Below are 57,671 nucleotides of genomic sequence, written 5' to 3'. Positions count from 1 at the left end.
ACTGATCAGAATCTTTATAATCCTAAAGAAAGAAATTTCGAATCTGCTATTTATACTTTGGATGATTCTCTGAATTCTGTTGCTCTTTTCTCGCACAACAATGGAATTTCCAATTTTGCCAATTCTATTTCCGAAGATATTTATCACTTCCCGACCTGTGGTGTTGCCGGATTTCAGATTGAATGTGATTCGTGGTCGCAGTTTGAGGGAGCTAGGAAAAAATTATTGTTTTTTTATGAACCTGGGAAAATTAAAATATGAACCGTTACCGAATAATGTGAATAGAACTCATTTCTGTAAATCTACTTATTGCTTATCATCGAATAATTCGTAAATATCACAATTTTCTACTGTGGATTTAATGATCACTTGGTTGTTTTGTACTGCAATATTCATAGTTTGAGTTCCATTTCCAAAATCCATTCCTAAGATTGAATGATAAACCTGAATTCTTTGAATTTTATTCACATTATTTCTTTGAAATAAGACAGCATTAAAATCTTTTTCAGGTTTCTTAACATAGTTTTCATAACCCTTGAAAATAGTTTTCCCAAAGAAAAGCACTTTTCCATCTTTGTAGATAAACATAAAGTCTTGATATTTACCATCTGCCGTAGATTCCATTCTGCCTGAGATGATTTTAAAGTCTTTTGCGCATTTGTAAGTCCCCAAATGCTTGTAAATCTCATCGTATTTGACATCTAAATTTGAGGAGTCAAATTTTAACAGTTTTTTCAACATTCTATTCTCTGCTGGGTTTTGAGCGGAGAACGCCGGTGAATTGATAATTAAAAACAGAATGATACAGATTACATAATTTTTCATCTTCCTGGGAGTATAAGTCAAATTTATTGTAAAAAAAATCAAAAAAACTTACAAATCGTTAATTTAACACTACTCTTTTGATGAATAGATTTGTAGTTCTGAAGATTTTCATAAATATTTTTGTTGTCTTATTTGTTTCAGATTGTCCAGTTTTTTTGCAAAGAAAAAGACGAGCCAAAGCCCGTCCCTATTGCTGATATTTCATTCTTAAGTATCGAAATTGACTATTTTCTCTTCAAATCCAGATCATCAAAATCAAAACTGAAATCTGTAATATCTGAAATCGCTTTCATTTTTGCTGACTCTGCTTTTCCGTTTTCATCATAACTGAATATGATATAAGCATCCGCATCATAGCTTCTGTCATCCCATTTTACAATAAAAGTATTATTGGAATACGGAAGCAGCTCTCCTTTCAGTCTTGGGGAATTTTTGCAGTTCAGTCTGAAAGTATTTCCTTCTTTTGTAATCGTTACATCACCAAACCAAACATCATTGTAAGTTCCGGTGAACTGTTCCGCTTTTGGCTGGAGGTTTTTGTCTTTTTTAAAGGCTTCAGATTTTGCGAAAGCTTCTTTCTTCTGCTTGTCATAGCCTTCCTCTACTTTTTTCATTCTGTCACCGTAGGTTTTCAGCCAGTTTCTGTCGGCCACGCCAAGGTAAGAATCTTTCACGGTGTTGGTAATTGTGTTGAAAGCTGCTCCGGACTGTTGATTTGTTAAAACCACAATTCCTAATTTCATATCCGGAATCAACGTAAACTGAGTCACCGTTCCGATTAATCCACCCGTATGCTGAACCTGTTTATGACCTTTCACATCACTTAAAAACCATCCCAGTCCATAGCCGTAGAAACTTGTGTCGTAAGGATTTTTCAAGGCTGCACCGCTGGAGATCTGAAGATTCCAGAGCTGCATGATATTTTTATCGGAAACCAGTTTTTTCCCGTCTTTGGTGGTGAAATTATTCATCAGACATTCTGCCCACGTTGTCATATCTTTGATGTTGCTCATAATTCCGCCTGCTGCGTTGGCAGTTTCATTCCAGTCGTGAGGAACTGCGATGGCTTTACCGTCAACCGGAGCGTGGGCATCGATTTTGTTGGCAACTGCTTTGGCTCTGTTGTAACTTCCGAAACTTGAAGTCATGCCGACCGGTTTCAGGATTCTCTGTTCGATAAACTCTGCCCAGCTTAGCCCTGAAATTCTTGTAATTACTTCTCCGGCAACAATAAACATCACATTATTGTAATCCAAAGTTGTTCTGAAAGGATTTTCAGGCTTCAAATATCTTACGTTGTGTACAATATCTTTTACGCTTAAATTTCCACCTTCGGGAAAGAACATCAAATCTCCCTGCCCGAGACCCAAACCGGCTCTGTGCGTTACCAAATCTTTGATCGTAACATTCTGAGAAACGTAAGGATCGTACATTTGAAATTCAGGAATATATTTTGAAACTTTATCGTCCCAGTCGAGTTTTCCCTCATCTGCTAAAATTGCCAGGGCGGTACAGGTAAACCCTTTTGAGTTGGAAGCAATTCCTACTAAAGTATTGTCATCCATCGGCTGTTTTGAGGTCAGCGAACGGACGCCAAAGCCTTTGGAATAAATCATTTTTCCGTCTTTGATCACTCCGACAGACATTCCCGGAACGTCGAATGTTTTTAATGTATTTTGAATGAGCTCATCGAGTTTTTTTTCTTCAACCTGTGCGAAGGTGATGAAAGAGATGACGATAAACATTAGAGATAGCTTCTGCTTCATTATTTTAATTTTTCCAAAGTTAATCAATTCGGGATTATTGAGTAAATTTGTCGCTGATTTAAAAAACCGCACAAGAAACAAAGGTTTTTAATTTTGTTTCAGAAATCAAAAAAATTCAACCACAAAAGGCACAAAAGTAATTGAAATTCAAAGACGAAATTGGTAGGCGGTAAAGTTCAAATAAGACTTGATGAAATATTTATCCGAACTTTTTTGAGTAGAATAGTAAATCTTTCAAAATTGTGCTTTTGTTACTTTTGTGGTTAAAAAAAATATTCAATGACTAAAATCCTACTACTTTCAGATTCTCATTCATACATTGATGACAGAATTTTAGAATATGCTTCTCAGGCTGATGAGATCTGGCACTGTGGTGATTTTGGGAGTTTTGAAATCATTGAAAAGCTTGAGAAAATAAAACCGCTGAAAGGTGTCTGGGGAAATATCGACGGCGCAAAAATCCGTTCAGAATTTCCTGAAGTAAACCGTTTTTTCTGTGAAGATGTAGAGGTTTTAATGATTCACATCGGTGGTTATCCCGGAAAATATACGCCTTTGGCAAATAAGGAAATTAAAGAAAAAGCTCCGAAACTGTTTATTTCAGGGCATTCTCACATTCTGAAAGCGATGTTTGATCAGAAAAATAATCTGTTGCATTTAAATCCTGGAGCTTGTGGTAAGCAGGGCTGGCATAAAATGAGAACGATGATGCGGTTTATAATCGACGGAGAAGAAATAAAGGATCTGGAAGTAATAGAATTGGGAGCGAAGGATTTGAAATTTGAAATTTGAGATTTGAGATTCAGTAAGTAACCACTTTTGATTGAATAACAGTTTGATCTTAGTAACAAATTGTAACTAGCCCTGATTGCAGCGGTTACCCCGCAACTGGCGATGGCCAATGCGGTGGCGTGAGGAGTATGAGCGGAAAGCAGGTTCACGGCTCCTGAAAAAAATTAAAAATAAAGAAACGGATTGATTTGTTTCACCCACAAAGACATGAAAATAGGAGAAAAAGTTTCGGCACTGGATGAAGTTTTGAACGGAGTAGTCACTTCGGTTAATGGAAATACTGTGGTTTTTAAAGACGAATATGGATTTACCTATCAATATCCGAAGGAAAAACTGGTTCCGAAAAATGCTGAGATTTATGAAAATATCAAAATTGTAAAAAAGGCTGAACCGAAAAAAACAGTTTCCAAAAAACACGATAAAAATCCGATGATTCTGGATCTTCATTTTGAAAATTTAGTTAAAAATCCTAATGATTATGATAGCTTTGAGCGGCTTTTTCTGCAAAAAGAAAAGTTGGTTCAGACAATCAATTTCTGCAGGAAAAATCATTTGAAAAGACTTGAAATAGTACACGGAATCGGCGACGGTACCTTGCAGCGAATGGTTTTGGATGTACTTGAAAGCCTAACCAATCTTGATTTTTATAACAAAGAAATACTTCACCATCAATCGGGTGCGGTAATGGTAGATTTTCACTAAATTTGCAGGAATTGACTTATGAACGTACTACATTTACTTTTCACAAAAGACGGATTAATCTACCAGATCGCTAAAAACAAAAGCGTCGTGGAGGAAAAATCTTATTTTTCTGACGAAGAATCGCCGGAAAATTTTATTCTTGACACCCTAGATGAAGTTTTGATCAAACAGCGGTTTGACGAAATTCACGTTGTTTCTGCATTAAATAATTTTACTCTGATGCCCGAAGGTTTCGAAAACCATGACCTCGGATATGATCTGATTGCATTCAACACGCCTGTGGATAAGGAAAAAGAAGAACTGATGCTGTCTGTCAACAAAAAGTTTAAAGTTCAGTTTTACTATACTTTCCCAAAAGAATATTATCAGAAAATCAAAGCGCTGTCGCTGCCGGTTTTCTTTAATTTTTCGGGTGAGAAGTTTTTAAATTCTATCAGTTTTAAAAATAATAAAGAAATTCATATCAATCTGTATCATAATCAGTGCGAGTTTTTTGCGATTGATGATAAAAAAGTGATCCTTTATAACAATCTGGATGTGAATTCCGAAGTTGATTTCCTTTATTTCGTGATGTTCACTTTAAGCAAAATAGGTTTTGGAATCAATGAAACCAAGTTTTTCGCTTATGGAGAAACCACCGAAAACGAGACTTTTATCTCTGAGCTTCAGAAATTTGTGAAGAACCTGAAGATTGTTTACGATAATCTTCCGGGTAAAAATTTCATTCTTAATTAGGTTGAAGCTAAACCCTCATCACCCACACCTAACACCCAACAAACATGTACAGAATAATTTCCGGTAAATGGAAAGCCAAAAAAATAGCCGCTCCCAAACATTTTGATGTAAGACCTACAACAGATTTTGCCAAGGAGGCACTTTTCAGTATTTTGGAAAATACTTACGACATGCAGTCGGTTTCGGTTCTTGATCTTTTTGCAGGAATCGGTTCGATCAGTCTTGAATTTGCTTCGAGAGGCTGTCAGGATGTGACTTCTGTGGAAATGAATCCAAAGCATACGTCGTTTATCAACTCTACTGCCGCTGAACTTGATATGAGTCTGCAAATCAGCACACAGCGGGGAGATGTTTATGACTGGCTGAAGAAATTCAGAAATAATAAGTCTTACGAGATTGTTTTTGCCGATGCACCTTTTGAAACCGAAGAAAAAAAGTATCATGAACTGCTTTCTTTAGTTTTAAAAAATAAGTATTTGAAACCTAACGGCGTTCTGATTGTAGAACATCAAAGCAGATTAAAACTTGATCATCCGAATTTTAAGTTTACAAGAAAATATGGAAATGTAAGCTTCAGTTTTTATGAACCTACTCCAGAAGCTGAAGAAGAAATAAGCAATCAGGAAGATTAATTCCTGATTTTTTTTGTGCTGAATTTTTTAAAATCAGACTTATGACGTAAATTTATATTGACTTAAATTTTTAAACCAATCAAAAATGAGTTTTCTGCAAAAAATGAAAAACCGGTATACGGTAAAAAAATACAATGCTGAAGGAGAAATTGACGCTGAACAGATTGAGGAATTAAAAGAAATTCTGAAACTCAGTCCGTCCTCCATCAACAGCCAGCCATGGAATTTTGTTTTTGTAACCAGCAAAGAAATTAAAGAACAGCTGTCGGAAGTTTCTTTCCACAATACTGCAAAAGTTATTGAGAGCAAGCTGGTCATTGTTTTTCAGGTACTGAAGTCAGTGGAAGATTTTGAAACTCAAATCGAAGAAAATCTTCCGGAAATGGCTGTTAATTATTACAAAAGCATGGTTCAGCCGCACGGTGAGGAGTACATCAAAAACTGGATGGCGAAACAGGTCTATATTTCTCTGGGAGTTCTTTTGTCCGCGTGTGCAGAAATGGGCATCGACTGTACACCGATGGAAGGCATTAAATCTGCGGAGTACGATGAAATTTTGCAAAACAGGAAGTATGAAAGCCTTTTCGCTGTCGCCATCGGACAAAAATCTGAAGCAGATAAAAATCAACCAATCTACACACCGAAACGCAGGCTAGAGACAAATAAAGTTGTTTTAGAAAGATAAAAAGAAAGCTGTTTCATAATTTGAAACAGCTTTCTTATTTATAATACTTTCAATTCCAGATCGATGGTTTTGCCAAAGAATTTTTTAGATATTTTTTCAAAGTTTTTGGTAAGATCCGAGAGGTAGAAATGATAACTTGGCTTGGGATTACTGTCATTCAGCAAATGATATTTATCTAAAATAATTTTCAGATGACTCGCTACAATATTCGGTGAATCGATCACCCGCACGCGGTTTCCGTAATACTGCTTGATCTCGTCGATCAGAAGCGGATAATGCGTACAGCCAAGGATTAAAGTTTCAATATTCTTCAGTTTTGCATTGCTCAGATAATTATAAATGATGGAGTGCGTGATCGGATGATTCTTAAAACCCTCTTCGATTGCCGGAACCAAAAGTGGTGTTGCCAGCTCATCAACCTTGATCCATTTGTTATGTTTACGGATGCTTTTTCTGTATAAACCAGAGTTTACAGTTGCTTTCGTAGCAATTACTCCAACGTTGTTGTGAATTTCATAAGAAACTTTTTCGGCGACAGGATTGATGACGTCAATTACGGGAACACGCTCTGCAACCATCTCCACAACTTCTTTTAAAGCATTTGCCGTTGCAGAATTGCAGGCAATAACGATGGCTTTGCAGTTTTTTTCGAGCAGAAATTTGGTGATCTTTTCGCAGTATCCTACAATCGCCTCTTTTGATTTTTCACCGTATGGAAGATGCTTTGTGTCGCCGTAATAGATCAGATCTTCGTGTGGAAGAAGCCTTTTTATTTCTTTGGCAACCGTGAGACCGCCAACGCCGCTGTCAAAAATACCGATGGGCTGCTTTGCGGAAAGGTGAGAATAATCCTGTTTTTTTGTTTTCAAAACTGATTGAAATTTAGTGCAAAAATAAGGAAATTGTTGGATGATGGAAGCGGGATGTGGGAAGTTTTTTACAAACACGATCTTCCATCGTCAGACTTCGGATATCAGACCTAAACTATAAACAAATCTGACGCAATTCCATCAGCCATAAACCAATGTTTATCAGGAATTTTGAGATGATTATCTTCCATGATTAAAATTCTCTCTTCTAATTTTAATCTAGATTCATTTTGAAAATGTTCAAGGATTTCATCGTTGAATTTTTCTTTTAAAGCAGACAAATCTACACCCCACCTTGTCCTTAAACCAATCATAATCATTTCATTAAACTGATCTTTTTGGGAAAGAATTTCAGTTTCTTTAGGTAAAGTATTGAAGCTTAGTTTTTTAATATATTGTTGATTATTGGCTACATTCCAGCTTCTTATTTCATTTCCATTATAAGAATGCGCTGAAGGTCCGATGCCAAGATATTTACAGGATTTCCAGTAGGCGGAATTGTGTTTTGAATGAAAGTTGGGTTTCCCGAAATTTGATATTTCATAATGATCAAAACCATGATCTTTCAGAAAGTCTTTCATGTAAAAAAATTCCCGGTTCTGTTCGGCTTCTTTTGGGGAATTTACTTTTCCGTTTTCAATCCATTTCTCCAGTGCAGTTTTGGGCTCAACTGTGAGAGCGTACGATGAAATATGAGGAACTTCGAGTGCGATGGTTTTATTTAAATTTTCCTTCCATATTTCCATACTGGAAGTTGGTGAACCGTAAATTAAATCAATACTGATATTTTCCAGACCAAAATCCTGAGCTCTTTTGATCGAACTTTCAGCTTCTGAAGCGGAATGTGCGCGGTTCATTAATATTAAATCTTCCTCAAAAAAACTCTGAGTTCCGATTGACAATCTGTTAATGGGAGAATCCGAAATACCTTTCAGAAAGTTTTTATCTAAATCATCCGGATTGGCTTCAAGGGTAATTTCAATATCAGAATCAAATGTGAAATACTTTAAAACCTCATCAATTAAAGACTTGATTTCATCTGAAGAAAGTATTGAGGGCGTGCCGCCACCAAAATAAAGTGAATTTAAATTCTTATTCTGAAGCTCATCCTTTCGTAGAAAAATTTCCTTTTTCATTGCAGAAAGCATTTCATCTTTAAAATTAAGAGAAGTTGAAAAATGAAAATTACAGTAGCTGCATTTCTGTTTGCAAAAGGGAATGTGAATGTAGATCATAAAAAAAGCTCTGAAAAATTTCAGAGCTCAAATTTATTTAAATTAAATCATATTAGTATCTAAATCCTCTATGATTAATAAAGTTGTCGAAGTTATAACCAAGACCGATCATGAAACTGTTTCCACCGTACTCCTGAATATCAGAAAGTCCAAGGTTGTAAGTTGCTCCAATCATAAGTTTGTTTAATCTTACTTTTACTACCGGTGCAACCTGAAGCGTTTGGTTATCAAATCTGTTCTGTACAGTTCTGTAACTTGCTCCTACTGAGAATGCATTCGTTTCATTTGAGAATGTTGCCATTAAATTCACATCCATCATTCTTGTAGAGTTGGTGTTCAAATTTACCAAAACTGATGGCGTCAAAGCGATGTTATCTGCAAGATTCCAGTCGTATCCTAAGTTTAAGAAGAATTTAATTGGAGAAGGCTCGTAGTTGTTTACGATAGATTCATCATTACTCAAAGCGATATCATTTACCGAAATACCACCGAACAAACCTCTATAGGTCGCAGCCATACCGAAGTTGGCATACACCATAAAAATATTACTTTCGTTACCCTGTAACAAAGGATCGTAACCGTCTTCGGTATTAATTTTGGTATAATCAAAATTCATGTTATAGAAATTAACACTGGTACCGAATGAAAACTGGTCTTTTCTCTCTCCTTCACTGCTTAGAGGGATAAAATAAGATGCACCAGCTGTAATACCACCTGCGGAGATGGGTCCGTTACTGTCTCTGAATACAGAAATACCGGCTCCCACTCTATCAAAGATATTCGCGTTGATCCCTACTGACTGTACATTTGGGGATTCGCTGAACTTTGAAAATTGTTGCTGATAGTTAAGGTTAAGCTGTACATAGTCTGTTTTACCGTATTGAGCAGGGTTGAACAGGAACTCACCATCCAAAAGATATTGTTGATAGTATGGTAGTGATTCTTGTGCTTTGTATGCATTCGACAAAAGAGCTAAACATACGATAGCATATAGTTTTCTCATAACAAATCTTGATTTCAATTCAACAAATATAAAAAAATTCTCAATATATTTTTAGTTTTCTGAATAATTTCTCCATTTTTTTACAGCATCCGTCATATCCTGAGGCATTGGACTCTCAAAATACAATTCCTTTTTGGTGGTGGGATGTATAAACCCTAGGGTGTGGGCGTGAAGAGCATGTCTTGGCAAAACTTCGAATACATTTTTTATAAACTGCTTATACTTAGGTAGATTCACTCCACGGAGAGGTGTATGACCTTCATATCTTTCGTCATTAAACAAGGTATGACCTATATGTTTAAAGTGTGCTCTGATTTGATGCGTTCTTCCGGTTTCCAGTTTGCATTCTACCCAGGTCATATATTTAAATCTTTCTAAAACTTTATAATGGGTAACCGCATGCTTACCCTGGCTTCCGTCTACATAAGTGTGCATCTGCATCCGATTCTTCGGATGCCTGCCTATGTGGCCGTTAATGGTGCCTTCATTATCCTTTACATTTCCCCAAACAAAAGCCCAATACAATCTTTTTGTTTTCCGTTCAAAAAACTGTTTTGCAAGAAAACTCAGGGCATACTCATTTTTAGCAATGACCAAAAGTCCTGAAGTATCTTTATCAATACGGTGAACTAGCCCTACTCTGTCAAGATCAGATTTGGCTCCGTTTTTTTCAAAATGAAATGCGAGGGCGTTGATTAAAGTTTTATCCCAGTTTCCGTGACCCGGATGCACCACCATTCCCGGATCTTTATCTACAACGATTACATCTGCATCTTCATAAACGATGTTAATTGGAATATCCTGCGGAATAATAACATTCTGTCTTGGCGGATGGGCAAGAAGCACTGAAATCTGATCACCCGGTTTCACGCGGTAGTTCTGTTTTACGGGAACACCGTTTACCACAACATTTCCGGCGCGGCATGTTTGTGATATTTTGTTTCTTGAAGAATTCTGACGATAGTTTAATAGAAATTTATCAATCCTTAAAGGTTCCTGTTTGGGATCAGCGGTGATGTTTACGTGCTCGTAAAGTCCTTTGTTTTCGTCGTCAAGTTCAAGATTCTGCTCATCGGAACTTTCCAGTTCGTCATCTAAAAAATCTTCGTTGTCTTCTGTCATTTCTTAAATATATAAAAGGCTCCAACGCAAAAATACCGTTGAAGCCTGACTATTTGTATAATTTTAATTTAATTGATAACCTGTTTTGCTTTTGGCTTATCTGCAGGCTTGGTCGTCGTGGTTGCTTTAGGCTTATCTGTTGAAGATTTAGCTGGCGCAGAATTCTGTTTCGGAGGATCATTTTTCGGAACATCCCTTTTTGGCGGAGTGACCGGAACAGGATCAACCGGCACAGGATCCGGGAAGTTAGGAACTTCTTCATATCTTACCGGAGGCAGCGTGGTATCAATCTTCATTCTGTACATCGAATTCAGCTCATTGATTTTGTTCATCAGCTCAGCAGGCGTTTTTTTACTGGCCCAAAGGTCAATCTGCATTCCCTGATCACGGACATCACCTGAGGCAGGATCCTGATAATACACAATATCATTTTCATTACTTCCACCATCTTCATAATCTACAATTCCCACTTCAAAAAGGTTTCTTGCGATGAGTGCCTTCGCCTCTTTTACGGTAAGTCCTACCACATTCGGAATACCGATATTTCTCATCGGGCCACTGCCGATTACCACATCAATAATTGAGAATCTCGGAATTTTAGTTCCCGGTTTAATGCTGTTTCCTTTAAATAAAATTCTTAAAATAGCATCTTTCTGAATGCTAGGTTCGTAAATGGTATCACCCACCTTCAGACCTACCTGATCCAGACGCTGGAAACCTAATCCTGAATATTTATTGATAACATCAGGAACGGAAACAGGAGCCCAGTTTCTTGGGTTTACCTTAAGTGTTACAGATCTTCCATTTTTCACACGGGATCCCGGTGCAGGATAAATCTGCAATACCTGAAAAGGTCTGTATTTAGGATCATATTTAAAGCTGTCTACTTCATATTCCAATCCGGAATCATCCAGAATTTTTACGGCATCGTGTACAGATCTGTTGACCACATTCGGAACCTGTATTTCATCGCCGTGATGGGTATGAATCTCCAGCCAGCGGAATGTGAGGTAAATTAAACCTACAAAAACTCCGGCTGCAAGAATTAAATTCAGGAGAACTCTCCAGTTGAATAGCGATTTGAGCATATTGATAAACTCTTTATTTGTAACGGCAAATATAATTAATAATTTTAGAATAGAATTTATTTAAGAATTTTTGGCTGTCGTTTAAATTTTACAAAAATCAGCTCCGGCAATATCTAAAATCATTAAATTTGCCTTACTTGAAAGATACATTTAGCTATGAACAAAACAAATGTAGCCGTAGTAATGGGCGGCTATTCCGATGAGTATAAGGTTTCTCTGAAAAGCGGACAACTGATTTTCGATTCTTTAGACAGAGATATTTACGACGTATATAAAATCGTAATTCTGAAAGACGAATGGTATTTTTTGGATGAAAACGAAAATAAATACGAAATCAACAAAGGAGATTTTTCAGTAAAATTATCTGATGAAAGAACGTTGAAATTTGATGTTTGCTTCAATATTATTCACGGAACGCCTGGTGAAAATGGTATTCTGCAGGCTTACTGGGATGCGATCGGACAAAAATATACAGGTTGTGATTTTTATCAAAGTGCTTTAACTTTTAACAAAAAAGACACCTTAGCAGTACTTTCAAAATATGGAATCCCATCTGCGAAAAGCGTTTATTTAAGAAAAGGAGAAGAGATTAATGTTGATGAAATAGTTGAAAATTTAAAACTTCCGGTATTTGTAAAACCCAACCAATCCGGATCTTCTCTTGGAATTTCTAAGGTGAAAGAAAAATCTGAACTGATTGCTGCCACCGAAATTGCATTTAAAGAAGACGATGAAATTTTAATTGAAAGCTTCCTTGATGGAATGGAAGTTTCTGTTGGAGTAATTGATTATAAAGGCGAAACCATCGTCTTGGGAATTACAGAAATTGTTCCTCAGAATGAATTTTTCGATTATGAAGCCAAATATGAAGGTGCTTCTGAAGAAATTACACCTGCAAGAATTGACGACGAAACAAGAATTAGAGTCGAAGAAATAGCCAAAAGAGCCTACAATTCTCTTGGAATGAGTGGTTTTTCAAGAAGTGAATTTATTCTGATGAACGGCACACCGTACATGCTTGAAATGAATACCAACCCAGGTTTTTCTCCGGCAAGTATTCTTCCGCAACAGGCAAAAATTTATGGAATTTCCATTAAAGATCTTTGTGGAAATGAAGTGGAAAAAGCTTTGAAAAAGTAGGAAGATGAATGTTGGAAGGCGGAAGTTTGCACTTGGCTTTTAACATTCATCTTTAATTTAAATAAAATATAGTTCAGTGGGGAGAGTTTAACATATTAAAACTTTAAACTCAAAACCTAAAACCCAAAACTTTTCACGCATGAAAATTGCCGTTTTTCCGGGATCTTTTGACCCGATTACTTTAGGACATTATGATATTATTGAAAGAGCAGCGGCACTTTTCGACAAGGTGATTATTGCGATCGGACAGAATTCTTCAAAAAAATACATGTTTCCGCTTGAGAGACGAATGGAATTCATTCAAAACTCTGTTGCTGAATTTCCGAATGTGGAAGTCGATCATTTTGAAGGACTGACCGTCGATTACTGCTTCGAAAAAAATGCCCAGTTCATCCTCAGAGGCCTCAGAAATCCTGCTGATTTTGAATTTGAAAAAGCCATTGCTCACACAAACCGAACTTTAGCCCACAAAAAACTGGAAACTGTTTTTCTTTTAACCTCATCCGGAAAGTCTTTCATTAGCAGCAGCATCGTGAGAGAAATCATCAACCACGGCGGAGAATATGAACTTTTGGTTCCGGAAGCGGTGAGAGTTGAAAAATAAGTAATGAGTAATGGGTAATAAGTAATATAATAACACAAATGGATTTTAATCAAATTTTCAGAGACCGGACTAAGAAATTTTCTTTAGAAATCATCAAAAGTCTATCTCCACTGCCCTATTCTGATGCGGTTTCAATTATCAGAAAACAAATCATTAGATCTTCAACTTCTGTCGCATCCAATTATCGTGCGGTTTGCAGAGCAAGATCGGAGAAAGAAAAATTTGCAAAAATCTGTATTGTTGTTGAAGAAATTGATGAAACCCAATTCTGGTTAGAAATCATCGAAGATTTAGAGTATCTTGAAGATAAAAAATTACTATTATTAAAATCAGAATGTGAAGAACTGGTAAAAGTAATGACCACATATAAACATAAATTATCTCAAAATTTATAACGTTCGTAATTACTCATTACCCATCACTTATTACCTATAGACATGCACGAGCAGCTCAACTTCATCATAGAAATTCTCGGGACGATCTCTTTTTCGATGTCGGGAAGTTTTGCTGCGATGCAGAAAAGGCTGGATCCGTTTGGGGTTTTGATTATTGCATTCGTAACGTCGGTTGGTGGTGGAACCGTAAGAGATTTATTACTGGACACTCCCGTTTTCTGGATGCACGACCTTCTGATGTGCGGACTGATTCTGGCAACCAGCATTTTCTCCATGATCTTTAAGTCGATTGAGAAAAATTTTAAAGTCACCCTTTTTATATTCGACAGTTTTGGGTTGGGATTATTTACGATCATTGGCGTTCAGAAAGGTTTAAATTTAGACATTCATCCTTTAATCTGTATCGGATTGGGAACGATCACCGGATGTTTTGGTGGAATCATACGCGATATTTTACTGAACAGAATTCCACTGATTTTCAGGAAAGAAATTTATGCGAGTGCCTGTATTATTGGAGGTTCTACCTTTTTACTGCTGACGCATTTTACCACACTTTCGTATACTTTCATTCAGATTTTTACGATTTTAATGATTGTAAGTGTAAGAACTTTAGCTGTAAAATACCATTGGCAAATCCCGAAATTTTATGGGTATGAAAGTAATTCTGAAATGTAAAAAAACAAAAAATGCACCTGATTTCTCAGGTGCATTTTTTATTTAAAATTTGTTTCTTAAAACTTCCCTCTCTGTCTCATGTGAGGATTGTGAACGTGTTTTTGCATCGTTGGCATTTTCAGCTGAGCCTTCATTGTTTTAATGTGCTCGGTCATCATTCCTGCAGTATCCAGTCTTTTAGCTTCTTCCAAAAGTTTCTGCCCTTCCTGTTTTCTTCCTTTAGAAAGTGCTGCTGCAGCCAGATTTAAAGTAGCCATTGCACGGTCATGCTTCATATTCAAACCATAATCCAGCGCTTTTTTCATATAAGGTTCTATTTTCGCCGGGTTATCCTGAGCTAACGTTAAACCTTGCAGATAATGGAAATAACCGTATTGGTTTTTATCAAGCTGAGAAGTATAATTGGTGATTTTTGTAAGCCAAACTCCTGCTTTCTCCATATTTTGTTTTCTCAGTTGCCAGAAAGCCAAAAGAATATACTCGTTTTTAAAATAAAGGAAAACCGGAACAGCCGCAAGAATCACCAAAACGATTCCCCAACCGATGTTTCTGTTCATCATCAGATAAACTGCTGCTGCAATAATCAGGGCAGCGATAACAAATTTTATGTATTTGTTCATGTTTAAATTTTAGAATGGCAAAGATAATGAATTCAATATTCAATATTCAATATTTAAGGTTGATTAAATTCAGTATTGTCTGGATTTGATTCATCTATTTCAAATCTCAAACGTCAAATCTCAAATCTTCTCATAAGTTTGAAAGCTGAAATCATATTCATTCTTCTCATCTTTTTCATGATGAAATTCTTCTTTCAGTTTCCAGATTTTAGGATCAATTTTCGGGAAAAACGTATCTGCTTTAAGTTGAGCTTTTACTAAGGTTACTTCAAGTTTATCAGCAATATCCATTGTTTGTTCATAAATATTTCCACCACCGATGATGAATACATTTTCATCGATTTTTTTTGCAAATTTTAAGGCTTCTTTTATGCTTCCAACAATTAAAATCCCTTCCTGAAACCAGTTTTTCTTTCTTGAAACAACAATATTGGTGCGGTTTGGAAGTGGCTTACCAATACTTTCGTAAGTTTTTCTGCCCATAATAATCGGATGTCCGGAAGTAAGATCTTTAAAGTGTTTCAAATCTTTCGGAAGATGCCACAGGAGTTTGTTATCTGCTCCTATTTCGTTCTTCTCGCCCATCGCCACCACAATTGTTGTCATTCTTAATATTTTTTACAAAAATAGCACATAATTTGTATATTTGGAAAACGCAAAAATTAAAAAAAACATACAGACTATGAAAAACAAAGGCTGCCTTAGCGCAGGAACTATCGGAATTGCACTTCTTGTAATTGTTGCAATTGCTTTCTTCTGGGGGAAAAACGGTTACAATAACTTCGTTGCTAAAGAAGCGATTGTAGACAACAAATGGTCTAACGTAGAAACGGTATATCAAAAAAGAGCCAACCTGATCCCAAATCTTGAAAGAACAGTGAAAGCTTACTCTAAATTTGAGCAGGAAACTTTAACCAAAGTAATCGAAGCAAGATCTAAAGCAACTTCAATAAACATTGATCCTACAAATATGACCGAAGCTGATTTGGCAAAATTCCAGGCTGCACAGGGAGAATTATCAGGAGCATTGAGCAGATTGATGGCGGTTGTAGAATCTTATCCAAACTTGAAGGCAGATCAACAGTACATTAATTTCCAGAGCGAATATATTGCGATTGAAAACAGCATCAGATCAGAAACTGTTTATTACAACGAAGCTGTGAGAGATTACAATACCTCAATCAAGCAATTCCCTTCTAACATCATAGCGAATTTCACCAACTTTAAAGAAAAACCATCTTTCAAAGCAGCTGCAGGAGCAGAAAAAGCACCGGATGTGTTTTCAGAATAATTAAAACAAACGTGAGCAATTTCCTTACAGATCAGCAGATCGCATTGCTTGTAGATGCGATACAGTCGGCGGAAGATCATTCTACCGGCGAGATCAGGGTGCACATCGACTCCAATACTGAAAACAAAAATGCTGACAGAGCTTACGATGTTTTCAAAGAACTTTGCATGAATAAGACCGCAGAACTCAATGCGGTTCTTTTTCATGTTAATTTTGAACAGAAATATCTCACGATTATCGGCGACAGAGGAATTCACGAGAGAGTACATCAGTCTTACTGGGATGCTCTGCATGATGAAATTACCGCTGGCTTTGCTCAGAAGAAATTTTTCGAACCGCTGCGGGATGCCATTTTAAAAACAGGTTTCGAACTCAAAAAATATTTTCCGGTGACGGGAGAAAACACCAACGAACTTTCCAATGAAATTACATTTTCATAAATCCGTATTTTCATTTATTCTACTCTGCTTTTACGCTTTCGTATCAGCACAATATAGCATTCCCGAAAAACCCAAATTGCTTTATCCTGTCTATGATGAAGCCAAACTTTTATCGAAACAGGAAACTGATGAGTTAAACAAAAAACTCATCGCTTTTTCAGATTCCACTTCTACCGAAATTGAAGTAATCATTATTCCTTCCACTAAAGGTGAGGACATTAATTTTGTTGCCACGATGATCGGCGAAAAATGGGGAATCGGGCAAAAAGGAATAGACAACGGAGTCGTTTTTCTGATTGCCACTGAAGACAGAAAGCTCGCAATTCAGCAGGGACGGGCCGTTGAGCAATATTTAACAGCATCTACTTCGAAACAGATTATCGATTACATCGTGACTCCACATTTCCGTGAAGGAAACTGGTACGAAGGCATCAACCGCGGGACTTCTGCGATTATGGAAGCCGTTCAGGGTAAATTCAAACCTATTGAACGGAAGAAAGAAAACGATTTTGATCTGGGCCAACTTCTTTTAGTTGCCTTTGTAATCATCATTATTCTCATCATTATTTTTAAAAACCGCGGCGGCGGGAACGACGATGACGACGATGTAATCATCACGCGACGTGGCAGAAGAAATTATCCAGGCGGATTTTTCCCATTCCCTTTCCCAGGCAGTTTTGGCGGAGGTAGCTTTGGTGGTGGAAGTTCCGGCGGTGGCGGCGGAGGTTTTGGCGGCTTCGGCGGTGGCGGAAGTTTTGGTGGCGGTGGTGCTTCGGGTGGATGGTAAAACATTGATTACAAATATTCTGTATTCAGTAATTTTTACTATTTTTACAAAAAATAAGATGATGTCAGCAAGAAAATCTTTTTTCCGAAACTTGAAGAGCATTCCCCTTACTCCAGAAACAGAAAGTGCTTTTGTACGTGTTGCCCATAAAATCAGTTCCAGCAATTCTAAATCTCAGGTCGTTAAAATTGGAAATAAATTTTTCAGAGTAAAAGAGCTCGGATAGAAATGAACATTGCATTTACAACAATAATTGTTTTTATCATTTTAGCCCCCGGTTTTTTAGCTCGTATAGCATATCACTCATCGAAATTAAGCGTAAGTAATCCCAACAAAAATATTGTCAACGAATTGACATTATCAATTATTCCAGCATTGATAATACAGATTGCCGGTATTTTTCTGGTCAATACATTTTCGGATTTTCTGATTGATTTTCAGACTCTCGGTCATCTTATTTTAGGAGCTACAAATAATAATGCTATTGGTAATAATTTTAAAAAGATTGATGAATTCAAATATCAGATATTTTTTTATAATCTTTTTGTATTTTCATTTGCTTTTTTCAGTGGATACATCATTAGAAGATTGGTTCGCATTACTAAAGCTGATCGTAAAATAAGGTATTTTCGTTTTTCAAACAAATGGCATTATATATTCTCTGGAGAATGTCTGGATTTTCCCGATGTTCCTGATAATTATGAAAATATAACAGAAAAAATTGTAAATGTTTTATGTAAAGTAAATGGTAAAAACGTGCTTTATACAGGTACATTGTTCAATTACTTTATTGATGCAAATGGAAATCTTGAAGCTGTACATTTGAAATTTCCAATACGAAGATTGTTGGAAGATGATGATGAAGAAGATTATCATAAAAAATATTATGAGATTGAGAGTAGATATTTGGTCATTCCCAATAATGATATTATAAATATAAACTTTCGATACTTCAATTTGGTAGAAGTTAATGAGCAAGATTTGACACCGGAAGAATTAAATAATATCATTTCGTTAAACGAAAATAACTAATCTTCATATTTTAACAACCTTTCATCATACAGATAGAAAAATTACAACTGTCATTCACACACAAAGATTGGATAGGTAATTTTGTTGTGCTTACCAGTAAGACATTATTTAAACGACACTCTATCATTAAAATTTCATTAAAAACCGTCAACAGCCACAAATTTCTAAGCAAATTTTCATTATATTTACTGAAAACGGGTTTATGAAGAAAACACTGGTGGTTTTTGCCCATCCTTATCTTGAACACTCTACTTCAAACGTTGAACTCATCAATTTCTACGTTCGTCATCAGCATTATACACTTCGTGATCTGTACGAAGAATATCCTGATTTTCACATTGCCGCTTTCAGAGAAAGAAAAAGACTGCAGCAGTACGACCGTTTTATATTTCAGTTTCCGATTATCTGGTTCGGGATTCCACCTCTGCTGAAGCTGTGGATTGACGAAGTTTTCGACCGGAACTGGGTGAAAGAAGGCGAAAACAATCCCTTGAAAGACAAAGAAGTTTACATCGTTGTAACAACAGGTGGCAAAGAAAGATCTTTCACAAAAGAAGGCACTTACAAATACACCATCGATGAGATCATCAGCACGCTCATTGTTTCTTTAAATGTTTTCGGTGCCAATATTAAAGACATTACCATTGTTTACGAAGCCAATAAACTGTCAAAAAAAGAAATTATCCTTCACAAAAAAAAATTTGTAGAAATCCTAAATCAATAATATGGAATCCAGCATCGCGATGAACACCCTGATTTTTTTAGGCGTTGCCATTATTATGGTTCCGCTGGCCAGAAAATTGGGCTTAAGTTCGGTGATAGGCTATATTTTAGGTGGAATTATCATCGGACCTTATCTTCTGAGACTTACCGGAAATGACGTCAACGATATTATGCACGCCAGCGAATTTGGCGTGATCATGTTGCTTTTTCTGGTCGGATTAGAACTGGAACCGAGAAAATTCTGGGAGATGCGGAAGAAAATTGTCGGACTTGGGCTTACACAGATGGTTCTCACCATTTTTATTTTATTCATCATCTTCATCACAGCAGGTTGGAATATGAACAAAGCCATCGCCGTCGCCATGTGTTTTGCATTATCTTCTACCGCAATTGTTTTACAGACTTTACAGGAAAAAAACAATCTGAAAACTCTGGCCGGCGAAGCTTCCTTTTCCACACTGTTATTTCAGGATATTGCCGTAATTCCAATTCTTGCGATTCTGCCGGTTTTGGCTCATACCAAAGCAAAGCATAATGACAATGAAGTTCAGATTTTAATTCAGAAACTTCCGGACTGGCTTCAGGCAGGAACCGTAATTTTCGGTGTTGTAGCCTTGATTTTATTGGGAAGATATGTTTTTGTACCGTTTTTAAGGTATGTTTCGAAAGCGGGAATGACAGAATTACTTACAGCCACTTCCCTTTTTCTCGTGATTGGAGTTTCAGAACTGATGGTTGCCATAGGTTTATCACCTGCATTAGGAGCATTCTTGGCTGGCGTAATGTTAGCAAATAGTGAATTCCGTCATGAACTGGAAGCGCATATTGATCCGTTCAAAGGTCTTCTGCTCGCTGTGTTTTTTGTCAGTGTCGGTTCCACGATGAATTTTAATGTGATTGCTGCTGATCCAACATTTATCTTCAGTACCGTATTTGTGGTTTTGACAGTAAAATTCGTTGTTCTTTTTGCGATCGGGAAATTCTTTAAAATCGACAGTCCTCAGAGTTTATTTTATGCTTTTGCCCTTTCTCAGGTGGGTGAATTTGCTTTTGTTTTGATTAATTACGCATCAGATTTATCACTTTTCAGCGCAGAAATGAATGCCCAAATGATGGCCGTGACAGCAATTACGATGTGCATTACTCCGATTCTTCTGATTATTAATGATAAAATAATTACTCCAAGATTTCTCAGGGAAGTTCCGGAGACTCAATCCGATTTCAATATTTTAGACAGCGATATTTCTCAGAAAAAAATCATCATTGTAGGTTTCGGGCATTTCGGAAGTACCGTGGGAAGACTACTGAAAGCAAATAAAATCACCGCAACAGTTCTCGACAGAGATTCTGACCGTGTGAAACTGTTGAGAAGTTATGGTTTTAAAGTCTATTATGGTGATGCGACCAGAATTCCAGTTCTGAGAGCTGCAGGAATTGAAGATGCCGAAATTTTGGTTCTCTGTTTGGATGATCCCGATGACAACAGATTTGTTGCTGATCTGGTGCGTGAACAATATCCTGACGTGAAAATATTTGTCCGTGCAAAAAACAGAATTGATGCTTACGCCTATCTCGACAACGGAATTGACAATATTTACAGAGAAACGTTAGGAACTGCAGTCGATATGGCTGTTGATGTTCTGCAGGAAACCGGAATGCGGAAATATGCAGCAAGACGTTTAGGGCAAAGGTTTATGGCGATCGACAAAGCCTCCATCCGTAAACTGGCGAAATCAAATGACGATGAAGACATCCGGCTTTTTACTACAAGAGAAATCCTCCAAAGAGAGGAGGATTTGTTGGCTTATGATAATTTAAATCTTGAGAATAAAGACTGGGAAACCTCATCAGCCGAAGGTGAAGAGGAAGGCGACAAATAGTTTACTGTAAACTTACACTTCCCCCACTGCTTTCTTCTTTCGAAACGGTGGTCACATTTCCTTTTTTAATTCCTTTGATTGAACCTCCTGAAGAAGCATGAGCTTCAAATTTAGAAGAAACACCAATTTCAACATTTGAACCGCTTGAAGATTCTGCTTTTACGTTTTCTGCAACTACCTCTTTTGCCGAAATTGTACTTCCTGATGATGCATTTAAAACGGCACCTTTAGTTTTTCCTGAAATATTCACTTCTCCAGCTGAAGAGGCTTCTACATTAAGATTTACAGCCCAGATTTGTCCTTTAAAAGTGCCGCTGCTTCCGGCGTCAATATCCATTTCATTGGCCTCGAGTTTGCCCGAAATATGACCTGAACTTGAAACTTCCACATCGGTTTTATCCTGTGTAAACTGATCTCTTACCACGATAATTCCTGCAGAATTAGCTTCCAGTTTTTTGAAATCTTTCGCATAAATTTTAGCTTTCACATTATTTGTATTCATCACGCGGAAACCGTTTTTGTAATGAATATGCAATTCTCCGCCACTGTTATCCACCAGAACTTCATCGATAATATTGGCAGGGGCAGAAATAACGACCCTTTCCACATCAGATTTTATCACCTCAGCTTCGATTGCCTGCGAAACTTCAATTTCGTCAAAATCTCCTTTAAATTCTTTCTGTTTTAAAGGTCCGTGATCCTTATTGGTAACGTCCGGAAGCCATGTTGACTTTCCGTTTTTGCTTTCGTTTTCTTTGCACGATGACAAAGTAATGATTCCTGATAAAAGTAAAATAGAAGTGTATTTCATATTTAAATTATTTGATTGGTTTCTGATTTTACATGCTACCGCTTTAATTTCATCAGTTTTAAGATGGAAAATTGTGGCGGTTTGATGTTTTGATGTTTTAAAGTTTAGTTTTTAATATCTTTATACTTTAATAACAACTAAATTATGAAATCTCTTACAACTGACAAGAAAAACAGTTTTAAAATCAGATAAGAGTTTGATAATTATATTTAAATAATAAATTCTGCACATGAAAAACATTTCATCAGTATTATTAATTTCTGCTTTGGCATTCAATTATTCCTGCACTACCACAATGAAAACAACCGACGTAAAACAGGAAATTCCTGTTACTGACGCTTCACTTTCTACGAATCCGTTCATGAAGAAAAGCAAACTTCAATATGAAGCTCCCGAATTTGATAAAATTAAAAACGAACATTTCAAACCTGCTTTTGAATTTGGTTTAAAACAGCACGATGCTGAAATCCTTACAATTGCCAACAATTCTGAAGCGGCAACTTTTGAAAATACGCTTGTAGCCTTGGAAAAAAGTGGTGAAGTTTTGAAAAGAGCAATGATTACATTTTCAAATCTAACGAGTGCCAATACCAACCCTACGCTTCAGGCTTTAGACGAAGAATTCGCTCCTATTTTCGCAGCACATTCTGATAAAATGTATCTGAATGAAAATCTGTACAAAAGAATTAAATCTATTTCAGACAATGGTTTAGATTCTGAAAGCAAAAGACTTCTTCAATTTTACAAACAAAATTTTGAAATCGCAGGAGCCAATCTTTCCGCTGCTGATAAAGAAAAATTAAAGCAGGTCAATCAGGAGATGGCTTCACTTTCTACTCAGTATTCAAATAAATTACTGGAAGCAAGAAAAGAAGGTGGAATCGTTATCGATAACGTAAAAGAATTAGACGGACTTTCAGCTGATGAAATTGCAGCTGCTGCAGCGGACGCAAAAACTGCAGGAAAAGAAGGAAAATATCTTTTAGCGCTTCAAAATACAACACAGCAACCTGTTTTACAAAACCTGACCAACCGGGCCACCCGTGAAAAAGCTTTCAAAGCTTCATGGATGAGAGCTGAAAAAGGTGGAAACAGCGACACGAGAGCAACCATTGAAAAACTGGCACAATTAAGACTGAAAAAAGCGCAGATTTTAGGCAAAAAAAGCTTCGCAGAATGGAAACTGCAGGATCAGATGGCGAAAAATCCTGACGCTGCCGTAAAATTAATGAACCAATTGGCAACTCCTGCTGTGGAAACCGCAAAACGTGAAGCAAAAGATATTCAGGATCTGATTGACCAGCAGAAAGGAGGTTTCAAATTAGAGCCTTGGGACTGGAATTTTTATGCTGAACAGGTGAGAAAAGCAAAATTTGATTTAGATGAAAACCAAATCAAGCCGTACTTTGAAATCACAACTGTTCTGGAAAAAGGAGTTTTCTTCGCCGCCGAAAAATTCTATGGCCTTACATTTAAAAAGAGAACCGACCTTCCGGTGTATCATCCTGATGTGGTAACTTATGAAGTTTTCGATCATGACGGAAAATCCCTGGCCATTTATTATTTAGATTTCTACACAAGAGATTCTAAAAATGGTGGTGCGTGGATGAGTAATTTTGTTGAGCAATCATATCTCCTCGGAACAAAACCAGTGATTGTCAACTGCTATAATTATCAGAAACCTGCCGCCGGAAAACCTTCATTAATCAGTTATGATGATGTAACAACCATTTTCCACGAATTTGGTCATTCCATCCACGGAATGTTTGCGAGTCAGAAATATCCTTCACTTTCAGGAACCAATGTACCGAGAGATTTTGTGGAATTCCCTTCTCAGATTAATGAACACTGGGCATTAGATCATGTAGTTTTAAAAAATTACGCACTTCATTATGAAACAAAACAGCCGATTCCACAGGCTTTGGTTGATAAAATTAAAAAAGCGGCAACTTTCAACCAAGGTTATATGACGACTGAACTGGTTTCTGCAGCAGCTCTGGATATGGATTGGCATTCTGTAACCAATGAAAATCAATTGCTTCCGGTTTTAGACTTCGAAAAGCAATCATTAAATAACCACGGATTTAATTTATCAACCGTGCCGCCAAGATACCACACACCTTACTTTGCACACATTTGGGGTGGCGGTTATTCGGCAGGTTATTACGCATATTTATGGTCTGAAACTTTAGACAGTGATGCATGGGAATGGATTGAAAAAAATGGCGGACTGACGAGAGAAAACGGTGACCGTTTCAGAAAATACATTCTGTCTGTCGGAAATTCTGTTGATTTGAATCAGGCGTTCAGAGATTTCACAGGACATGATCCGGATATTAAGCCGTTGTTGAGAAACAGAGGTTTTATTAAATAAACTATAGGGAAGCATTCATTTATTTGGATGCTTTTTTTAGTTATACGAATGGCTCGAATTTAATGCGAATTATCCCGAATTTAGGCTCTCGCTGATTTTGCTGATTAAGCTAATTTTTTTCAAACATAAAAAATCTGTGGAAATCTGTGCAATCTGTGCGCTATTTAATTTCTCACAGATTTCACGGATTTACACAGATATGAGTGTAATATTCTTCGAGTAAATTTGTAACAGGAGATAAGTTTTGGCTAAAGCCAATCGGATCAATTTAAATTACAGACGGGCTAAAGCCCATCCCTATTGAACCACGCTTTGTGTAATTCGTGAAAAAATATTCGTGTACATTTGTGTTTTAAAATTAAAATCAAAAAAAATGAACTGTCCATGCTGCTCCGGAAAAACGTATGAAGAATGCTGTAAACCTTTTCATACAGGAGAAAAATTTGCTCCGACCGCTGAAGCTTTGATGCGTTCACGATTTTCGGCATTTGCTATTCCAAACGGGAAATATTTAATGGAAACCACCTCACCCAGCAAAAGACAATTTCACAATACCAAAGATTTACAGGAATGGGGAGAAATCAACCAATGGACGAAACTGGAAATCGTCAGTAAACCATCGATGAATAAAGTAGAATTCAAAGCATATTATACGGATGAAGACGGAGAAAAAAATATTCATCACGAATTATCGACATTCAAAATGATCCAAAACCGTTGGTATTATGTTTCTGGAGAATTTTTGGACTGATAATTTAACCACAAAAACTTTTAACACATAAGTCACAGAGATTTTTCTTGGTTTGAAAACATTTTTATAACACTATAAATAAAAAATCAAAGATTTTTAAAGTGAATGTTTGCACTATCCTACATTCTAATAATAAGCATACAATGAAAATCTTTGATTTTCAACTCTTATGTGTTCTAAAATATTTTCAAAGTTTTCAAACTAAAACTAATATGACTGATGTGTCAAAATTTCCCGCATATTAAACTTTTTGAACTTTTATTTTCAAAATAATGAAACTTCAATAATTAAAATTTCTATTGTGACTTTTGTGGTTCAGGTACGCATAAAAAAATGTCCAGCATTTCTGCCGGACATTTTAATTTTATGTAGAAAACTCTTAGTGAGCCTCGTTTCCGTCGATACCGTGAGCATGACCGTGAGACAATTCCTCTTCCGTTGCAGGACGGGTATTTAAAATCTCAACCTGGAAATCCAAAACTTTCCCAGCCATTGGGTGGTTAAGGTCAGCAATTACAGCTTCTGGCGTAACGTCTACTACAAAAGCCTGGAAATTATTTCCTTCGTTATCTGTTAGAGGTAAAATAGCTCCCACTGGTGGAAGTCCACCATCACCGAACATCTCAATTGGCAATTGAGCAATCGCATCTTCCTGTTTTTCACCGTAAGCTTCTTCCGGCTGAATCACGAAAGCAGCAGTATCACCAGCAGTTAAACCGTGGATATTCTGTTCAAATTTAGGAATCATCATTCCTACACCATATAAAAATGTAAGCGGATTTTCTGCTGTCGTTTCTTCTACAAGGATTTTGCTTCCATCCTCTTCGATAGTGTGAAGAACGTACTTTACAGCTACCACATGATTGTTATCAATTGTCATATTTCTTTTTTTGCGTGATTTTTTTCACGATTAAACGGCACAAATATACTGTTTTTGAAGGAATTGATTCATTAATTATCATTAAAGAATCATCTGCGGCATACTAATTTTTATTTTTTGCTTCCGCCTTTTTCTTCTGTCTCAAAACATACAGATACAGACTTTCAACCTTCGCTCTTGCCCAATCTGTTTTTCTCAAAAACTTCAATGACGAACTGATGCTTGGATTATCGGTAAAGCATTTGATGTTGATTTGTTTTCCCAATTCCTCAAAGCCCTGATAATATTCTACCAGTTCCTCAAGAATGGCATCGAGACGTTTTCCGTGTAAAGGATCTTTTGACTGTTGCTCCATAGTTTGGCAAAGTTAATTATTTCATTTCTAAACCTCATCTAAACCTCATAGGTTTTCAAAACCTATGAGGTTTCATCCTTCAAACTTACTTATAACAATGCGAGATACTCAATTCTAAACCTAACGGGTTTTTAGAAACCCGTTAGGTTTGCTGTTGCAAATGAGGTTGCTTCGAGCAAAATATTCTGCATTTTATCACAAACAATAGTGAAACAAACAAAATGCAACTGCGGGTAGTCACAAACAACCTGTTTTAGTTAAATGTAAACTGCATTTGGTTACAAACAACGGTGAAACAAACAAACTGCAACTGCATTCTATTATAAACAGGTTGTTTTAAACAAAATGCAGACTCCGGAAGTTACAAACAAGGTTGTTTTAAACTAACGGAGATCGCCGGAAGTCACAAACACTGTTGTTTAAAACCAACGGAATACTTCTGAAATTATAAACGGGGTTGTTTTACAAAAAAAAGAAATTTCTATTTTTTTTAAACCGACAACTTGAAAAAACAGAATTTAAATTGATAAAAACCGTAGATAAAATGATTGTTTTCAGCATAAATTAGAATTAAAAATCTAATAGGTTCAAACACAGAAGGGAACATCTAAATTACTTTCGATTTAATGTTTTCTCTAAAGAATAGATTAATTTAGCTAAACCGATTTCAAAATTGAATGAACATACAATAAATTTGAGATGAGCAGAAATACAGACGCCAATAAAAAAACATACAATAAAATAATCGCCAACAAGAAGCGGAAAATTCAGGAAGCTGAGCTGAAAAGAAAGAACCGCCTGAAGGAAATGCGTGAAAATACGAAAGCTAAATTAGCCGCAGAAAAGGAACAAGAAGACGAAATAAAATGAAAATCCTCCACACCGCCGACTGGCATTTAGGCAAACGTCTTGACCGTTTTTCACGACTCCAAGAACAGGTTTTGGTGATGAACGAAATCGTTGAGATTGCAGACCGCGAAAACGTGGATCTGGTTTTAATTGCCGGAGATTTATTCGATAATTTAAATCCAAGTGTTGAGGCGACAGAACTTTTCTATAAAACTTTAAAACGCTTATCTTTAAACGGAAAACGCCCAGTGATCGCCATTTCAGGAAATCACGATTCACCGAGTCTGATCGATGCGCCAGATCCTTTGGCAAGAGAATGTGGAATTATTTTGATCGGTCATCCGAAAGCTCAGATCACGCCTTTTGAACTTGAACATTTTAAAATTTCAAAAACCGCGTCTGGTTTTATCGAACTGGAATTTAAAAACCATAATTTTCCTGTCAGAATCCTTCACACGCCTTATGCGAATGAAGTGCGTCTGAAAGAGTATCTGGGAGAAAATAAGGACGAGGAACTCAACCAGGTTTTGAGAGAGAACTGGAAGCAAACTGCCGATGAATTCTGCGACGAAGACGGGGTCAACCTTTTGATGGCTCATTTATACATGAATAAAAAGGGGGCGCCGATGCTGGAAGAACCTGAAGGTGAAAAACCTATTAAAATCGGAAATGCAGACCTGATCTGGTCGGATATTATTCCGCATCAGATTCAATATACGGCTTTGGGGCATCTGCACGGTTTTCAGAACATCGGAACTGCGGAAAAACCTGTCGTTTATTCTTCTTCGCCCTTGTGCTACAGTTTCAGCGAGGCCGGACAGACAAAATATGTTTCCATCATTCAAGCTGAACCTAAAAAAGCCATTTCATTTGAAAAAATTGCTCTGGAAAATGGTAAACCTTTGGTCAGAAAGACCTTTGATTCTGTAGAAAAAACCATTGAATGGCTTAAGGACAACCCAAACACGCTGGTTGAACTCACGCTGGAAAGCGAAACTTTTTTAAAGGCCGAAGAAAGAAAAGTGATCTATCAGTCTCATGGCGGTATTGTGCATTTAATTCCAAAAATTAGAAATCAGGACTTTAATGATAATAATTTGAGCGAAATTAATCTTAATCAGGATATTCAGGCGCTGTTTAAAGATTATTTTAAATCTAAAAACGGCGGTCAGGAACCGAATGAAGATTTAATTAATCTGTTTAATGAGATAGCTTCAGGTAAATAACAATCAAGGATTTTTCTTAATCTGCAATATATTTTAAACCGCAAAAGAGACCAAAGAAGATTATTAAAATGTAGAAATTCAAAAGTTTGCAAAATGTAACATTTTTATTTTGCACACTTTGAAAAAATTTAAACATCAAAATCTTTCTCTTTAGCGGAAAAACAAAACACACATTTAAAATGATTCCAATTCAACTCACTTTAGAAGGTCTTTACTCATATCAGGAACGTCAGAAAATCGATTTCGAAAGCCTGACGGAAGCTGGCTTGTTCGGTATTTTCGGATCGGTAGGTTCCGGGAAATCTTCTATTTTGGAAGCCATTTCTTTTGCGTTGTATGGCGAAACTGAACGTCTGAATTCGAGAGATAAACGTGCTTACAACATGATGAATCTCAAATCAAATAAGTCTCTGATTGAATTTGATTTTATTAATTATGAAAATAAAAAATTCCGTGCAAAAAGAGAATTTAAACGGAATTCAAAGAATTTTGAAGATGTAAAAACGCCCGAAGTCACTTTCTATGAATGGAAAAATGACAGTTGGATTCCTTTGGAACATTCCAGTGCGGAAAGAATTATTGGGCTGAGTTATGCTAATTTTAAGCGGACAATCATCATTCCTCAAGGTCAGTTTAAAGAGTTTCTTGAACTGGGAGCGACCGAACGGACGAATATGATGAAGGAGATTTTCAGTCTTCACCGTTTTGATTTGCAGAAAAATGTTTCGGATCTTAATACCAAAAACAAATCTGAACTCGATCAGCTGGAAGGTCAGCTGAAAGGTTTTGAGGAAGTGAACGAGGATCAGATTTCAGCACAGAAAGAACATTTGAAACTCGAGCAGCAGAAATTTGAAGAGATTAAAATTCAGTTTAAAACCATTGAGGAAAAATACCAACAATTAAAAAATCTAAAGACCGATTTCGAATCGTTAAAACAGAAGAAATTTGATTTTGAACAACTCAGTTTGCAGAAAACCGAAGTTGACGAACTGGAAATTAAAACGGAACTTTTCGATAAAGTTTTCAGGATCTTCACACCTATTATTGCAGAGAAAAATAAGCTGGAGAAGGAAATTTCAGAACAACTGAAAAATAAAGAAAATCAGTTTAAAATCTTACAGGAAACTGAAGCCAGATTTGAACATATTAAAAGTAAACTGGCTGCGATTCTTCCAAAATTCGAAGCTTTGGAGCAATCTAAAATTCAGGAAAATGATTTGAGCCTGATCCTGAAAATGCTGGAATATTCTGATGATATTAAAACTTTAAAAGTAAGAACTGAAAAAGGTTCAGAGAAAGTAAAAGAGGTTGAAGCTACACAGAAATTAATCCAAAAAAGAATAAGTGAACTTTCCGAAAAGACTGAAGCTTTAAAACCTAAAAAAATAGATTCCAATACTTTGATTCATGTTGGAAATTGGTTTTTGGAGCATAAAAATTTAGCGGAATCAGCAAAAAATCAAACCGGAAAGATTGAAGAAGCTCAGATTAAAATTGAGAAACTTAATGCTGAACTTATTCCTTTTGCTGTCGATCCTGAAACCTACAAGGAAGATTTTAAACAGAAATCTGATGCTTTAGAAACGGAGGCGAAAAAACTTTCGGAACGTCGAAGCCAGCTTGAAGTTCAGCAGAAATTGGCTCATTTTGCCGGAGAACTGCACGACGGAGAATCCTGTCCGCTTTGTGGTGCACTCGAACATCCGAATATTGTAGAATTTGATGATGTGAATGCTGAATTAACTGAAATTAAAAAACAGATTGAGCAAACCGAAATTCAAAAGAATACCTACCAAAAACAAGTTTCTGAAATTGAAAAAATTCTTGACCGGAAAAAGATTTTTGAAGACCAACAGAAAGCTGAGCAGGAAAATTTAAATCTGATCAAAATTAAGACTGAGACTCACAGAAAAAACTTTATCTGGACAGACTTTAATGCTGACAATGAAGCGGATTTTGAGCAAAAACGTCAGCAGTCCCTTGAAATTGAAAAGCAGATCGAAGAACTGACACAACAGATTTCCGGGCAGCAAAAAACTCTGGAAAAAGAGCGTGAACATCTGGAAAAATATAAAAAAGCTTTGGAAGAATTTACACTTGACGAAGCTAAAAAAGAAGAGCAGATCAGAACGAGCGAAGCAAATTTGAAAATTTTAAAATGGTCAGATTATAAAGAAAAAGAAACTGCTGAGATTGTAGATACTTATAAAAAACTTGCACAATCCAATCTTGAAACTGAGCAGAATTATCAGCAGCTTGTAAAAGATGAAAAGGAAATTTCACCTAAAGTAGCGGAACAGACAACGATTGTCAGTCAGCTGAAAACAAGAATTTCCGAACTGGAAAAAGAGATTTCAGAAAATAAAAACATCTTAACGAAATCCTTAGTTGAAAATAATTTCATTGATGTAAAGGCTGTTCAAAATATTCTTGTGCAGGAAATTAATGTGCAGCAGGTGAGAAATACCATTCAACAATTCAGAATACAGTTTGAAACACTTAAGAACGGAATTGCCGATCTGGAAACCAAGCTCAAAGATTTTTCTTTTGATGAAGAACAGTTTGCTGAAGCGGAAAATCAGTTTAAAACTGCTGAGAGTAATTTGAAACTCGCCAACGATTCTGTCGTAAAAATCAGTTCGGAAATTGACCGGCTTGAGAAAGAATTTAAGAAAAAAGAAAATCTTCTTTTGGACTTGGCTAAAGTTCAGAAGCGTCGTGAAAATTTAGCAATCATGCAGAATCTGTTTAACGGAGCTGGATTTGTGCGGTACATTTCATCTATTTATCTGAGACAGTTATGCGACCACGCCAACGTCCGTTTTCACCGGATGACGAGGAATCAACTAAGTTTACAGTTGAACGAAAACAATGATTTTGAAATCATCGATTACCTCAACGAAGGCCGCAGCAGAAGTGTAAAAACCTTATCTGGCGGACAGGCTTTTCAGGTTTCTCTGAGTCTCGCACTGGCTTTGGCAGAAAGCGTTCAGACCAATGCACAGTCGGAGAAGAATTTCTTTTTCATCGACGAAGGTTTCGGAACACAGGATGTAGAATCGGTAAACATTGTCTTTGAAACGCTAATGAATTTACAGAAAGAAAACAGGATCGTCGGCATCATTTCGCACGTGGAAGAACTGAAAGAAAAAATTCCGGTTTCACTGCATATTACAAAGGATGAGGAAAGGGGAAGTTTGATTGAAGTGGTATAAACGTAATTGATTGATTTTACGATTATAACAAACTAATATCATTTTCTTTAAAGAAAATATAAAATTATTGCTTAAGATTACAAAAATAATTATATATTTAAATCACATTCATTTTCATGATTTGTGTTTTGGTTTAGGTACAGAGCAGTTGAAAAAACTGCTCTGTTTTATTTTATATAACCCATCAGATAGGAATAATTTCACAGTAAAATAATCCTCATTCAGGGAATTTTAAAGATCAATTTCAGACAATTACTCTCCTCTTACAGAAAAAAACTCCACAGAAAAATTTCCTGCAGAGTCTAACCTTATTTTACCTGTTGTGCAATTTCATTTCCGAAAAGCTCAATCGATTTTCTCATCACGTCATCGGCCGGATCGCCAACGTCCATGTGACCGATGAATCTGGTGATTCCGAAGATCTCTTTCATGTAACTGATCTTATCTGCAACCTGATTGGCATTTCCAATAAACAAAGCCCCGTCTTTGCTTCTTCCGCCTTCATACTGCATTTTTGAAAAAGGTGCCCAACCTCTGGACTTCCCTATCCTGTCCATCTGAGATTTGTAAGTATCAAAATATCCGTCAATCACATTCTGGTCTTCGCTTACAAAAGTGTGCGAGTGAATGGCAATCTGCATTTCGGATTCCGGATGACCGGCTTTCAGGTATTCCTGTTTGTAAAATTCAATCAGATTCTTAAACTGAACCGGCATTCCGCCAATGATTGCAACAATTAAAGGCATTCCCAATTGCGCTGCACTTAAAACGGACTGCGGAGTTCCGCCCACAGCTCTCCAAATTGGAAGTTTACCACTGTTTTTCGCTCTCGGATAAACGGTTTGATTCTGCATCGGAGCACGCAGTTTCCCCGACCACGAAACGTTTTCTTCAGAATTAATTTTTAACAGTAATTCTAATTTTTCATCAAAAAGCTGCTCGTAATCATTCAAAGAATATCCGTACAAAGGAAAAGATTCAATGAAACTTCCGCGACCTACAAAAATCTCGGCTCTTCCGTCTGAAATGAGATCTAAAGTTGAAAAATCTTCATATACTTTCACCGGCTCAGATGAACTCAAAACTGTTACACCACTCGCCAGTTTGATATTTTTGGTAACACTTGCTGCGGCAGCTAAAAGCATTTCCGGTGAAGAAACTGCGTAATCTGCACGGTGATGTTCTCCCATGGCAAATACATCTATTCCGACCTCATCCATCAGTTTTACCTGACCGATGATTTCGCGGATTTTCACTCCTGCGTCTCTGTATTTTCCGGTTTTCTGGTCGAAGGCGACGTCGCCGAACATTCCTATTCCTAATTCCATATTATTAATATTTATAGAGCAAAATTAGTTGAATGGTTGTTTAAAAACGTTGATGTTTGATAAGAAGGGATTTAATACAATTAGCAAATAGGTTCACAGCTTAATTTCCACTTAAATATAATAATGGTTCTTCACACAATTCTTTTGAATCAAAATGCAAATCTTTACAATTTCATTCTTTTTCTTTTGTCTTGAAACAAAAGAAACAAAAATTCAAGACTTGGAAACGTAGGCTAAAATTCTGAACAATTTCCTAAAATCTCCAAACTCGGGCGGAAACGAAACTTTGCATTAAACTACTATTTTTGCCGCCACTCAAACAATGGATATTTTTTAACGGAAATTCTTCAAAATTTTTTAACGCCTCCGTTTCCGCGGTCGGTTTATACGAAATTTTAAAAATCAATTTCCATACAAAATTGAAGAACAAAAAATTCCAGCCTTTACAGACTGGAATAGTGATTTATAAAAGGAATTCATCCAGATGCTAAAAGCCATCAGCTATAAGCCTTTACTTCTTCAGATTCTGATCAAAATAATCCGTCACTTTCTGCATTAAATGTACTCTGTCTTTTCCGGCAACGTTGTGGGGATGCCCCGGGTACATGAAATAATCCAGCTGAACGCCATTGTCAACTGCGGATTTCAGGAATTTTACAGAGTGTTGCCAAACTACAACATCGTCCTGCGCCCCATGAATCATTAATAATTTTCCTTTTAAATTCTGAACTTTATCCAACAGATTCGAAGCTGCGTAGCCCTGCGGATTTTCCTGAGGAGAATCCATGTATCTTTCACCGTACATGATTTCGTACATGCTCCAGTCGATTACAGGACCACCTGCAACGCCAGCTTTGAACACATCGGGATGACGAAGCATAAAACTGGTTGTCATAAAACCACCAAAGCTCCACCCGTGAATTCCCAGTTTTTCTGAGTCTACATAAGGAAGAGATTTTAAATAGTCAACTCCTTTCATCTGGTCGTTCATTTCTGTGGTTCCAAGGTTTCTGAATACCGCCTGCTCAAACTTCAGACCACGGTTGGCAGAACCTCTTCCGTCCATTGTGAAAATGATATAGTCGTTCTGAGCCATATATTCGTACCAAAGGTTTCCCGAAGCCGGAAAAGTGTTATTGATCAATTGCAGATGCGGCCCATTATATAAATAAACAATAGCCGGATATTTTTTTGTAGCATCAAAATTGGTCGGAAGAATAATCTTTCCGTACAAAATTGTTCCGTCGTCAGCTTTTAAATTGATATTTTTAATCTCCGGTCTTGCATAATTTTTCAACGGATTTTCTGAGGTTAAAATGTTCTGAATTTTCAAGGTGTTTGTATTGATAACATTGACCTTTCTCGGAGTCGAAGCGTTTGAATATGTATCGTACAGATAGTTTCCATCGGCACTCAAGATTCCGGCATGCGTTCCTTCAGCATCGTCCAGTCTCTGTTTTTTATACGAATTCCAGTTGATTCTGTACAAATGTCTTTCAGTAGGGCTGACTTCTGTCGAAGTGTAATAAATCTCTTTTTTCTTTTCATTAAATCCTAAAATGTCGGTTACCAGCCAATCCCCTTTTGTAATCTGAGCGACCAAACCTTTCTCTAAACTGTAATGAAACAAATGGTTGTATCCCGTTCTCTGACTTTGCCAGATAAAATCGGTACTGGAATTCGGGAAAAACAAGAGCGGATGCTGTGGCTCAACATATTTATCGCTCTTCTCTTCGAATAAAGTTTTAACTAAATTTCCCGTTGCCGCATCGTACTGATTCATCTGTAAATGATTCTGTCCGCGGTTGAGAACGCCCACAAAAATATGTTTTGAATCGGGGCTCCAGGTAACTGCTGTTAAATACTGATCTTTTTCACCCTCAATTTTCAGGTAGACTGTAGATTCATTTTTAATATTAAAGACACCCAAAGTAACTTCGTGGGAAGTTTTTCCTGCCATTGGATATTTGATATTGGTGTTGACAGCGGGAGTTACAGACCAGTCGATGATGGGATAATCTGCTACCATCGTCTGATCCATTCTGTAGAACGCTACCGATTCAGAGTTGGGTGCAGGGAAAATTCCGGTGTCGATGCCGAATTCGTTTCTATGAACGTTTGACGCTCCAAAAAGGATATTTTCGTTCGATTCGTTGCTCACTGCTATTGTTTTTCCGTTTTTATTGACGAAAAGATTATTCTTATCCGTAAATGCAAAGGTTTGATTATCATTAAATACTTTCAGATTCTCTGCACTTTTGGGAGTTTCTGCAGACTTTTTAATTTTCCAGTCGCTGCCCGATTTTTCTACCCAGTTCATTTTACCGTTAGACATAAAATAACCTTTGGATGCGCCGGTAAATTTCACCTGCGGAATACCTTTCATCTTATTCTCTGCCAATCCTTTATTCAGTTGGTTCAAAGAAATCAGAGTATCCTGTTTTCCTGTTTTAAGATCTGTAATCAGATAACCGTTTTTTACTGCGTTAATGTAAGATTTCCCATCTGCAGACCATGAAAACTGGGAAATATTTTTCACAGCCAAATTGGTCCGCATACCATTGACAGCTTCTGCCATCGTGAATTTCTGGGTTTGCGCAAAAGCTGTTCCGCCCAAAACAATCATCATTAAAGATAATCTATGTAGTTTCATAAGTAAAATTTCATTTTTTTATCAATAATACCTCACCGGAGATGCAGACAATTGCTGATTAAACCATATTTGTACTACCGGTTTCATTATATTCAATAGAATCTTCCAAAAATAAGAAATAAATATCAGCCATTAAAAAGTCATTTACCTATGACTGTTTTATACACATAATGAATTTTTAAACTTTCCAAAAAATTTTTGTAAACACGATAAAAGTCCCGCTCAGCTCCTGAGTGGCGAGATCTTATAAATATTTACATTTTATTAAATGATCTGAAACTGAAAATTCAAGTACACTCTAAGTCTTCAATTGTCTGATCATTTTTCTATGATTACTGCACTGAAATAATTAATAAAATTAAAAAGTGCTTGTTTTCAATATATTATGTGTATATTTGTAGAATAATCAGGCACCTGCCGACGCTTACTCTGAAACTTCTGAGTTTACTCATTCTATCAGTCTTCGCTTTTACAGTCGCTAATTTTTGTCGTCACAGAACAGGTGCAGTACCTTTTTTCAACCTGAATAAGTTCAGGATCTAAAAATTTCCCACATCATTTTTTGCTTACAAATCGATTTATTATAGTTTTGACCTGCTGATCAGAACGGTAATGGCAACAGCCAAACAATTTTTCAGCAAATACAATAATTTTTTTAATACAATACAATGCAACAAGGAACAGTAAAATTCTTTAACGACACCAAAGGATTTGGTTTTATTACACCATCAACAGGCGGTCAGGACGTTTTCGTACACTCTTCAGGATTAGTAGATACTATCCGTGAAAATGATGTAGTAACATTCGACCTACAGAACGGAGCAAAAGGCGTTAACGCAGTTAACGTGAAAAAAGCGTAATCTCAGAAGACTAATCATCTTCATTAGTGATACAGGCAGATAATTTATTTTATCTGTCTTTTTTTGTGCCTGAAATACTGGTTTGATTAATATTATCTGTTGAAAAGCTTCTTAAACATCTGGTTTTCATCATACCTTTTCTGAGCAGCCTGATGCTGTTTTTTATCTGTCTATGACTGAGATTAAACATCCTGTTTTAAAAAATCAGCAATCATCTCATTTGCATGGTGTAATCAATCAGCTTTCTGGTCATTGAGAAAACACATTGCATGGCTGCAGGAAACTTTCTCACTATGAGAAAGATTGCTGCACGGGTGCGACTGACTTTCTCATATGCCTGAAAGGTTGTTGCGGGGGTGCGACAAACTTTCATGCTTACCTGCAAATCTATTGCACGGGTGCAGGGACGTCTATTGATGGGCTTTGATGCTTTTATCTTTTTTTGAGCCTGTTTAACTTTCATCAAAATTAATTTCCCCCGACCCTAAAGGGAGTTAATTTTGATGAAAGTTTCAAGGCATTTTTCCATCCTTTAGGGTCGGGTAAAAGAAAAATATCCTGAAAATTTGTTTTTTAATCATTTTTAAACAAGCTCTTATAACAGCAATAGTAGTTAGAATTGATCCCGTGAGGATTTCCTTTCTTGTGAAATCGAGGAAGGTGGTTTCTTAAAATACATTCTCTTATAGTGACTCAGTTCCATTTCTAAAACAGCACCTAGCCGTGATAGCAGCGGTTACCCCACAGCGAGCCCGGGCATCAGCGGTGGCGCGAGGAGTATGAGCGGATAGCACGAAACAGCTCCCAAAAAAATATGAGTAATGAGTAATGAGTAATGGGTAATGGATGATTGTTTTAAATGAGTTTATAGATTTTTGAGGTTAAATTTTTATTAAAATTAGATTTCTTATCCTAAATCAATGGACGGAAAATGAGTCTTGCCCTAAATTTGCTTCATAAAATAACAATTAAAAAATCAAAATATTATGTCTACAAAATGGAACCTTGACCCAACACACAGCGAAGTTACTTTTAAAGTAAAACACATGATGATCTCAAACATCAAAGGTCAGTTTAAAAGTTTTAATGCAGAAATTGATGCTGATGACGACACTTTCAAAAACGCAAAAGTGAATGCTACAATCGATGTAGATTCTATCTTCACCAACAACACCGACAGAGACAATCACCTGAAATCTGCCGAATTCTTCAATGCAGAAGCCAACCCAACTATCACTTTCGAATCTTCTTCTCTGAATGACGAAGTGGAAGGAAATCTTACCGTAAACGGCGTTACAAAACCTGTTGTTCTGAACGTGGAGTTCGGTGGTGTAAATGTTGACCCTTGGGGAAATACCAAAGCAGGTTTTTCTTTTGAAACTAAAATCAACAGAAAAGATTTTGGTCTGAACTGGAATGCAGCTCTTGAAGCAGGAGGTGTAATGGTAAGCGAAGAAGTGAAAATTGCCGGTGAGCTTCAGTTTGTAAAACAGGCTTAATACTTTTTTAATCTCACAAATTCAAACCTTCAAGGTTTTAAAAACCTTGAAGGTTTCCTATTTCTTACACTATGAATCTCCACGATCTCGAAAATATCAGCAGCGGTTTTAAATCTTCCCAGAAGATGCCTGTCCTCTTTCTTGGGCATGGCTCGCCGATGAATGCGGTAGAGGAAAATCAGTTTGTACAAGGATTCAGAAAAGCAGCTGCAGAAATTGAGAAACCGAATGCAATTCTCTGTATTTCGGCTCACTGGCTGACCGGAGGAACTTTTGTGACGGCTATGGAAATGCCGAAAACCATTCACGATTTCGGAGGTTTTCCGCAGGTTTTGTTTGATGTGCAGTATCCTGCTCACGGAAGTCCGGAACTGGCTGAGGAAGTGATCAGCATTCTGAATCCGATTGCTGAAGAAGATCACAGCTGGGGTCTTGATCATGGCGCGTGGTCGGTCATTAAACATATGTATCCCAATGCAGATATTCCTGTAATTCAGATGAGTATTGACTATAACAAGCCTCCTCAATATCATTTTGATTTAGGCAAAAGACTTTCAAAACTCAGAGAGAAAGGAATTCTGATTATCGGAAGCGGAAATATTGTTCACAACCTGAGAATGGTGGACTGGAAAAATATCAATACCGTTGGAGCCGGCTGGGACTGGGCGATAGAAGCAAGAGAAAAAACCAACAACTGGCTAACTGACGGAAATTTTCAAAACCTAATCGATTACAGAAGTCACGGAACATCCCTGGAATATGCAATCCCTACTCCCGATCATTACTATCCATTGCTTTATACTTTAGGTTTAAAAGAAAATTCAGAAAATCTCAAACTTTTCAATGATGAATTAATTGCGGGATCTCTCAGCATGACGAGCGTGAGAATTGGATAAAATTCTTCTTTTTTAATCACACAAAAAAGAGTATTATTGTATTCTATGAAGAAAACTCTATTACTTCTACTGATTATTCTGCCATTCTATATCTCATTTGCACAGACCGTTAAAGGAACTGTTGTAAATGATTTAGACAAACCAATTCCTCAGGTAAGCATTTATCTTGACGGAACTACCACTGCAACCACCTCAGCTGCGGACGGAAGTTTCAGCCTGAACATTCCGAACAGTAAAAATGGAGTTTTGGTTTTTCAGAAAGAAAATTTCGACACTTATACTGTCAATGTTTCAGAAGTTTTAAATAAAACTTTAAAAGTAGGTCTTCTAAAAGCCAGAAATATTGAAGAAGTAAAAATAATTCCTTACACTGAAGCAACATACAAACGTTACATCGGTCATTTTCTGAATGCTTTCATCGGTATGGACCACGAAAACGTTAAGATTAAAAATCAGAGAACACTGAAGTTTGCCTACGATTCTGAAAATAAAATTCTCCGTGTAAAAGCTCCCCAGACTTTAATCATTGAAAATAAAAACCTTGGATATACAATTCAATATAATCTGGTGGAATTTGTGTCTGAATTTGATCATCAAACCACAAGATTTTACGGAACCAGCTTTTTTACTGTGACAAATAACAACGCAAAAATGAAGCTCAACAGAATGAATGCCTTCGATGGAAGTCAGGTTCACTTTTTCAGGAGTGTTTTTGCTAAAAAAGTAGAATCAGATGGCTTTATTGTCAATCAGATAACGAAATTTCCAAATGAAAAATACCCTACACCAGCAGAACTTCAAAAGCTGAATGATTATACTACAAGCCTAAAAAGTAAACAGGCAATCTTAAGCATACCGTCTGACATTTCTGACATTGCAGGCAGAAAACGTACAGAACCTGCCTACAAAATCGCTATCACGAAGATGCGTATTCCTGAAACAGACTACACAAAAAATACAGATGGAAAACTGATTCTAGATTATGATTATATGATGCAAATTAACTTCAAAAAATATTTTTACGAATACAAAAAAGGTCAGTTTGTAAAAACAAAAAACCCGATTGTTCAGACATCATATCTGCATCCCGACGGTGAAACTTTTGAAATCAGCAGCGACGGAAACACTTCAAATCCCGGAATGCTTACCAATCAGGGCGAATTTGCAAACAATAAAATTGAAAATCTGCTGCCTTTAGATTATGAATTAGGCGACTAAACGCAAAAAAGCTTCCAGACCGGAAGCTTTCATCTTAAAAATTTGTTTTATTTTACTGAACTGCCTGCAAAACATTGATATTTCCATATCCGTAATCTGCATTTTTTGCTGGGTAGTACGTTGCCGACTGTCTCATTCTATTCAGAACCTGATCTCTCGTCCATGAAGGATTTTTAGACCAGACCAAAGCCGCAATTCCCGCAGAGGAAGCTGTTGCGACTGATGAACCGCCCACGTAATCTGTTTGTCCGTTATAATAACTCAAAACAGGAATATTGCTTCCTGAAGCTCTTTCCATCTGATAGGTAAAATCAATCTCTTCACCCGAATGGCAAACGTCACACTTCTGATTGGATGTATTTTCTTTCACGCCCGTCACTGCTTGTGTCTCTGGCATCCAGGCCGGGAAAATCACACCGACGAATGTTGTGAAGCTTGTGGAAGTTCCGCCAGCACAGAAGATGAGTTTTCCTTTTGAATAGGCATATTTCACACCGTCTTCAATTTTTCCTACCGAGAAAACATGTCCCATCGACATTGAAATGATCTTAACGCTTGCTGTATTTCCTAAATTGGTAAAAGCTGTTTTCACACCGTTCTGTTCGTGATAACCATCCAAAACTACATTTGAAGCTGCTCTGTACGAAATCAAATTAGCATTATATGCAACTCCAACTGGCTGTCCCTGATTATTTCTCGGTGCTGCCATCGCCGAAGCCATGCTCGTTCCGTGACCGCATTTGTCATCTGAACCATCGAAACCTGTACTCCACGGCCACACTGAATCTACATAAACTCCGTTTTTGCTGATGGTTCGTCCAGAAGAATTCCCGTTATTGAAGCTGCTGCCCAATAAACTTTGGTTGGAAGAAACTCCGGAATCAATCAAACCAATCGTCACTCCCGCTCCCGTGCTGTAGCTCCATGCGTTTGTGATGTTGTGTTTTGCAAATGACCAAGGTGCTTTTGCATTCGGCGTTACAGTTGTGTAGTCTGCTGCATTTAATGCTAAAGATTCATACCCACAACCTGAAGATGAACTTGATTTTGCTGCACCACTGAATTTATTTTCATTTTCAAAATAACGGTAGTCTGCAGGCTCAAGATAACGGATTTGTTTTAATTTTCTTAAAGCAATTACAGTTTCCTGCTTTTCAAGAACGACATCAATCTGATTTAAAAACTCGTCTGATGACAGTAAAATTCTATCTTTTTTGCCCTCATATTTTTCAATAGTCTGCAAAATCATGTTTTCAATCTCTTTGCTGTCGGGCGTTTCGCTTCGGTCGAAAGAATTCCCGAAACCGATGGATGCCAGTTTATTTCCCTGAAAAATACCGCTCCAGACAAAATGATCTGACGATTCTTTCCATGAAAAACGTTTTCCGGTTTTGATGGTTTCGTTGATTTTCTCATTGATTTGTTTTGCGGTAAGCGGATCTGTCTGTGTAATCTGAATTTCTGCAGGATTAGTCTGCAACTCGTCCTGACTGCATGATGTGAAAGCCAAAAAAGCCACAAGCATGCAAAATACTTTTGTTTTCATATTTAAAATTTTAAAATGTTTGGTGAAGCCAAGTTATTAATTTATACTGAAAGACAGAAGGTTGAAATTAAATTTAAACAAAAAAAAAGCTTCCGGATTGGAAGCTTACACTAAAGTAAATATATATTTTTATTTAAAAGTTCACCACAAATTTTCTCTCATTAATCAGCTCTGCAATTGCCAACATATCTTTCCCAATTAACCTGTCATCTTCCAGTTTGGCAACTTTTGAACGGAGAATGGCGTGGTTTTCTTCAATAATCTTCGAGCATTTTGCAGGTCTTCTGAATTCTAATCCCTGTGCAGCGAACATCAGTTCAACCGCTAAAATATTAACTAAATTCCCTAAAACCTGATTGAATTTTCTTCCTGAAATACTTCCCATGGAAACATGATCTTCCTGACCTAAACTCGTTGGGATAGAATCGGCCGATGCCGGAAAGCAAAGTGTTTTGTTCTCCGTAACCAAAGCCGCTCCGGTATATTGCGGGATCATAAATCCTGAATTTAAACCTGAACTTTCGGTCAGTAATCTTGGCAACCCATATTTTCCTTCCAATAATAAATAACTTCTTCTGTCTGAAATATTCCCAAGCTCAGCCGCTGCCAGAGTTGCATAATCTAATGGCATCGCAAGCAATTGTCCGTGGAAATTTCCTCCGGAAATAGATTCTTCAGCACTCAGAACAATTGGATTGTCTGTTACAGAATTCAATTCTATTTCGGTAAGTAGCTTTAAATGTTCGAAAGCATTTCTACTTGCCCCGTGCACTTGAGGAACACATCTCATGGAATACGGATCCTGCACTCTGTCGCAATATTCATGCGCTTTCAGGTTGTCTGAATTCTTTAAAAATTTCAGCATTCTTGCCGCTACTTTTTTACTTCCTTCAAAAGGTCTGATGTCGTGAAGTTCTTTTTTGAACGGACTTGCCGATCCTCTATACGCCTCAAGACTCATCGCTGCAGTCATATCCGCAAGATCCAGAAGGTATTCGAATTTTTCCAAACCTTTAATGGCATGAGCAAGGATAAACTGAGTTCCGTTAATCAATCCCAAACCTTCTTTGGGTCCTAAAACTAAGGGTTCAAGATTGTTTTTCTCTAATATTTCAGCAGTTTCGAAGATTTCGTTTCCAACCCAAACCTGTCCGAGTCCTAAAAGAGGTAAAACCAAATGAGACAGAGGCGCCAAATCTCCTGAAGCACCTACAGAACCCTGCTCTGGGACAACCGGAATAATGTCTTTTTCAAGCATTAAAATAAATCTTTCGATCACTTCCAGAGAAACTCCCGAAAAGCCTTTAGACAAGGCATGAACTTTCGCAATCATCATGATTTTTGAAAATTCTTTATCAATTGGTTTTCCTACACCTACCGCGTGAGAAATAATTAAATTATACTGAAGCTGTGCCGTCTCGTCAGCTGAAATTTTCGTATCACAAAGTGGCCCGAATCCAGTATTGATCCCATAAACACACTGATCAGACTCAACGATCTGCTTAACATTATTCTGAGATTTGATGATCTGATTTTTTGCCGCTACGCTGAGCATAGCTTTATTTGGAGTCTTACAGATTTCCAGAACATCATGGAAACTGAAAGTATCTATACCGTATATCATTCTAAAAAAATTTGGCTAAAAATACACATTTTGAAGCGAACTGGAAACGCTTTGAAATTGCATAAAATAATTCACCGCAACAACAATAAATTTTATATTTTTACCGCTTAATACAAAACTTATTTCCATGAAAATTAAAGCTTTACTATTAGCTCTTTCCGTAATGAGCATTTCTGCCTTCGCACAGGAGAAGGTAAAATACACCAAAGATCAGGTAAAAAAAATGGAACAGTACCTTTTTAACGAAGGATTTTCCGGGCCATCACCTAAAAAAATATCTACTCTTATTTTAAAAGATGGAAGCATTCATAAAGGATATTGCGATGATATTGAAATGAAAAAAGGTCAGATCTACGAAATTTCCATTAAAGACAGTGCTACAAAAAAACCTGGAAGATTTAATGCAGAGAAAATAAGTGAGATGTATATTTACCCTTCAAAATTTGAGAAAATTTTTAAAGCTGCAAAACACTACAGCAACGTAAGAAGCATGAATACCCATAAAATCAATAAAACATTCACCGACGACAGAATACAGTTTGTAAATCAGACCGTTTCTCTGAAAAATAAAAAGGATGATATGGAATTTCTAATGCAGACCGTTAATCCAGGATTTAACGATATCATAACCGTTTACCATGATCCAAGAGCGAAAGAAGTTGGTGGTTCATATATCGGGATGGGACCTAGACTGGGAAGCAATGCCGGAGTGGTCAAATCTTATTATGTAAAAAAAGGAGATAAAATAATGTGGCTTCATAAAGATGATTTTGATGATAACTACGATTTTCTTTTCGGAGACAACGCAGAATTTATGAAAAAATACCCTAAAAAATCTGTTGAGTGGGGCTTTTTCAGCTTTCTTGTTTATGAATATACTGAAATGAGCAACGGGTAAAATATAATTAAAACAAATACTAAAGCTGTAGAAATTTCTGCAGCTTTTCTTTTACTCTAAGGTCAACCTTCTACAGTCTGAGTTTTCCTGAAAATTAAAAGTGAAATTCATAGCAATTTTATAAAATATCACAACATAATGACAAAAAACTGTTTATTTTTTATATTTTTACACAAATAATCTGATTAGCAGTGGATTTTCAGATAAAATTACATTCATCAACCAAATCAAAATCTATCACATGAAAAGAAAATTCCTTTTTTTATATATTGTATTGAGCTTTATCCAGCTTAATGCTCAAGAGTTTGTAAGAGAATGGGGAACCTATTATGGGCCGGTAGATACTTTTTTTGGCAATGCTACTTTGAATACATTACAGTTTGACTCCAGTAACAATATCAACTTATTGGGAAGCACGCAAACCAATAGTGCATACCAGGCTTCTTACTACAATCAGTTTGCTACTTCGGGTGCAGGATATGACATCACAAAGGCATCTAATATTTTAACAGGGATTATCAATCCTTCCGGCGCAGCCGTATCTTCCGGTTATGTAGGCAATTCTCTTTCTTTTGACGCGCCAAATATGTCTTTTAATAATACAGGAGAAAGATTTGCCTATCAGTTCTCGAATACTGGAATTACAGGCACATCAGGAACCGCAGGAACATGGTTTCCAACAGCTGCAGCTGCTGAAGCAAATAAAATTTTGTTATCAAAATACAGCAATACCGGAGTTTTACAGTGGAAAACCTTTTTACCATCGCTAAATACTTCTATTAATGAAATAAACCATGACAGTGCTGGAAACACATTCATCATTGGTACAACACTTAATCAGAATATAGGTACCGCAGGATCTTTTCAACCTTCTTTTGTCATCAGATATGACAACAACGGAAACGTAATGTCAAATTCCTATATCGCAAAGCTCAACTCCTCCGGACAATTGGTTTGGGCAACCTATTTTCCTGCACAAATCCAGAGAATAAAATATTACAACGGAAATCTATACCTCACAGGAGGCGATGACGACGATCCGGCTTTAACGCAAATGGCTACCACCAATGCTTTTCAAAGCCTGAAAACAAATTTATCAATTACCAAACTGAATGCTGCTGATGGAAGCCGAATCTGGGGAACCTACTATGGACCTGCAGGCATCAATTTTTTGAATTTAAATTCAGGTATTGCCGTAAATGATACAGGGCTGTATGTCGCTGGAGACATCTTTGATTTCACCGGCAGTAACAATACTTATTTCAGCACACCGGGAAGTTTCCAGACCACACCTTTGGGAAGCGGTGATATCTATCTTACGAAATTCAACCACGATGGCGGTAGAGAATGGAGCACTTATTTCGGTAGCAGCTCGGATGATATATCGTCATTTAACAACAACAGCCTTTCGGTGTATGGAAGAGATATCTATCTTACGGGGGTTCAAACCGTTGCGCCTAACAGTGTTGCACCTGACAATCTGGCAACACCGGGAGCACATCTTTCCAGCCCACCACCCTATTCCGGACCAACCCATGTGGCACACAACTATTTATTCTTTGCTAAATTCAACAGTGACGGATCACGAGAATGGTCTTCTTACTATGGAGGAGCGGGAGCACAGCCTGGTTTTCCACCAAGCTTAAGCATTTCAGTATTTAATGCTGACACTTTCTATGTGTACGGAACCACAAGATCTACCATAGGGATTTCCTCCACGGGAGCAATTCAGCCAACCGGTGTACCTAATGTGTTAAATGGTTACATTGCAAAATTCAACCGAAAAGTATTATCTACTTCAGAAAATCCGGCACTGCAAGACCTTGTGCTGTACGATAATCCCAACAACGGTATTTTCACTATCGAAGGTCATGTTTTAAGAAAAAAAGATTTTAATCTAAACATTTTTGATATGTCCGGAAGATTGCTTTACACCCAGAAAATGAATGGAGAACAAAAGCAGATTTTTAATTATCAGGGAAGATTACAGACAGGAACATATTCTCTTCAGGTTTCTGCGGGAAAAGATTTTTCTAAGAATTTTAAAATGATTGTAAAATAATTTTGTAAAAAGACAATTTTACAAAGCTGCAGAAATTTCTGCGGCTTTTTTTGTTCTTTAAATTGCTTAATTTTGTCTTATGAATCCTTCTTTAGAATTACAGCTTAAAACTTTACCATCAGAACCAGGCGTTTATCGGTATTACGATAAAAACGAAAATCTTTTGTATGTAGGAAAAGCAAAAAATTTAAAGAAAAGGGTACTCTCCTATTTCAACAAAACACTTTCCGGATACCGCACCAGAATCATGGTCGGGAAGATTAACCGTTTGGAAACCACCATCGTAAACAGCGAATATGATGCGCTTTTACTGGAAAACAATCTGATAAAGGAACATCAGCCGTTTTACAACATCATGTTGAAAGACGACAAAACCTATCCGTGGATCTGTATTAAAAATGAAAATTTCCCAAGAATTTTTCTGACAAGAACCAAAATCAAGGACGGCTCAGAATACTACGGTCCGTATGCAAAAGTACGTCCCGCAAAGATTTTGCTGGATACGATTAAGCATATTTATAAACTCCGTACCTGCAATTTAAATTTAGCTCCGTCTAAGATTGATGAGGGCAAATATAAAGTCTGTCTGGAATATCACATCAAAAACTGCGAAGGCCCGTGTGAAGGACTGGAAAGCAAACAGGATTACGATGAAAAGATAGATGCCATCCGTGGAATTGTAAAGGGAGATTTCCGACTTGCGAGGGAATATCTTGTGAATCAGATGACGAAATATGCCTCGAATCTTCAGTTTGAAAACGCTCAGCAGATCAAAGAAAGACTGCATATTCTGGAAGATTATCAGTCGAAACATACGGTTGTAAATCCAAACATTGATGATGTAGATGTTTTTGCAATGACTAGTGATGAAACTGCGGCTTACGTAAATTATTTTAAAATCAGAAACGGAAATATCATCCAGAGTTTTACCACAGAAATCAAGAAAATGCTTGAGGAAACAGATGAAGAAATTATGGAGGAAGCTTTAATTGAAATCCGTCAGAAGTTTGATTCTGATTCAAAAGAAGTTCTTCTTCCCTTCCATTTATCTGTAGAAATTCCGAATGTAAAACTGATTGTTCCGAAGGTTGGCGACAAAAAGAGAATCGTTGAACTTTCAGAGAAAAATGCCAAGGAATACAGAATTGAGAAACTGAAACAGGTTCAGATTGTAGATCCTGAAAGACATTCCAACAGAATTATGGCTGAAATGCAGAAGCTGCTGAGAATGCCCGTTGAACCAAGACATATCGAAGGCTTTGACAACTCAAACATTCAGGGAACAAATCCCGTTTCTGCGTGTGTGGTTTTTAAAAATGGCAAAGCCAGTAAGGCAGATTACAGAATTTTTCACCCAAAAACTGTTGTTGGACCTGATGATTTTAAAACGATGGAAGAAGTCATCTACCGCCGCTACAAAAGAATGCTGGATGAAGGCGAAACTCTGCCTCAACTGATCCTTATTGACGGTGGAAAAGGACAACTTTCTTCCGCAGTGAAAAGTTTAAAACTTCTCGGACTTTACGGTAAAATTACCATTGTCGGAATTGCAAAAAGGCTCGAAGAAATTTTCTTTCCTGAAGATCCTATTCCATTGTATTTAGATAAAAAATCTGAAACGCTGAAAATTTTACAGCAGGTGCGTGACGAAGCCCACCGTTTTGGAGTACGACATCACCGGACGAGAAGAAAGAACTCAACCATCAAATCTGAACTGGAGGAAATTCCTGGTGTAGGTGGCAAAACGATCGAATTGCTTTTATCTAAACTGAAATCTGTCAAGAGAATAAAGGAAGCCAGTCTTGAAACTCTGGAGGAAATTTTAGGAAAATCTAAAGCGAAATTTGTCTACGCATATTTTCATAATGAATAAAAATTTTTAGATATAAAAAAATGCCCGGTTCATTGAAGAATCGGGCACTTTTATTTTTATAGATTTTAGTCTTTTTTGAAAGTCTGTTTCACATAAGAATTATCAGAAACGGGAAGTTCAATTACGATATTTCCATTTTCGAGATAAGCAATAGTATCGCTTCCGTTCTGCAGTTTTACTCTGAAAATATCATTTCGGGTCGTTGCTGTAAAGGTTGCAAAAGGTGTTGAGCTTTTATCAGCCAATATAAACTGTTTATCATTCAATTTAATTTTCTGGAATTTAATATTCTGATTGGTGTACATCTCCGCTCCTGAAGCTGGTTTTGTATCTTCTAACACTACTTCTCTTGTCGTCATTTCGGGCATATTGCTGCTTACCGAAGATTGAACCACAGAATTCTCCACCGGAACTGATGTCGGGACAGTAGTCATCGCCTGCTTCAAAGCATCCTGAAAACCTGCCTCAAATTCCTTGATAGACGACGCTCCTTTTTGGGTAGCAATCACCTTGTTGTTGCAGTCTTTAAACTTTACAATAACTTTATTTCTCAGCATTCCACTGTCATTCTCCACGTCTGCGAGAAGAACGTTACACGGATTCTGCATGGCTGCTGCAGGCCATTCGTTTCGGTTAGCAGGCAAAACAGTATATTTTTTTGAGTTTAAAGATTTAATTAAAGCTTTATCCAAACCATAATTGCTGTCTTTAAAACCTTCAAATTTCTCTGCAAGAGAGATATATTGGTAATCTGAAACTTTCTGTGCAAAAATTACAGAAAAGCTCAGCATTGAAAAAGCAATGGCTAATTTTTTCATTTTCTAAATTTAATTTACATTATTTCTACATCAGCATATGGCTAAAAGCAGATTAGTCGTTTCTGAATTCTCCGATGTCAAGCTTTAAAGAAAAGAAATTCGAGTAAAAATTAGATGCTCCGATTCCAGAGTTGCTGATGGCATAATCCAAAGTTAGACCTCTATATCTGATCCCGATACCCGCACTTGGCTGGAAAGAAACTTTTCTGCTCAAATCTTCAATATCTGTAATCGACTGAAATCTGTTGACCCCCAAACGAACGAAAATCATTTTCTGGTAACCAAATTCTGCTCCGGCATACGGTGTAATACTTGCAAAATCCGTTGATAGCAAAGCTGCCGTCTTAGCAAAATCTACATTGATTCCTGCTTCCGGAAGAATATACATTGTATTGTTGATGGCGAAATTTTTACTGACACCCATATTTAATTTAGGCATCGTTAATTCCATTTTATCGGTCGGTGCTGGGTTAAATTCTTCCCCATTCACCACTGTTGACAATTCTTTCTGATTTACATTCCAGAAATTGACTGTTGTGGTTGCATCTCTTAACATCGCACCGATTTTATAACCGCTGTCTAATTTGTAGATTGCTCCCACATCAAACCCGAAACCATATCCGCTGGCAAATTTTCCTACATTTCTGTAAACAATTTTGGCATTTACCCCCACGTCAAGATTTTCGCTTCCTCCGGGACGGAATGCATAGGATAATATTCCGGCGTAGTCTGACTGAGAAAACTGGGTGATTTTGTCATAATCTATATTTCCTTCAGCATCGATTAACTGTGTTGTATTTAAAATATTATCAACTCCCAACCTTACGACTGAGACTCCGAATACACCGTTTTCTAAAACTTTAGCATACGCTAAATAATCATATTTCGCTATCGATTCGAAATACTCTGCGTGCATCGCTGCCCCCTGCCAGTCTTTCTGAATACCCAAAAGTCCCGCGGGATTCCACATCGGTGAATAGACGTCGTCCTGATTGGAGATGACAGCTCCACCCATCCCTAAACCTCTTGCACCTGCACCGATATTCAGGAATTCGTTGGAATATTTTCTTACAATCTGTGCCTGAGAAATCCCAAAAGCCAATGAGAAAACCAGTAAAAAATATTTTTTCATCATATAAATTGATGCTTATTTGAGTTGTTTTTGTTTTTTTGCTTTTATAAAACCGTTCACCACAATGGCTAAAATCATTACCAGTGAGGCCACGTAAAATACTGAACTCATGTGCTCTGATTCTCCAAAGATAAAAAAAGCTAATATAATTCCGTAGACCGGTTCTAAATTTACTGTTAAAATTAAGGTAAATGGCGAAATATATTTCATCAGCTTCACAGATTCGAGCATTGGAAAGGCCGTAAACCCGCTTGCCAGCAAGACTATTAACGCAATATCACGCAAATTTATTTCATTTAAAGTAAAAAACTGACCTGTAACCAGATAAATAATCATTAAAATAAACCATCCGGAAAAAATTTCATAAAAAATAATGTTTCCCGAACTGGTTTTGCCAAACATTTTACCGTTAAAAACTGAAAATATCGTCCCAAAAACTGCACATAAAATTCCGTAAAAAATACCTTCTTTGTATTGGAATTCTGTTTTAAAAATGAGAAGAATACATGCTACGATTACGGTTCCCATGATGACCTCGGTCAAATCGATTTTTCTTTTAAAAATAATCGGTTCCATGATGGAAGCGAATAAAGTGGATAGTGAGAGACAACTTAGAGCTATGGAAACATTCGAAACTTTAATGGAATAAAAAAAACAGTACCAGTGCAGCGCCATAGCAAAACCAATTCCTGCAAGCTGAAAAAAAAGCTTTTTTGAAATTTTAATGCTTTCTTTTTTAAATATTCTTAAATACAGATACAGAAATAGGGCAGCAAAAAGCATCCTGTAAAATACAAGCACGGGAGCAGACGAAGTAATCAGTTTTCCTAAAATCGCTGTAAAACCCCAGAGAAAAACGATAAAATGCAGCCTGAAAAGAGCCTGTTGCTTCATGTAGTCTGATAAATTTTAAACACAGCAAAAGTACGAATTAGATAGGCTGATTGGGTATAAAACTTTTCGAAAGTATGCGCACAAAAAAACCCTGAAAATCTATGAAACTTTCAGGGCCTTCAAATAATAAACTATTAAAAAAATAAACTAGGAACTTAGAGCGTAAACAAAGATGTTATCCCGTTTATCTCTACTGTAAAATTAGCAAAAGTATTGCCAAAATCAAAGAGGTGCATAGTTAAAAATTTCATAATTTTCTGAATACCACATATTTAATCACTAAAAATTCTTATTTATCTCATTTATCTAAAAGTAGTATATTTAAAAACGCAATAAAATAAAATTTAATGGATTTAGAATTCAATAAAAGAGAAGATCAAAATAAACTCAAACTTTCTGAAATCAACAGAATTTTTAAAGAAATAAAAAAGGGTGGTGGCGAAAAACGACTGCAGAAGTTACGTGATGAAGGAAAGATGACCGCAAGAGAAAGAATTGAATATCTTCTGGATAAAGATTCTGATTCTATAGAGATAGGTGGTTTTGCCGGATATGAAATGTACGAAGAGCACGGCGGATGCCCAAGTGGCGGCGTTGTAGTGGTGATGGGATATGTTGCAGGAAAGCAGTGTTTGGTTGTAGCCAACGATGCTTCTGTAAAAGCTGGAGCCTGGTTTCCTATTACAGGAAAGAAAAACCTGAGAGCTCAGGAAATCGCCATGGAAAACAGACTTCCAATTATTTATCTTGTAGATTCTGCCGGAGTTTATCTTCCGATGCAGGATGAAATTTTCCCTGATAAAGAGATGTTTGGAAGGATTTTCAGAAATAATGCTAAAATGAGTGCTGCCGGAATTATCCAAATTTCTGCGGTAATGGGAAGTTGCGTTGCTGGTGGTGCTTACCTTCCGATTATGAGTGACGAAGCAATGATTGTTGACAAAACAGGTTCTATTTTCCTTGCAGGAAGTTATCTTGTAAAAGCTGCGATTGGTGAAACAATCGATAATGAAACTTTAGGTGGCGCAACAACACACTGCTCTATCTCTGGAGTGACTGATTATAAAGCAAAAGACGATAAAGATGCTTTAGACAGAATCAAAAATATTATGAAATCTGTAGGAACCTACGACAAAGCAGGCTTCGACAGAATTGAAAGTTTCCCACCGAAAGAAAATATTGAAAACATTTTTGGAATTATGCCTGTTTCGAGAGCAGATCAATATGATACTCTGGAAATCATCAAATGCCTTGTAGACAATTCTGAATTCGAAGAATACAAGCCGGACTACGGAAAAACAATTATCTGCGCTACTGCGAGAGTCGACGGATGGTCTGTAGGAATTGTTGCCAACCAGAGAAAACTGGTAAAAAGCGGCAAAGGTGAAATGCAGTTCGGTGGCGTGATTTATTCTGATTCAGCTGATAAAGCAACCAGATTTATTGCGAACTGCAACCAAAGAAAAATTCCTCTCATCTTTTTACAGGACGTAACAGGATTTATGGTCGGTTCAAAATCAGAACACGGCGGAATCATTAAAGACGGAGCTAAAATGGTAAACGCTGTTTCCAATTCCGTAGTTCCTAAATTCACGATTATTACAGGAAATTCTTACGGTGCCGGAAATTATGCGATGTGCGGAAAAGCTTACGATCCGAGATTAATTGTGGCTTGGCCATGGGCAGATTTAGCAGTGATGGGAGGTTCTCAGGCAGCGAAGGTTTTAGCCCAAATCCAGGAATCTACTTTGAAAAAACAGGGAAAAGAAATTACCGAGGAAGAGCACCAAGAAATCCTCGATTCTATTACAAAAAAATATCAGAAACAGACTGAAGCAACTTATGCAGCTTCACGATTGTGGACAGATGCCATCATCAATCCAGTTGACACCAGAAAATGGATTTCGATGGGTATTGAAGCAGCAGATCACTCTCCGATTACTGAGAAATTTAATTTGGGAGTGATACAGGTCTGATTTATTTGATTATTTCTAAAATTTTATATAAAGCCTTGCAGATTGCAGGGCTTTCTCGTTAATAATATTATAGATCAATTTTTAAAGTATGGTTTTTGCAGTACATTTCACAAAACACATGATGAAGAATTTTGTTTAATTTTACATAAACTAAAAACTATGAAAACTTTACTAACTTTAATCCTGACTGTTGCGAGTCTTCTGGTTTCGGCACAATGCCAGATTTTGGGCTTACCAACAGTAAAAGTGGGCGACAGCCTGCAACTTATGTCTGATACCGCCGCAAAATGCAACGACTGCTACCTGTGGAAAATCTCTTCTGAAGATTTCCTTTCTGTACAATCTTCAGCTGAAGGAAAAATTTCGTTAGAAGCCCTGAAAGCGGGAACAGTAAAAGTAAGTCTAACGGTAGAAACCGCTGACGGAAATCTGACTTGCCAAAGAGATGTAGAAATTCAAAATCCTTCGCAGGTGAAAGAAAAGAAGTGTGATGTTGAGATTACAGATTTTAAAGATGTAAAAGTAGACAAAAACACGATGTCTTTTTTCCCGAATGTAATTTCACAAAAATATTCCTATCGTTGGAAAGCTTTTTATGCAGATGGATCTACCAAAGAGTCTGAAGAAAAAATTCCACAATTTACCAATAATCCAAATTCCGTCATTAATGCTGTGGAGGTACAGATCATTAACAAAATGACTCTTTGTACGTCAATTATCACAAGAACATTTGGAGAAAAAGTCTGGTTTCCAAGAGTCGAGAAAGTGGAACAGCGAAGATACATTCAGGGAAGCTATCAGCAAAACCCAAGTAAAAAATGATGATTTCTCTAAGTAAATTTAATTCAAAATTATTATGTTAAGTTTTCAAATAATTTAAATTTAAATTCACAAAACCTTTATCCATCAGCAAAATTTGAAATTTACAACAGTGAAAATTTCATATATTATGTTAAATAATTCTAAAGAATCATAAAAAATTGCGTTTTAAAAGAAAAAGGAAAGATTATTGTTGAGTCATAATCACCCTTAATAACCACCTTTTAGAATTAGTTAACGATGCGATTGAGTTATGAGAAGATATTTTGTGGTTTTTATCAGCCTTTATACGATTTTTTTACTTTATATGATGTTTTTTGCTTCCGGAAGAGAAGCTTCAGAGGTTTCATATTTACAGATGCAGCCATTTATTACGATACAGCATTTTTTTACAGATGATGTAGACAGTGAAGCATTTTTAGTCAACATTGTCGGAAATGTTTTTGTGTTCAGCCCTTTTGGCTGGCTGGGTTTGTGTATCAGGAAATTTAATTCACTGGTTCCTATCACAGCATTCTTCCTGGTAATAATTACTGTAATAGAATCTATTCAGTATATATCCGGAAGAGGTGTTGCAGACATTGATGATGTTTTTCTCAACACGCTCGGAATGTGTATCGGTTTTATTTTATTTAAATATGCAACGTGGAAAAACATTGCCAATATCAAGTTCCATTTTGAACTTATTGAAGACAGAAAAACACTGGAAACGGCTTAGTTACAACCTTTAAGATTATTTTTTACTATAAAAAAAGCTTGAAATACAATATTTCAAGCTTTTTTGTTATGTTAAATTGATACTTATTACGAAAAGAAAACTCCGGTTTTAAATCGTTCTTTGTTTAATTTTTTATTGACAGCCAATCCCCAAAGAACAAATTCTTTTAAAAATAACTGATCTTCCGCTTTAGTATCAGGCTGATATTTTTTAATTAAATCATTTAAAGGTTCGATTTTATTCAGATGGTTCACATAATTTTCGTCAGAAGCATCGTCTGTGATTTCCAGAAAGCCTTTATCATCTAAAAACCATTCTATTATTGAATCATAAGCCGTTGGAGCATCTTTGCGGTGCAGCTTTTCTATCTTCGGAAAATTCAATGCGAAAAGTGTTCTTACAGCATTGTCAATCAACATTTCAGCAACAAATTCGGCACCTTCCTGCTCGCCTTCGTAAACCAGCTCAACTTTTCCTGTGATGGCAGGAATTATTCCCACAAAATCACTTAATCTCACGTTTGTTTTTTCAGCTCCGATAATCAAAGCGCGTCTCTCGGCTGTGCTTAAAAGATTTTCGAAAGCAGTAATGCTCATTCTTGCACTTACACCACTTTTAGCATCTACATACTCACTTTCACGGGCTTCAAAACCAATTTGTTCCAAAAGATCTTTTGCGAGTTCAGGAACGTAAATCGTTTCATTCTGTCTCTCATCAAGTGAAGATTCGTATTTCGTAATTTCTTTAGCAGTATTGATATTTTCGGGATAATGTGTTAAAATCTGAGAACCGATACGGTCTTTCAAAGGTGTCACAATGCTTCCTCTGTTGGTATAATCTTCCGGATTTGCAGTAAATACAAACTGAAGATCCAAAGGCATTCTCACTTTAAAACCTCTGATTTGAACATCACCTTCCTGCAAAATATTAAACAGAGAAACCTGAATTCTCGCTTGTAAATCCGGCAATTCATTAATCACAAAAATACATCTGTTAGCTCTCGGAATCATCCCAAAATGAATAACACGGTCGTCGGCGTAAGAAAGTTTAAGATTCGCAGCCTTGATGGGATCAATATCGCCAATCAAATCTGCAACCGTCACGTCTGGAGTAGCCAGTTTTTCGAAAAATCTGTCATCACGGTGAAGCCATTCTATAGGAGTATTGTCGCCCTCGGTTTCAATTAATTCTTTGGCAAATCTTGAGATTGGTTTTAAAGGATCATCATTAATTTCACTTCCTGCTACAAACGGAATCCATTCATCCAGAAGCGTTGTCATCATTCTCGCCAATCTTGTTTTTGCCTGACCTCTCAAACCAAGTAAATTGATATTGTGTCGGCTTAAGATTGCCTGTTCCAATTGCGGAATTACGGTATCTTCATACCCGAAAATCCCTTCGAAAACTGTTTCTTTATTGCGAATTTTGATTATTAAATTTTCTCTTAATTCATCTTTAATGCTTTTTACTTTATAGCCTGATGCCTTTAGCGAACCTAGTGTTTTGATATCTGGTTTTGCTGTCATTGTATTTAAAATCTGATTTAATATTAATATGAAAATGCCTGTTTTAGCATTAAAATTTAAATTTTAGCGAATTCTTTTTTTACGGTTCGCCTCGTAATCCTGGAAGATCATTTCACCCAAACCGTTTAATCCGGTATAGAAAGCTTTGCCTTGATTGGCTTGTGTAAATTCATTGACAAACTGCTGAAGGTAAGAATCCTGAGCAATCATAAATGTAGTGATTGGAATATGTAATCTACGAGCCTGAGCCGCCATATTGTAACATTTCTGAACCACATATTCATCTAAACCATAAGAATTTTTGTAGTAAGTACCGTCGGGTTCACGCACACAACTTGGTTTGCCATCAGTAATCATGAAAATCTGCTTGTTGGTATTTCGTTTTCTGCGGAGAATATCCATCGCCAACTGCAGTCCGGCAACGGTGTTGGTATGGAAAGGCCCCACCTGTAAATACGGTAATTCCTGAATTTTAACAGGCCAGGCGTCATTTCCAAAAACGATGATGTCTAATGTATCTTTCGGATATCGGGTCGTGATTAATTCGGCAAGAGCCATCGCCACTTTTTTGGCAGGTGTGATGCGGTCTTCACCATATAGAATCATACTGTGGCTAATGTCTATCATTAAAACCGTACCCATTTGTGACTGATGAATACTGTCTTCCACAATCAAATCATCTTCCGTTAAATGAAAATCTCCGATTCCATTATTGATTTGGGCATTTTTCAGACTTTCCGTCATTGAGATTTTCTCCAGAGAGTCGCCAAAATTGTAGTTTCGGAACTCTCCCGTGCTGTCTTCCCCCGTTCCGCTTTTATTGGTTTTATGATTTCCAATTCCACTCTTGGCTATGTTTCCGAAGATTTGTTTAAGTGCCTGCTTCCGGATATTCTGTTCCATTTTGGCGCTCAAGGTCACACCATTGCTAGATCCGTCGGGTCTTATTTCTTCACGAATGAAACCTTTCTTTTTTAAATCTTCAATAAAATCATCGATTGAATATTCGGGAGTGGTAAGTTTATATTCCTCGTCCAGCATTCTCAGCCATTCTATAGCTTCATCAAAATCTCCTGAAGTATGGGTTAAAAGATCGGTGAAAATTTCCAGCAACCTGTCGAAAACCGAAAGTTCCGGTGCTTTATAATTTTCAAATCTGAAACCGCTTACAGTTCGTTCTTTCATAAGATAAAGTTACAACATAAATTTTGAGACTTCTAAGAGATTTAATCTATTTCACTATTTATTAACAGAAATAACTGTGAAGGTAGAAGCTCTAAATCTAAATCAGCATTAAAATGACTGTTTAAAAAGATTCAGAGTTTAGAATTATTAAAAACTTCTACAAAAATGTCTGAAAAAACAAAATGTTTCTTAGGTAATTGGTGTTGGTGTTTGAGATTTTAAAGAGTGGAGTTTGAAGGATGGGTAATCATTGGTGTTTGATGACTGACAGTTAACAGTTGATGGCATAGAGCCTGACTAGTATTCCAGGTGCCTGAAACGCACCAGTGTTGTCTCAATGACTGATATTATCACAATTTTCCGCATCCCGAAATCCGCATCCCGATAATCCCGCCCTAACTTCACAGTCCGTATCTCGTATCCGGCATCTCGCATCTTGAACCTTGAATGTTGAATCTTGAATCTTGGATCTTGGATCTTGGATCTTGGATTTTGAATCTTGAACCTTGAATATTTTCCTGCGTCAGGAGCAAAAAAAAGTCTCATACAAATGAATGTATGAGACTTTTAAATAAAAACTGGCGGCGACCTACTCTCCCGCTTTCGCAGTACCATCGGCGCTGGTGGGCTTAACTTCTGTG

General features: G+C 36.9%; 53 protein-coding genes (1 of these 53 running past the window's edge). 32 read left to right on the top strand and 21 right to left on the bottom strand.

Translation table 11 applies throughout. The features are described 5' to 3' along the window. Positions 1 to 261, top strand: partial view of a SixA phosphatase family protein gene (locus tag IC610_RS17015; protein WP_191737911.1) — the 3' portion only. Its footprint begins 222 nt before the window's first position; only the last 261 of its 483 coding nucleotides appear in the window; its start codon lies beyond the left edge, outside the window; it ends in the stop codon at positions 259 to 261. Between the two features lie 45 nt (positions 262 to 306). On the opposite strand, the gene IC610_RS17010 is transcribed toward IC610_RS17015, so the two are convergent. Both IC610_RS17010 and IC610_RS17005 read right to left on the bottom strand, forming a co-directional pair. Continuing rightward, positions 307 to 741 (bottom strand): hypothetical protein, encoded by a 435-nt coding sequence (locus IC610_RS17010; protein ID WP_191737910.1) that lies wholly within the window; start codon positions 739 to 741, stop codon positions 307 to 309. Between the two features lie 308 nt (positions 742 to 1,049). After that, positions 1,050 to 2,591 (bottom strand): serine hydrolase, encoded by a 1,542-nt coding sequence (locus tag IC610_RS17005; protein WP_191737909.1) that lies wholly within the window; start codon positions 2,589 to 2,591, stop codon positions 1,050 to 1,052. 279 nt (positions 2,592 to 2,870) lie between these two features. Between IC610_RS17005 and IC610_RS17000 the strand changes: the two genes are divergently transcribed. The 5 genes from IC610_RS17000 to IC610_RS16980 all read left to right on the top strand — a co-directional run bounded on the left by IC610_RS17000 (position 2,871) and on the right by IC610_RS16980 (position 6,137). Then, positions 2,871 to 3,383: a metallophosphoesterase family protein gene (locus IC610_RS17000; RefSeq protein ID WP_056074720.1), complete on the top strand. Its 513-nt coding sequence runs from the start codon at positions 2,871 to 2,873 to the stop codon at positions 3,381 to 3,383. Positions 3,384 to 3,590: 207 nt separating this feature from the next. Beyond that, positions 3,591 to 4,085 (top strand): Smr/MutS family protein, encoded by a 495-nt coding sequence (locus IC610_RS16995; protein WP_191737908.1) that lies wholly within the window; start codon positions 3,591 to 3,593, stop codon positions 4,083 to 4,085. A gap of 18 nt (positions 4,086 to 4,103) precedes the next feature. Then, positions 4,104 to 4,820, top strand: coding sequence for a DUF3822 family protein (locus tag IC610_RS16990; protein ID WP_056074724.1), 717 nt, complete (start codon positions 4,104 to 4,106; stop codon positions 4,818 to 4,820). A gap of 44 nt (positions 4,821 to 4,864) precedes the next feature. After that, positions 4,865 to 5,452 (top strand): 16S rRNA (guanine(966)-N(2))-methyltransferase RsmD, encoded by a 588-nt coding sequence (gene rsmD / locus IC610_RS16985; RefSeq protein WP_191737907.1) that lies wholly within the window; start codon positions 4,865 to 4,867, stop codon positions 5,450 to 5,452. A gap of 103 nt (positions 5,453 to 5,555) precedes the next feature. Then, positions 5,556 to 6,137 carry a nitroreductase family protein gene (locus IC610_RS16980; protein WP_317173445.1) on the top strand — a complete coding sequence of 194 codons (582 nt, stop codon included), beginning with the start codon at positions 5,556 to 5,558 and terminating at the stop codon, positions 6,135 to 6,137. Between the two features lie 38 nt (positions 6,138 to 6,175). Here IC610_RS16980 and murI read toward each other — a convergent pair whose 3' ends face one another. From murI to IC610_RS16955, 5 genes are all read right to left on the bottom strand, one after another. Beyond that, positions 6,176 to 7,006 (bottom strand): glutamate racemase, encoded by an 831-nt coding sequence (murI, locus tag IC610_RS16975; protein ID WP_191737905.1) that lies wholly within the window; start codon positions 7,004 to 7,006, stop codon positions 6,176 to 6,178. 110 nt (positions 7,007 to 7,116) lie between these two features. Beyond that, positions 7,117 to 8,241 carry a radical SAM family heme chaperone HemW gene (gene hemW, locus IC610_RS16970; RefSeq protein ID WP_191737904.1) on the bottom strand — a complete coding sequence of 375 codons (1,125 nt, stop codon included), beginning with the start codon at positions 8,239 to 8,241 and terminating at the stop codon, positions 7,117 to 7,119. Positions 8,242 to 8,293: 52 nt separating this feature from the next. Further along, entirely contained in the window at positions 8,294 to 9,244 is a 951-nt protein-coding gene (locus IC610_RS16965) for a PorP/SprF family type IX secretion system membrane protein (RefSeq protein WP_191737903.1), read from the bottom strand. Positions 9,245 to 9,295: 51 nt separating this feature from the next. Further along, a complete protein-coding gene (locus tag IC610_RS16960) occupies positions 9,296 to 10,366 on the bottom strand; it encodes an RluA family pseudouridine synthase (RefSeq protein WP_191737902.1) in 1,071 nt (356 codons plus the stop codon). A gap of 68 nt (positions 10,367 to 10,434) precedes the next feature. Continuing rightward, positions 10,435 to 11,454: a PASTA domain-containing protein gene (locus IC610_RS16955; RefSeq protein WP_191737901.1), complete on the bottom strand. Its 1,020-nt coding sequence runs from the start codon at positions 11,452 to 11,454 to the stop codon at positions 10,435 to 10,437. Between the two features lie 156 nt (positions 11,455 to 11,610). Here IC610_RS16955 and IC610_RS16950 point away from each other — a divergent pair, with 156 nt between their 5' ends. The 4 genes from IC610_RS16950 to IC610_RS16935 all read left to right on the top strand — a co-directional run bounded on the left by IC610_RS16950 (position 11,611) and on the right by IC610_RS16935 (position 14,268). After that, positions 11,611 to 12,594 (top strand): D-alanine--D-alanine ligase, encoded by a 984-nt coding sequence (locus tag IC610_RS16950; protein WP_191737900.1) that lies wholly within the window; start codon positions 11,611 to 11,613, stop codon positions 12,592 to 12,594. Positions 12,595 to 12,733: 139 nt separating this feature from the next. Next, positions 12,734 to 13,198 (top strand): pantetheine-phosphate adenylyltransferase, encoded by a 465-nt coding sequence (gene coaD, locus IC610_RS16945; protein WP_056074748.1) that lies wholly within the window; start codon positions 12,734 to 12,736, stop codon positions 13,196 to 13,198. A 38-nt stretch (positions 13,199 to 13,236) separates the two neighbouring features. Then, entirely contained in the window at positions 13,237 to 13,593 is a 357-nt protein-coding gene (locus IC610_RS16940; RefSeq protein ID WP_191737899.1) for a four helix bundle protein, read from the top strand. A 42-nt stretch (positions 13,594 to 13,635) separates the two neighbouring features. After that, positions 13,636 to 14,268 carry a trimeric intracellular cation channel family protein gene (locus IC610_RS16935; RefSeq protein ID WP_056074750.1) on the top strand — a complete coding sequence of 211 codons (633 nt, stop codon included), beginning with the start codon at positions 13,636 to 13,638 and terminating at the stop codon, positions 14,266 to 14,268. Positions 14,269 to 14,324: 56 nt separating this feature from the next. Here IC610_RS16935 and IC610_RS16930 read toward each other — a convergent pair whose 3' ends face one another. Together IC610_RS16930 and IC610_RS16925 are read right to left on the bottom strand one after the other, a co-directional pair. Then, on the bottom strand, positions 14,325 to 14,888 hold the full coding sequence (locus IC610_RS16930) for a DUF2892 domain-containing protein (protein ID WP_191737898.1): 564 nt from the start codon (positions 14,886 to 14,888) through the stop codon (positions 14,325 to 14,327). A gap of 120 nt (positions 14,889 to 15,008) precedes the next feature. Continuing rightward, a complete protein-coding gene (locus IC610_RS16925; RefSeq protein WP_191737897.1) occupies positions 15,009 to 15,494 on the bottom strand; it encodes a dihydrofolate reductase in 486 nt (161 codons plus the stop codon). 76 nt (positions 15,495 to 15,570) lie between these two features. On the opposite strand from IC610_RS16925, the gene IC610_RS16920 reads away from it, so the two are divergent. From IC610_RS16920 to IC610_RS16890, 7 genes are all read left to right on the top strand, one after another. Next, complete coding sequence (locus IC610_RS16920) at positions 15,571 to 16,179, top strand: LemA family protein (RefSeq protein WP_056074756.1); 609 nt, start codon at positions 15,571 to 15,573, stop codon at positions 16,177 to 16,179. Positions 16,180 to 16,190: 11 nt separating this feature from the next. Then, positions 16,191 to 16,619 carry a TPM domain-containing protein gene (locus IC610_RS16915; RefSeq protein WP_191737896.1) on the top strand — a complete coding sequence of 143 codons (429 nt, stop codon included), beginning with the start codon at positions 16,191 to 16,193 and terminating at the stop codon, positions 16,617 to 16,619. Then, a complete protein-coding gene (locus tag IC610_RS16910) occupies positions 16,600 to 17,406 on the top strand; it encodes a TPM domain-containing protein (protein ID WP_191737895.1) in 807 nt (268 codons plus the stop codon). The genes IC610_RS16915 and IC610_RS16910 overlap by 20 nt, the downstream gene beginning before the upstream one ends. Then, positions 17,297 to 17,632, top strand: a complete 336-nt coding sequence (locus IC610_RS16905) for a hypothetical protein (protein ID WP_191738026.1) — start codon at positions 17,297 to 17,299, stop codon at positions 17,630 to 17,632. The genes IC610_RS16910 and IC610_RS16905 overlap by 110 nt, the downstream gene beginning before the upstream one ends. A 2-nt stretch (positions 17,633 to 17,634) precedes the next feature. After that, positions 17,635 to 18,438, top strand: a complete 804-nt coding sequence (locus IC610_RS16900; protein ID WP_191737894.1) for a hypothetical protein — start codon at positions 17,635 to 17,637, stop codon at positions 18,436 to 18,438. A gap of 202 nt (positions 18,439 to 18,640) precedes the next feature. Further along, complete coding sequence (locus tag IC610_RS16895) at positions 18,641 to 19,162, top strand: NAD(P)H-dependent oxidoreductase (protein WP_056074764.1); 522 nt, start codon at positions 18,641 to 18,643, stop codon at positions 19,160 to 19,162. A 1-nt stretch (position 19,163) separates the two neighbouring features. After that, complete coding sequence (locus tag IC610_RS16890; RefSeq protein ID WP_191737893.1) at positions 19,164 to 21,041, top strand: monovalent cation:proton antiporter-2 (CPA2) family protein; 1,878 nt, start codon at positions 19,164 to 19,166, stop codon at positions 21,039 to 21,041. Position 21,042: 1 nt separating this feature from the next. On the opposite strand, the gene IC610_RS16885 is transcribed toward IC610_RS16890, so the two are convergent. Beyond that, positions 21,043 to 21,852: a head GIN domain-containing protein gene (locus tag IC610_RS16885; RefSeq protein WP_191737892.1), complete on the bottom strand. Its 810-nt coding sequence runs from the start codon at positions 21,850 to 21,852 to the stop codon at positions 21,043 to 21,045. Positions 21,853 to 22,081: 229 nt separating this feature from the next. Here IC610_RS16885 and IC610_RS16880 point away from each other — a divergent pair, with 229 nt between their 5' ends. After that, a complete protein-coding gene (locus tag IC610_RS16880) occupies positions 22,082 to 24,226 on the top strand; it encodes a M3 family metallopeptidase (RefSeq protein WP_191737891.1) in 2,145 nt (714 codons plus the stop codon). Between the two features lie 373 nt (positions 24,227 to 24,599). Continuing rightward, positions 24,600 to 24,977 carry a YchJ family protein gene (locus tag IC610_RS16875; RefSeq protein ID WP_191737890.1) on the top strand — a complete coding sequence of 126 codons (378 nt, stop codon included), beginning with the start codon at positions 24,600 to 24,602 and terminating at the stop codon, positions 24,975 to 24,977. 379 nt (positions 24,978 to 25,356) lie between these two features. On the opposite strand, the gene IC610_RS16870 is transcribed toward IC610_RS16875, so the two are convergent. Together IC610_RS16870 and IC610_RS16865 are read right to left on the bottom strand one after the other, a co-directional pair. Then, positions 25,357 to 25,857 carry an FKBP-type peptidyl-prolyl cis-trans isomerase gene (locus IC610_RS16870; RefSeq protein WP_191737889.1) on the bottom strand — a complete coding sequence of 167 codons (501 nt, stop codon included), beginning with the start codon at positions 25,855 to 25,857 and terminating at the stop codon, positions 25,357 to 25,359. 103 nt (positions 25,858 to 25,960) lie between these two features. Beyond that, entirely contained in the window at positions 25,961 to 26,212 is a 252-nt protein-coding gene (locus IC610_RS16865; RefSeq protein ID WP_191737888.1) for a VF530 family protein, read from the bottom strand. 699 nt (positions 26,213 to 26,911) lie between these two features. On the opposite strand from IC610_RS16865, the gene IC610_RS16860 reads away from it, so the two are divergent. The 3 genes from IC610_RS16860 (at position 26,912) to IC610_RS16850 (ending at position 31,505) form a co-directional block, all read left to right on the top strand. Then, positions 26,912 to 27,082 carry a hypothetical protein gene (locus IC610_RS16860; RefSeq protein WP_165592829.1) on the top strand — a complete coding sequence of 57 codons (171 nt, stop codon included), beginning with the start codon at positions 26,912 to 26,914 and terminating at the stop codon, positions 27,080 to 27,082. Continuing rightward, positions 27,079 to 28,287, top strand: coding sequence for a metallophosphoesterase family protein (locus tag IC610_RS16855; protein WP_191737887.1), 1,209 nt, complete (start codon positions 27,079 to 27,081; stop codon positions 28,285 to 28,287). Before IC610_RS16860 ends, IC610_RS16855 begins: the two co-directional genes overlap by 4 nt. Positions 28,288 to 28,466: 179 nt before the next feature. Beyond that, positions 28,467 to 31,505 (top strand): AAA family ATPase, encoded by a 3,039-nt coding sequence (locus IC610_RS16850; protein ID WP_191737886.1) that lies wholly within the window; start codon positions 28,467 to 28,469, stop codon positions 31,503 to 31,505. Positions 31,506 to 31,813: 308 nt separating this feature from the next. Here the strand turns inward: IC610_RS16850 and IC610_RS16845 are convergent, their stop codons facing one another. Next, positions 31,814 to 32,833, bottom strand: coding sequence for an LLM class flavin-dependent oxidoreductase (locus tag IC610_RS16845; protein WP_191737885.1), 1,020 nt, complete (start codon positions 32,831 to 32,833; stop codon positions 31,814 to 31,816). Positions 32,834 to 33,344: 511 nt separating this feature from the next. After that, positions 33,345 to 35,486, bottom strand: coding sequence for a S9 family peptidase (locus tag IC610_RS16840; protein WP_191737884.1), 2,142 nt, complete (start codon positions 35,484 to 35,486; stop codon positions 33,345 to 33,347). A 668-nt stretch (positions 35,487 to 36,154) separates the two neighbouring features. On the opposite strand from IC610_RS16840, the gene IC610_RS16835 reads away from it, so the two are divergent. The 4 genes from IC610_RS16835 to IC610_RS16820 all read left to right on the top strand — a co-directional run bounded on the left by IC610_RS16835 (position 36,155) and on the right by IC610_RS16820 (position 39,959). Next, on the top strand, positions 36,155 to 36,346 hold the full coding sequence (locus IC610_RS16835) for a cold-shock protein (RefSeq protein ID WP_056074789.1): 192 nt from the start codon (positions 36,155 to 36,157) through the stop codon (positions 36,344 to 36,346). A gap of 986 nt (positions 36,347 to 37,332) precedes the next feature. Next, entirely contained in the window at positions 37,333 to 37,845 is a 513-nt protein-coding gene (locus tag IC610_RS16830) for a YceI family protein (protein WP_056083986.1), read from the top strand. 71 nt (positions 37,846 to 37,916) lie between these two features. Continuing rightward, a complete protein-coding gene (gene ygiD, locus IC610_RS16825; protein WP_191737883.1) occupies positions 37,917 to 38,741 on the top strand; it encodes a 4,5-DOPA-extradiol-dioxygenase in 825 nt (274 codons plus the stop codon). A gap of 45 nt (positions 38,742 to 38,786) precedes the next feature. Beyond that, the gene (locus tag IC610_RS16820) at positions 38,787 to 39,959 is read left to right on the top strand and encodes a carboxypeptidase-like regulatory domain-containing protein (protein ID WP_191737882.1); all 1,173 of its coding nucleotides are present in this window, start codon (positions 38,787 to 38,789) and stop codon (positions 39,957 to 39,959) included. Positions 39,960 to 40,011: 52 nt separating this feature from the next. Here IC610_RS16820 and IC610_RS16815 read toward each other — a convergent pair whose 3' ends face one another. Further along, the gene (locus tag IC610_RS16815; protein ID WP_191737881.1) at positions 40,012 to 41,505 is read right to left on the bottom strand and encodes a S8 family peptidase; all 1,494 of its coding nucleotides are present in this window, start codon (positions 41,503 to 41,505) and stop codon (positions 40,012 to 40,014) included. Positions 41,506 to 41,638: 133 nt separating this feature from the next. Beyond that, positions 41,639 to 43,129: a histidine ammonia-lyase gene (gene hutH / locus IC610_RS16810; protein ID WP_191737880.1), complete on the bottom strand. Its 1,491-nt coding sequence runs from the start codon at positions 43,127 to 43,129 to the stop codon at positions 41,639 to 41,641. Positions 43,130 to 43,256: 127 nt separating this feature from the next. On the opposite strand from hutH, the gene IC610_RS16805 reads away from it, so the two are divergent. The 3 genes from IC610_RS16805 (at position 43,257) to uvrC (ending at position 47,962) form a co-directional block, all read left to right on the top strand. Next, positions 43,257 to 44,027, top strand: a complete 771-nt coding sequence (locus IC610_RS16805; protein WP_056083968.1) for a hypothetical protein — start codon at positions 43,257 to 43,259, stop codon at positions 44,025 to 44,027. Between the two features lie 241 nt (positions 44,028 to 44,268). Beyond that, complete coding sequence (locus IC610_RS16800) at positions 44,269 to 46,089, top strand: T9SS type A sorting domain-containing protein (RefSeq protein ID WP_191737879.1); 1,821 nt, start codon at positions 44,269 to 44,271, stop codon at positions 46,087 to 46,089. Between the two features lie 79 nt (positions 46,090 to 46,168). Beyond that, on the top strand, positions 46,169 to 47,962 hold the full coding sequence (uvrC, locus tag IC610_RS16795) for an excinuclease ABC subunit UvrC (protein ID WP_191737878.1): 1,794 nt from the start codon (positions 46,169 to 46,171) through the stop codon (positions 47,960 to 47,962). A gap of 65 nt (positions 47,963 to 48,027) precedes the next feature. Here the strand turns inward: uvrC and IC610_RS16790 are convergent, their stop codons facing one another. Genes IC610_RS16790 through IC610_RS16780 form a run of 3 tightly spaced genes read right to left on the bottom strand, consistent with a single transcriptional unit; the run spans position 48,028 to position 50,806 of the window. Continuing rightward, positions 48,028 to 48,780: a hypothetical protein gene (locus IC610_RS16790; protein ID WP_191737877.1), complete on the bottom strand. Its 753-nt coding sequence runs from the start codon at positions 48,778 to 48,780 to the stop codon at positions 48,028 to 48,030. 52 nt (positions 48,781 to 48,832) lie between these two features. Further along, positions 48,833 to 49,915 (bottom strand): putative type IX sorting system protein PorV2, encoded by a 1,083-nt coding sequence (locus IC610_RS16785; RefSeq protein ID WP_056083956.1) that lies wholly within the window; start codon positions 49,913 to 49,915, stop codon positions 48,833 to 48,835. 12 nt (positions 49,916 to 49,927) lie between these two features. Beyond that, positions 49,928 to 50,806, bottom strand: coding sequence for a DMT family transporter (locus IC610_RS16780; protein WP_191737876.1), 879 nt, complete (start codon positions 50,804 to 50,806; stop codon positions 49,928 to 49,930). 347 nt (positions 50,807 to 51,153) lie between these two features. Here IC610_RS16780 and IC610_RS16775 point away from each other — a divergent pair, with 347 nt between their 5' ends. The 3 genes from IC610_RS16775 to IC610_RS16765 all read left to right on the top strand — a co-directional run bounded on the left by IC610_RS16775 (position 51,154) and on the right by IC610_RS16765 (position 54,319). Beyond that, positions 51,154 to 52,782 carry an acyl-CoA carboxylase subunit beta gene (locus IC610_RS16775; protein WP_191737875.1) on the top strand — a complete coding sequence of 543 codons (1,629 nt, stop codon included), beginning with the start codon at positions 51,154 to 51,156 and terminating at the stop codon, positions 52,780 to 52,782. A 159-nt stretch (positions 52,783 to 52,941) separates the two neighbouring features. Next, on the top strand, positions 52,942 to 53,604 hold the full coding sequence (locus IC610_RS16770) for a hypothetical protein (RefSeq protein ID WP_191737874.1): 663 nt from the start codon (positions 52,942 to 52,944) through the stop codon (positions 53,602 to 53,604). Positions 53,605 to 53,854: 250 nt separating this feature from the next. Continuing rightward, on the top strand, positions 53,855 to 54,319 hold the full coding sequence (locus IC610_RS16765) for a VanZ family protein (protein WP_191737873.1): 465 nt from the start codon (positions 53,855 to 53,857) through the stop codon (positions 54,317 to 54,319). 86 nt (positions 54,320 to 54,405) lie between these two features. On the opposite strand, the gene IC610_RS16760 is transcribed toward IC610_RS16765, so the two are convergent. Together IC610_RS16760 and IC610_RS16755 are read right to left on the bottom strand one after the other, a co-directional pair. Continuing rightward, positions 54,406 to 55,845: an AAA family ATPase gene (locus tag IC610_RS16760; protein ID WP_191737872.1), complete on the bottom strand. Its 1,440-nt coding sequence runs from the start codon at positions 55,843 to 55,845 to the stop codon at positions 54,406 to 54,408. Positions 55,846 to 55,908: 63 nt separating this feature from the next. After that, complete coding sequence (locus tag IC610_RS16755; RefSeq protein ID WP_191737871.1) at positions 55,909 to 57,030, bottom strand: vWA domain-containing protein; 1,122 nt, start codon at positions 57,028 to 57,030, stop codon at positions 55,909 to 55,911. Positions 57,031 to 57,671: the final 641 nt, after the last annotated feature.

It is taken from the genome of Chryseobacterium caseinilyticum, assembly GCF_014837145.1.
In the GTDB taxonomy this organism is placed as follows: Bacteria; Bacteroidota; Bacteroidia; order Flavobacteriales; family Weeksellaceae; genus Chryseobacterium; species Chryseobacterium caseinilyticum.
This window is presented reverse-complemented; position numbering and strand designations above follow the sequence as displayed.

What these genes read in the sequence shown, in the direction of transcription:
- ygiD (WP_191737883.1), top strand. Translation starts at nt 37,917, where the DNA reads ATGAATCTCCACGATCTCGAAAATATCAGCAGCGGTTTTAAATCTTCC.
- IC610_RS16885 (WP_191737892.1), bottom strand. Translation starts at nt 21,852, where the DNA reads ATGAAATACACTTCTATTTTACTTTTATCAGGAATCATTACTTTGTCA.
- IC610_RS16920 (WP_056074756.1), top strand. Translation starts at nt 15,571, where the DNA reads ATGAAAAACAAAGGCTGCCTTAGCGCAGGAACTATCGGAATTGCACTT.
- IC610_RS16835 (WP_056074789.1), top strand. Translation starts at nt 36,155, where the DNA reads ATGCAACAAGGAACAGTAAAATTCTTTAACGACACCAAAGGATTTGGT.
- IC610_RS16805 (WP_056083968.1), top strand. Translation starts at nt 43,257, where the DNA reads ATGAAAATTAAAGCTTTACTATTAGCTCTTTCCGTAATGAGCATTTCT.
- IC610_RS16900 (WP_191737894.1), top strand. Translation starts at nt 17,635, where the DNA reads ATGAACATTGCATTTACAACAATAATTGTTTTTATCATTTTAGCCCCC.
- IC610_RS16910 (WP_191737895.1), top strand. Translation starts at nt 16,600, where the DNA reads ATGAAATTACATTTTCATAAATCCGTATTTTCATTTATTCTACTCTGC.
- IC610_RS17005 (WP_191737909.1), bottom strand. Translation starts at nt 2,591, where the DNA reads ATGAAGCAGAAGCTATCTCTAATGTTTATCGTCATCTCTTTCATCACC.
- IC610_RS17010 (WP_191737910.1), bottom strand. Translation starts at nt 741, where the DNA reads ATGTTGAAAAAACTGTTAAAATTTGACTCCTCAAATTTAGATGTCAAA.
- IC610_RS16940 (WP_191737899.1), top strand. Translation starts at nt 13,237, where the DNA reads ATGGATTTTAATCAAATTTTCAGAGACCGGACTAAGAAATTTTCTTTA.
- IC610_RS16950 (WP_191737900.1), top strand. Translation starts at nt 11,611, where the DNA reads ATGAACAAAACAAATGTAGCCGTAGTAATGGGCGGCTATTCCGATGAG.
- IC610_RS16860 (WP_165592829.1), top strand. Translation starts at nt 26,912, where the DNA reads ATGAGCAGAAATACAGACGCCAATAAAAAAACATACAATAAAATAATC.
- hutH (WP_191737880.1), bottom strand. Translation starts at nt 43,129, where the DNA reads ATGATATACGGTATAGATACTTTCAGTTTCCATGATGTTCTGGAAATC.
- IC610_RS16995 (WP_191737908.1), top strand. Translation starts at nt 3,591, where the DNA reads ATGAAAATAGGAGAAAAAGTTTCGGCACTGGATGAAGTTTTGAACGGA.
- IC610_RS16965 (WP_191737903.1), bottom strand. Translation starts at nt 9,244, where the DNA reads ATGAGAAAACTATATGCTATCGTATGTTTAGCTCTTTTGTCGAATGCA.
- IC610_RS16815 (WP_191737881.1), bottom strand. Translation starts at nt 41,505, where the DNA reads ATGAAAACAAAAGTATTTTGCATGCTTGTGGCTTTTTTGGCTTTCACA.
- IC610_RS16775 (WP_191737875.1), top strand. Translation starts at nt 51,154, where the DNA reads ATGGATTTAGAATTCAATAAAAGAGAAGATCAAAATAAACTCAAACTT.
- IC610_RS16760 (WP_191737872.1), bottom strand. Translation starts at nt 55,845, where the DNA reads ATGACAGCAAAACCAGATATCAAAACACTAGGTTCGCTAAAGGCATCA.
- IC610_RS16845 (WP_191737885.1), bottom strand. Translation starts at nt 32,833, where the DNA reads ATGGAATTAGGAATAGGAATGTTCGGCGACGTCGCCTTCGACCAGAAA.
- IC610_RS16875 (WP_191737890.1), top strand. Translation starts at nt 24,600, where the DNA reads ATGAACTGTCCATGCTGCTCCGGAAAAACGTATGAAGAATGCTGTAAA.
- IC610_RS16780 (WP_191737876.1), bottom strand. Translation starts at nt 50,806, where the DNA reads ATGAAGCAACAGGCTCTTTTCAGGCTGCATTTTATCGTTTTTCTCTGG.
- IC610_RS16840 (WP_191737884.1), bottom strand. Translation starts at nt 35,486, where the DNA reads ATGAAACTACATAGATTATCTTTAATGATGATTGTTTTGGGCGGAACA.
- IC610_RS16850 (WP_191737886.1), top strand. Translation starts at nt 28,467, where the DNA reads ATGATTCCAATTCAACTCACTTTAGAAGGTCTTTACTCATATCAGGAA.
- IC610_RS16830 (WP_056083986.1), top strand. Translation starts at nt 37,333, where the DNA reads ATGTCTACAAAATGGAACCTTGACCCAACACACAGCGAAGTTACTTTT.
- IC610_RS16770 (WP_191737874.1), top strand. Translation starts at nt 52,942, where the DNA reads ATGAAAACTTTACTAACTTTAATCCTGACTGTTGCGAGTCTTCTGGTT.
- IC610_RS16980 (WP_317173445.1), top strand. Translation starts at nt 5,556, where the DNA reads ATGAAAAACCGGTATACGGTAAAAAAATACAATGCTGAAGGAGAAATT.
- IC610_RS16870 (WP_191737889.1), bottom strand. Translation starts at nt 25,857, where the DNA reads ATGACAATTGATAACAATCATGTGGTAGCTGTAAAGTACGTTCTTCAC.
- IC610_RS16890 (WP_191737893.1), top strand. Translation starts at nt 19,164, where the DNA reads ATGGAATCCAGCATCGCGATGAACACCCTGATTTTTTTAGGCGTTGCC.
- IC610_RS16785 (WP_056083956.1), bottom strand. Translation starts at nt 49,915, where the DNA reads ATGATGAAAAAATATTTTTTACTGGTTTTCTCATTGGCTTTTGGGATT.
- IC610_RS16880 (WP_191737891.1), top strand. Translation starts at nt 22,082, where the DNA reads ATGAAAAACATTTCATCAGTATTATTAATTTCTGCTTTGGCATTCAAT.
- IC610_RS16865 (WP_191737888.1), bottom strand. Translation starts at nt 26,212, where the DNA reads ATGGAGCAACAGTCAAAAGATCCTTTACACGGAAAACGTCTCGATGCC.
- IC610_RS16790 (WP_191737877.1), bottom strand. Translation starts at nt 48,780, where the DNA reads ATGAAAAAATTAGCCATTGCTTTTTCAATGCTGAGCTTTTCTGTAATT.
- IC610_RS16960 (WP_191737902.1), bottom strand. Translation starts at nt 10,366, where the DNA reads ATGACAGAAGACAACGAAGATTTTTTAGATGACGAACTGGAAAGTTCC.
- IC610_RS16820 (WP_191737882.1), top strand. Translation starts at nt 38,787, where the DNA reads ATGAAGAAAACTCTATTACTTCTACTGATTATTCTGCCATTCTATATC.
- coaD (WP_056074748.1), top strand. Translation starts at nt 12,734, where the DNA reads ATGAAAATTGCCGTTTTTCCGGGATCTTTTGACCCGATTACTTTAGGA.
- IC610_RS16800 (WP_191737879.1), top strand. Translation starts at nt 44,269, where the DNA reads ATGAAAAGAAAATTCCTTTTTTTATATATTGTATTGAGCTTTATCCAG.
- uvrC (WP_191737878.1), top strand. Translation starts at nt 46,169, where the DNA reads ATGAATCCTTCTTTAGAATTACAGCTTAAAACTTTACCATCAGAACCA.
- rsmD (WP_191737907.1), top strand. Translation starts at nt 4,865, where the DNA reads ATGTACAGAATAATTTCCGGTAAATGGAAAGCCAAAAAAATAGCCGCT.
- IC610_RS16935 (WP_056074750.1), top strand. Translation starts at nt 13,636, where the DNA reads ATGCACGAGCAGCTCAACTTCATCATAGAAATTCTCGGGACGATCTCT.
- IC610_RS16990 (WP_056074724.1), top strand. Translation starts at nt 4,104, where the DNA reads ATGAACGTACTACATTTACTTTTCACAAAAGACGGATTAATCTACCAG.
- IC610_RS17000 (WP_056074720.1), top strand. Translation starts at nt 2,871, where the DNA reads ATGACTAAAATCCTACTACTTTCAGATTCTCATTCATACATTGATGAC.
- IC610_RS16755 (WP_191737871.1), bottom strand. Translation starts at nt 57,030, where the DNA reads ATGAAAGAACGAACTGTAAGCGGTTTCAGATTTGAAAATTATAAAGCA.
- IC610_RS16765 (WP_191737873.1), top strand. Translation starts at nt 53,855, where the DNA reads ATGAGAAGATATTTTGTGGTTTTTATCAGCCTTTATACGATTTTTTTA.
- IC610_RS16925 (WP_191737897.1), bottom strand. Translation starts at nt 15,494, where the DNA reads ATGACAACAATTGTGGTGGCGATGGGCGAGAAGAACGAAATAGGAGCA.
- IC610_RS16955 (WP_191737901.1), bottom strand. Translation starts at nt 11,454, where the DNA reads ATGCTCAAATCGCTATTCAACTGGAGAGTTCTCCTGAATTTAATTCTT.
- IC610_RS16895 (WP_056074764.1), top strand. Translation starts at nt 18,641, where the DNA reads ATGAAGAAAACACTGGTGGTTTTTGCCCATCCTTATCTTGAACACTCT.
- IC610_RS16930 (WP_191737898.1), bottom strand. Translation starts at nt 14,888, where the DNA reads ATGAACAAATACATAAAATTTGTTATCGCTGCCCTGATTATTGCAGCA.
- hemW (WP_191737904.1), bottom strand. Translation starts at nt 8,241, where the DNA reads ATGATCTACATTCACATTCCCTTTTGCAAACAGAAATGCAGCTACTGT.
- IC610_RS16855 (WP_191737887.1), top strand. Translation starts at nt 27,079, where the DNA reads ATGAAAATCCTCCACACCGCCGACTGGCATTTAGGCAAACGTCTTGAC.